Source organism: Glaciimonas sp. CA11.2, assembly GCF_034314045.1.
Lineage (GTDB): Bacteria > Pseudomonadota > Gammaproteobacteria > Burkholderiales > Burkholderiaceae_D > Glaciimonas.
Map to the genome: position 1 here is coordinate 1,441,783 of NZ_JAVIWL010000001.1, position 57,671 is coordinate 1,499,453.

Genomic DNA, 57,671 nt, shown 5'->3' on the forward strand with positions numbered 1-57,671 from the left:
CCAGTGTGACTTCCACCAGCGCCGTTAGTCCCGCACCCACCTTTTCCGGCGCAACGATTGCCACCTGGCGCACGATCACGCCCAGATCGGTCAAGCGCTTAACCCGACGCAAACAGGTTGGTGCAGATGCATGAATAGTTGCCGCCAACTGCTGGTTGGTTTGCGATGCATCCATTTGCAGCGCGTTCAAAATACGCCGATCAAGCCCATCTAAAATAATATCCATATGGAAATTCAAAATTAATCTGAAATATTTAACCAAAAATTAGTGATATTTGAATTTAAATATCACCAATTAATTACAGTGAAATAATACGTCATTTTTAACTGTATAAAGAACATTTATTTCATTCTCTTACGCCTAGAATAGAATTATTCATATTTATTCTGAGGTTGCCATGTGCGGTATCGTCGGCGCAGTTGCGCAAAACAATGTCATTCCAATCCTCATCGAAGGATTAAAACGCCTTGAGTACCGCGGCTATGACTCTTGCGGCGTCGCTGTACATCTGGATGGAAAGTTGCAACGATCGCGCAGCACATCGCGCGTTGCCGATCTGGAAAGCCAGATCGTCACATCAGGGCTAAACGGATTTACCGGCATCGCCCACACTCGTTGGGCCACCCACGGCGCACCCGCCACGCACAACGCCCATCCGCACTTTTCCCGCGACCGCATTGCGCTGGTACACAACGGCATTATCGAAAATCACGATGACCTCCGTGCCGAATTGCAAGCCGTCGGTTATGTGTTCGAAAGTCAGACCGATACCGAAGTCATCGCCCATCTGGTTGATCACATGTACACCGGCGACTTGTTCGACACCGTCCAGCAGGCCGTCAAGCGCCTCACTGGCGCTTATGCCATCGCAGTATTTAGCCTTAATGAGCCACATCGCGTGGTCGCTGCCCGCCAAGGTTCACCGCTGATTGTTGGTATCGGGAAAGGGCAAAATTTCGTCGCATCCGACGCAATGGCGATCGCTGGCACGACCGATCAGATTGTCTATCTGGAAGAAGGTGACGTTGTCGATTTGCAACTGCAAGGCGTCTGGATCGTCGATGCCAATGGAAAATCTGTCGAGCGCGAAGTCAAAACCGTCCATGCGTATAGCAGCGCGGTCGAATTGGGGCCGTATCAGCACTACATGCAAAAAGAAATCTTCGAGCAACCACGCGCTATTGCCGATACGCTCGAAGGCGTCATTAACATCATGCCGGAACTGTTCGGCGACAAAGCATTCAGCACTTTTCAAAAAATAGATTCAGTCCTTATACTGGCATGCGGCACCAGCTATTACGCTGGCCTGACCGCCAAATACTGGCTAGAATCAATCGCCAAAATTCCCACCAATGTCGAAATCGCCAGCGAGTATCGCTATCGTGACAGCGTGCCGAACCCAAACACACTGGTCGTCACCATCACCCAAAGCGGCGAAACTGCCGACACACTCGCCGCCGTGAAACATGCGCGTGCCCTAGGAATGCTGCACACGCTGACGATTTGTAACGCCGCCACCAGCGCCATGGTGCGCGAATGCGCGCTAGCCTACATCACCCGCGCAGGCGTCGAAGTCGGCGTAGCCTCAACCAAAGCCTTCACCACGCAACTGGTCGGCCTCTTCTTGCTGACCCTGGCATTAGCACAGTCAAAAAATCGCCTCAGCGACGAACAAGAGCAAGCGCACCTCAAAGCACTACGTCATCTGCCCGCTGCGCTCCAAAGCGTCCTAGCACTGGAACCGCACATCGTCGCCTGGGCCGAAGCCTTTGCACGTAAAGAAAACGCACTTTTCCTCGGGCGCGGCATTCACTATCCAATCGCCCTCGAAGGCGCATTAAAGCTCAAAGAAATCACCTACATCCACGCCGAAGCCTACGCCGCTGGCGAACTAAAACACGGCCCGCTCGCGCTAGTCACCGAAGAAATGCCCGTCGTCACCGTCGCCCCCAACGACGCCCTAATCGAAAAGCTCAAATCCAACATGCAAGAAGTCCGCGCTCGTGGCGGTCAGTTATACGTCTTCGCCGACGCCGACTCCCGTATCAATTCCAGCGAAGGCGTACACGTGATTCGACTGCCGGAAAACTATGGCGTTCTATCACCAATTCTGCACGTGGTGCCGTTACAGTTACTGGCGTATCACACCGCGCTGGCACGTGGGACGGATGTGGATAAGCCGAGAAATTTGGCTAAGTCGGTGACGGTTGAGTGAGTAGCGGTAAGCGCGTCATTTTAATGTGTGGACCACAAAAAAATTCACTTAATGATTGAGTAATGCCTCCCTAAGTTGGCAACCGCTATTGCATCATGTGACCAGTTTTTCGGCCATCCGAAACCGCTATGAAATCTTTACGAAAGCGGCTCACTAAGGTCACTTTCACCGTCGTGGAGCCGCTGGTGACTAGCACTAAATGTCGTCTGGTTTAAACAAGCCAAACAGCATGCGGCGCGCGACTAAGCCGCGAGGAGCAAGTTGTCCATAATTGCCGAACCCTCCTTAAACCAACTGCTGAACCACCTTCGGCGTGGCGACAACATCGCGTTGCCGGATCTTTTTATTAAAATCGTCAGCGAACATCCCCGATATTTAATGCATCCAATTTTCCAAAAACCTGATTCCCGTGTGCGTTAGCGCATACGCAACAACTCGGGGGCGCTACCTGTCACCGGCCTCACGTTGGTCACAAGCGATTATTGGATTGCAATGGCGACCGCTCCGCATACATTAAACCGTCATCGCTAACGGTTTACCCAAATCCAGCCCAAGCACTTCTGCAAACTTCGCCAACTGCGCGGCATCTTTGCCGGAAGGCAGCGCACGCAATGCAGCAAACGCAATCCATTTCGCATCGACTTCAAAAAAATCACGTAGGTTAGCGCGTGTATCGCTGCGTCCAAAGCCATCCGTTCCCAATGTAACGTAATCTGCCGGGACGTAGGCACGGATACTTTCGGGAATACTCCTCACGTAATCGCTGGCGGCAATAACAGGCCCCCTACTCGGGCTCAGTTGCTGCGTGACATACGCTTCGGTCGAAACGTAAGAAAGGCGTTGATTGCGTTCTGCTGCGATGCCGTCGCGTGCCAGCTCGGTGAAGCTGGTGACGCTCCAGACTTCCGCGATCACACCGAATTTTTCTTTAAGCAAAGCAGCAGCGCCAATTGCTTCTTTCAAGATCGGTCCGGCACCCAGCAAACGTACGTCAGGATTTTCCTGCGATTGTAGGCAATACATGCCGCGCTTGATACCCTCTTCAGCACCTTGCGGAAGGCTCGGCTGCGCTTCATTTTCGTTAGTCGCGGTGAGGTAGTAAAAAACATCCTCATTGTTGTCCAGCATACGGTGCATACCATCCTGCACGATCACTGCCAATTCATAGGCATACGCAGGATCGTAGGACACACAATTCGGCACCATTGCTGCCATCACATGACTGGAACCATCCTGATGCTGCAAGCCTTCGCCCGCCAGCGTGGTGCGCCCTGAGGTCGCGCCAATCAGAAAGCCGCGCGCACGTTGGTCGGCGGCGGCCCAGATCAAATCGCCGATGCGCTGGAAGCCAAACATCGAGTAGTAGATATAGAACGGCAACATCGGCAAACCATGTACCGAATAGCTGGTTGCAGCCGCCGTCCACGAAGAAATCGCCCCCGCTTCGGTAATGCCTTCTTCCAAAATCTGTCCGTCCTTGGCCTCGCGATAGGACAGAATTGAGCCAATGTCTTCTGGCTCATATAGTTGACCTTGTGCGGAATAAATCCCCACTTGCCGAAACAGGTTGGCCATGCCGAAAGTACGTGCCTCATCGGCCACAATCGGTACGATGTGTTTGCCTATTACAGCGTCCTTCAACAATCCCCCCATCATCCGCACCAGCGCCATGGTGGTCGACATCTCCCTGTTATCGGCTTCGAGCGCAAATTTAGCGTAGGCACTGATTTCCGGTACTGCCAATTTGGTTTGCACTTTATTTCTGCGTGGCATGAAACCACCCAGCGAAGCGCGTCGCTCCAACAAATGGCGCATTTCGGCACTGTTATCAGCGGGCTTATAAAACGCCAGCGCTTCGCAATCCGCATCCGAAATCGGTAAACGAAAGCGGTCACGGAACGCGATCAGATCGCTGGTATCGAGTTTTTTCTGTTGGTGCGTGGTCATCTTGCCCTGACCCGCTGCGCCCATACCAAAACCTTTTTTGGTTTGCGCCAAAATCACCGTAGGTTGACCACGATGATTGGCCGCTGCCTCATACGCCGCATGAATTTTTTTCATGTCGTGGCCGCCGCGTCGCAGACGATCGATCTCATCGTCGGTCAGCGTTGCACCAATCGCCTGCATCGCTGGATTCTGCCCGAAAAAATGGGCGCGATTAAATGCGCCATCATTGGCCGCAAATGTTTGCAACTGACCGTCTACTGTATCGTTTAACGCATTGACCAACTCGCCCGATTTGTCGCGTGCAAATAACAGGTCCCAGTCTGAACCCCACAATAATTTAATGACGTTCCAGCCAGCGCCGGTAAATAAGGTTTCCAGCTCGTCGACGATATGACCGTTGCCACGTACCGGACCGTCGAGCCGTTGCAAATTGCAGTTAACCACGAAGACGAGGTTATCCAGCGTCTCACGCGAAGCAAGGCTGAGCGCGGCCAGCGATTCCGGCTCATCCATCTCACCATCGCCAAATACGCCCCAGACCTTGCGGTCCTGCGGTTTCAGCAAACTGCGGTTCTCCATGTAGCGCATAAAGCGCGCATGATAAATCGCGCTGATCGGACCGAGTCCCATCGAGCCGGTCGGAAACTGCCAGAAATTTTCCATCAGCCACGGATGTGGATAGGACGACAATCCCTGCGTACCTTGTTTCTTGCCTTCAATTTCCTGCCGGTAGAACGATAATTCTTTCTCCGTCAGCGTGCCTTCAAGAAATGCACGCGCGTAAATACCGGGAGCAGAATGGGCCTGAAAGTACACCAGATCACCGCCGAAATCGTCAGTCCTGGCACGGAAAAAGTGGTTGAAGCCGACTTCGAACAGATCGGCTGCCGAGGCATAACTGGCGATATGTCCGCCCAGTTCGCCATACGCGCGGTTGGCGCGCACCACCATTGCCAATGCGTTCCAGCGGATCAGACTACCCAGATGTTGCTCCATGGCGAGCGCATCTGAACCGCCCGGAAAAGGAGGCTCGTCTTCAACGCGGATGGTGTTGGTATAAGGTGTATTGCGCGAGTCACGCCATTTGATGCCAGCCTTCTGCGCAGCTGCGCTCAGCCGCGACAGCAGATAACGCGCACGTTCCGGACCAGCGGCTTCGATCACGCCTTGGAATGCCTCCATCCATTCGCTGGTTTCTTGCACATCGCTATCGAACTGACCATTCAAATGGTTCGTGGATGACATTTCCATGACTTTCGTTCCTCGCTTGATACATAGAATGAATCGAAAACAAGATAAAGGAGGGATGGTAACGATTACATCCTCCTACACGTCCAACCTTCTCAAAAAGTTTAAATAATGACTCCAAGATCACCACTATCAAGGATTACCGAGCTAGTCCGACTGTTAACGCCCGCTATCATTGGATGTGGATTTTTCAAATGATGTCGTCGATTCTAATACCTATATTGTATTTGCATCAGAACCTGTCAGTTCACAAGCGTGTGCGACGCAAACATTGATTGATGTCTATTCACTTTTCATTTGATTACGATGACCTCAAACGCTCACAACGCCCATAAAAAAAGCTCGCCGAAGCGAGCTTTTTTTGACACTAGAGGCAGTTATTAGAACTGGTTCATCGTATTGTCTTTACCAGATGCTTTCAGCGCAGCGTCGCCACTGAAGTAATCTTTGTGATCATCGCCGAGGTCTGAACCGGCCATGTTTTGATGCTTAACACAAGCGATACCCTGACGGATTTCTTTGCGTTGAACGCCAGCAACATAACCCAACATACCTTGATCACCGAAGTAATCCTTTGCCAGGTTGTCAGTAGACAATGCAGCAGTATGATAAGTCGGCAGCGTGATCAGGTGATGGAAAATACCGGCTTCACGTGCTGAATCGGCTTGGAAAGTGCGGATTTTTTCGTCAGCAGCAATCGCCAACTCCGTTGCATCGTATTCAACACTCATCAAACCAGCGCGATCGTACGAAGAAACATCTTTGCCTTCACTTTTCATGATGTCAAAAATTTGCTGACGGAAGTTCAGTGTCCAGTTGAATGATGGGCTGTTGTTGTACACCAGCTTGGCATTTGGAATAACTTTACGAATCGCCTTAACCATACCGCCGATTTGTGCAATGTGTGGTTTTTCAGTTTCAATCCACAGTAAGTCAGCACCGTTTTGCAGGGATGTAATTGAGTCCAGAACACAACGCTCTTCACCAGTACCAGCGCGGAACTGGAACAGGTTACTAGGCAAACGCTTAGGGCGGACAAGTTTACCGTCGCGCTTGATGATGACGTCGCCGTTTTTCATCGCATCGGCCGACACTTCTTCAACGTCGAGGAAGGAGTTATATTGATCACCCAAATCGCCAGGCTCATTCGTTACTGCGATTTGCTTGGTCAGGCCAGCACCCAATGAGTCGGTACGCGCAACGATGACACCGTCGTCTACACCCAGTTCCAGAAACGCGTAGCGAACCGCGCGGATTTTGGCGAGGAAGTCTTCGTGAGGAACCGTTACTTTACCGTCTTGATGGCCGCACTGCTTTTCATCAGAAACCTGATTTTCGATCTGGATGCAGCATGCACCCGCTTCGATCATCTGCTTAGCCAACAGGTAGGTCGCTTCCGCATTACCGAAACCGGCATCAATATCAGCAATGATTGGTACTACGTGCGTGATGTGGTTATCAATTTTATCCTGAATCGCTTGCTTGGCAGCACCTTCAGCACCGTCTAATTGACGGAATAAACCACCCAACTCACGTGCATCAGCTTGACGCAAGAAAGTGTAAAGCTCTTTGATCAGCGCCGTTACAGCAGTCTTCTCGTGCATCGACTGGTCAGGCAATGGGCCGAACTCAGAACGCAATGCGGCAACCATCCAACCCGACAAATATAAATAGCGACGATCGGTGCTGTTGAAGTGTTTCTTGATAGAAATCATCTTCTGTTGACCGATAAAACCGTGCCAACAACCCAAAGACTGGGTGTACTTGGACGAGTCAGCATCGTAGTTGTTCATGTCATCGCGCATGATTTTCGCAGTGTAACGTGCGATATCCAGGCCCGTTTTAAATCTGTTCTGAATGCGCATACGTGCAGCGGACTCAGGATTAATCGCGTTCCATGCACTACCTTCTTTGTCCTTCAAACCGGTGATGGCTTTGATGTCTTCTTGATATTGTGACATGTGGATTCCTTAATAAAGTAAGTTTGAAAATAAGTAAGACTGAAAAACGAATCGGGTGCTGAGGCATCTCTTCACTCATGCCCGAACAACAGGGCGGTGAACTCAAAGCAAAACTGCATGGATCAATAATAGCCGGTTTTTCTCATATGAGCCATGTCTTATATAAGACATATGACTTAAATTAATCTCTTTATTTTCATATACTTACATACTATTTTTTGCTATGTGAAATGTATTTTCAAAAAAAATGTATAAATTCCCTCATTTTTTTCATGCCGTCATTTCACAGTGTGGAATCAACTTTCCGTATCGTGGAAAAACCACAGTTACAGTTCGCCTTAACCCGTTTAAGCGAGCGAATTGTTAAGCGATGACAGACAAAAATAATGTAAACGCCGAAATTTAGTCACCGCCGGAGAGGCAGTGCAGGCGTGTGTTGCGAAAGCGGCACATTCGCCCTTCCGCCTAATGACTTTTAACGGAAAAAGGGAAACTACTTTTTTACATGAGATGAAAAATACATGGATCGAGCGCCCGCCAAGCCCGGACGCTGACGCTGAAGGACGAACGTTGAAAACGTTAAACGCAAGCCAACATTATCGCAATTACCACATCAAATCGTCCGGGATCTGGAAGGCTGCATACGGATCGTCAGCGTCAATTTCAGTGCTAGTCTTGCTCACCCGCACGACGAGCGAGTCATCGCGCTCCGCGATCTTGTCGGCAATAATTCTAGGCACCAATTCAGGCACGCCACCCTGACAAATAATCACCAGACGCCCAGCCACTAAATGCGCTTGAACCGCGGCAGATACATATAGCCGTTCGATCTTCTTGTCATGCGTAAAATGATAGGCGATATCGCCAGCGCCCTTGCTCTGGCGATTCTGCTGCACCATTTGGGTAATTTGCGCCAGGATTGCCTTTTGGGTTGCGGCCGCGTCGCGCTGTGCATTGAGTTCGCGGGCGCGATCAGCATTCTTGCGTTGCGTGTCGAGTGCTGCCTGGCGCGACTCATCAACACTGGACGTACCTGCACGGCGCTCAGCCTTTTGCTGCTTACTCTTGTCCTGGTGCGCCACTTTGGCTTTGTTTTTGTCGACCAGGCCAGCTTTTAAAAATTGCTCTTGCAAAGAGGCCATATGAACTACTCCGTAAATAGGGTCTACCGGATCATGCAATGATGCCGATCAGTGGAAAGACGCTAGCATAGCAAAAATGTCGACCAAGCAGATCAGGGATCGTGACTGGCAAGCATTCAAACTCTGTCAGAGTACCGCTGTGGCAAGGGATTGTGCGGCTTGAATGTGGATTTTCTGTGCATCAAACCATGCCGATTCCACGCATCGCAAAGCTATAATATGAGTCAATACAAGTAAATGCTGTCGGCACGGACTGCGTCTGCCTCTGCGTCATCAAGGAATCCAAATGAAACTCGATCGTCATAGTAATGTAGCGATGTACGTGCAGATCGCCGATGCGCTGGCGCGCGACATCGCGCAGGGCATATACCCACCATCGGCGCGCCTACCTTCGGAAGCGGATCTGGTGGCCCAGTTCGCAGTCAGCCGCGTCACTGTTCGTCAGGCTATCGATCAGTTGGGCCGTCAGGGGCTTGTGACCCGCAAACAAGGCAAGGGGACGTTTGTGTCACGCCAGGTCATGCATCATGAGCTAGGTGATCTGGAAGGCTTCTATGATGTCTTGCTTAAACAAGGAGTCGTGCCACAAACGCAATTGCTGGAATTTGTACCGGTCCTCACGCCGCAAGAACTGGTGGCCACCTTCGACGAAACTGTCACGCAATTGCATTTTCTGAAACGCTTGTATCTGGTCGATAACAAACCCATCGCTATCGCCTATGGCTATCTGCGGTTGGACAACGCCAATGTCACTTGGGAAGAGGCGCAGCGCTATCCGATCTATGGTTTGCTCGACCACTTCACATCTGCCCAAATCGCCCGCGCCGACATACGCATTCGCTCAGAACAAGCCACACGCAAGGTCAGTCAAGAACTCGCCCTGCCGTCGCGGGCCTCCACACTGGTCATGCAGCGTACGTCCTTTTGCAATCTTGGTCGGGTCCGTGAGCACTCGACGTTCTACATTCGACCTGAGAACTATGAGTTCAAACTGAGTGTTTCAGGACCGTTGCCGATTAGCTCATCGCTTTTTAACGTCTTGTCCACGCCCGACCAGCACACTAGCGCCACGGTCTGATCCACACAGCTCAGTTGTTACTCGCGACCAATAAAACGTACCTTCTGTGGCGAACCGTCAGCAGCCAGGTGATCATCCGCTGACGCCGGGGCAATAACAGGGCCGCGCAACACACGCAAGGTTTTGGTTGCCGGATCAATTTCTACCAATGCACCATGGGGAATCAACGACGTCACGTCCTCATCGAACCCCGCCATCATTGAGATGCCGCCAAGCGCTGCACCTTGTACCAAAATCGGGTTGACGCTGTTGAACACAATGGCGAGTGGCACCATGTCACGCGACTGCATTTCATTCAACATCCACGCACTCGCCACGCCACCCTTAGCGGTATCAAGTACCAAAATTTTGCCAATATAGGATTGGCCGACAAGCTTGTGCGTTGGTCGGGAAAACACCCCGCGCAAGCGATTCAAATCGTAGCGTGCGGAGAATCCATCCTTCGCCACCAGTGCTTCAGCGGTCACTTTATTTCCCATCGCATAGCGCGCGGTCAAGACTAGTTCACTCATGATAACTCTCCCGTTACAGCAGCATTCACGCAGTCTTCCATCGATGCGAGCATCGGCACATAACCGTAACCGCCCAGTATATTAATCAACTTGGCGCTATTACTGGCGAGCCGTTTCCAGCCCTTGGCCTCTGCGATTTCACGTGCGTACGACTGATAAAAACACATGCCCGACATCACGGTTCCGCCTGCCGCCTCAATCCGGTCGGTGAAACCAAAACGATCCGCATCTGGCTTAACCTGCGGACTGGTAATCGCCAGCAGCGGTATCTTGAAGCGGCGACCTTCGCACAGTTCAGCCAGGGAACGCAGTTCGTACAAGCTCAGTTGCGGCGCGGAGAACACGACGACATCAATAGTCTTTTCCACAGCGTAGCTTTTCGTCAGCGCATCGATATCGCTTCGGGTAATACGATGATGCACTGGAAGCTTGTGGCCTCCAACATCTTCCAGTCGCGACGCTTCCGGCGTGATACCAACGATATGAAACAGCGCGATCGATCCGAAGCTCGCCATCGCTGCGCCAAAGTGTTTCAACTCATCCGAAGTCGGCGCAACGGTGAGGCCATCAATCACCGGCACTTCCCAATAGTTACCCGCCAATCGCCCGATTACGCCACCCAGTGCGCCCCACTCGTTGAGCGTTTTTGGCGTCAGGTTAACCTGAAAACGCAGCGTCGCCTGACGATGCGCATCAAGATGAAAGCCATAGCGCGGCGTCCGTCCGGTCAAACCTGCCGAAATAGCAGAAGGACCACCCTCGAAGTTCGAGCGCGCGCCGTTGATCGAGTTGGAATAGATCACGACACCGGTATCGCCGAACGCGACGTGTTCGCCACGTGTCGCTGCCTGCACCGTCTGATAGTTGATGCAAGTATCCGTCATGCTGACACCGAGCTTGATGAAGGCATCGATTGCGCGACGTTCCAGCTCTAACATCCAAGACTGCTGGCCCAGCTCATTCGCTTTGGAAAAATCGGTCCCGCGCGGATCGGTGATGGTCGGCACGCGGACGCGATGCAGGCCATCTTTGACGTCGCACAAGCGTTCCAGCCACATGACGCCAGCCTGACCAAGGCTTTCGGTATCGGCCATGACGTGCGCTTGCGTGACAGGAACAAAGTCGCGTGCCTCAAAAAAATCACCGACCATGATCTGATGTTGCATAGCGATCTGCACGACTTCACCCATCTCACCGGCCAGCATCGCCTTCTCTTCGTCATTGAGGTGCATGTTTTATCCTGTGTAAGTTGTTTTGTAAATTATTTTTAATCTGTTTTGTAACCTGATTTGTAATCTGCAACTCATGCTTTTGCACCCACAATACCCGCCGTGATCTCGGTGCCTGGCGCGGAATCGTCGTGATCGATAAACGGTTTGTCTGGTCTCATCCAGAATGCGGCCACCATACCGATCAACAGCAAGCCAATCGATAATACAAACGGCAAGTGCCAGTTCCCCGTCTCGTCGATGATGAAACCAAATAGTAATGGTGAAGTAATCCCTGCCACGCCGAAGCCGATATTCATAAAACCACTTGCCGTTCCTGCATAACGGGGGGTGATATCCATCGGCACTGCCCAGAGCGGAGCAATCACCAACTCCATCAAGAAGAACGCCATGCACAAGCAGATCGATACAACCTTAAGATCAGTGAGAAAGAGTACCGGCAGCAAAAAAATCAGTGCACCACCCATACCCAGAATGATGACGTTACGCCGTGCCATTTGTACGTTACCGGTCCGTTTGAATACATGATCGCTCAACACGCCGCCCACCATATCCCCGCCGATCCCCGCAATGAACACGCCAGAAGTGAACAACGCCGAATCACGCAGATTCAGGTGATAGTTGTGCATGAAGAAGGACGGCAGCCAGGTCAGAAAAACCCATAGCGTCCAGGCGTAGCAGAAGTCGACCAGCGTAACCGGCAGCATCCGCCGTAATAGACGCCTGACCGGCACTTTGACACTTTGTTTATGTACTGCAAGCTTAGGCAACCGCGCAAGCTCTTCAGGATTCATGCCCGGATGCGTTGCTGGGTCATCGCGGAAATACCAGTACCACGCCATGATCCACAGCACGCCGATAACACCTGCGATGATAAAGGTACCGCGCCAGTTCCAGAAGGTCATCAGCAACACCACGATTGGTGGCGTCAATGCACTCCCAAGACGCGCGCACGCATGGGTAATGCCTTGACCAAGTCCGCGCCGTTCCGCAGGCAACCAGCGAGCCATCGCACTGGTGGCGGTAGCAAGCGTCGGCGCTTCACCGATGCCCAGTAAAATCCGGCACATGACCAGTGACACAATGCCGCCAACAAATCCGGTCAGCAACGACGCACAAGCGACAATTAAACCAAAGGCTGTCAGTATCCGACGCGGCCCGAACTTATCACCTAGCCAGCCACCAAATAACTGCACGATGGCGTAAGGATAGGCAAAGGCGGAAAACGCAAACCCGAGTTGCGTATTCGACAGTTGCAAATCGCGGCGGATGGCATCTGCTGCAGTCGCAATATTGACGCGGTCTGAGTACTGAACAAGATAGAGCAGACAGATCAGAAGAAGTACGCAATCTGACACTTTCGGCTTCCAGCGAAGATTCTTCACTACCGTTCTACTGTCCACCGATCCCTCCTTTTTAGGCAAGCGAGGTGTTTGAATCTATCTCACCATCTCGCCAAGTCTACACTTCAATGTATTAATACGACTTAATACATCTTAGAATATAGACCGGCATAATGCCTGTCAACAGCTTTGCGATAGATTGCCATCGAGACATCTATTTGCCGCTCTCGATACAATCGTCTTTATTCAAGATATCAAGATATAAATGTTGCGAAGGAAGTCAGGTCAACCTGTTTGCCGCTTGTTCTACGTCGCTAATGCAGATTAGCGTTGGTGTTCATGCGAGCCTGGATTGAGGAAGCATTCCCATGTGATTGCAAGTCGCACCTCACGAACGGAGCAGCGAAATAGGCGTGTTAATCCTCATGCGAGCCGATTCACTCACCTCGACTAACATGAGCAGAACCTATCCTGGAGTGCAAAAGACAAACCGGCTACGCCAAGGATAATCGCATTGCAGGAAGGTTTAAACGCAACAATGCATAACCTGTTGTCGGGAGTTTCGTCTGTTATGACGGAATCCCGAGTATCAAGGTGTATTGCCCGATTTCTTATGCGGCCACGCTGCCATCGAGTGTCGGATAGTCAACATAGCCATGCGCATCACCGCCGTACATCGTCGATGGATCGGCTTCGCTGAGCGGTGCGGATAGTCGCATACGCTCGACCAGATCTGGATTGCTGATAAACGGTCGACCAAATGCGATCAAATCAGCCTGCCCCGCATCCAACCGATCATCTGCCAATGCGGCGTCGTATCCGTTATTTGCCATATACGCGCCGTTAAACAAAGAGCGTAATAGTTGCAGGTCGAAGCCGCCGGGTACCTCGCGCTCACCACCGGTATCGCCTTCAATGACGTGAAGATATGCAAGATTAAAAGCGTTCAATTTTTCAATCACGTGGGTGAAAAGAGCCTGTGGATTACTATCCCAGATATCACCGAATTTGCTGAGCGGTGAGATCCTTAAACCCACCCGATCGCCACCCCACACTGCGGTGACTGCCTCCGTGACTTCTGCCAAAAGGCGAACACGGTTTTCGATACTGCCGCCATATTCATCCGTGCGTTGATTGGTTTTGTCGCGAAGGAACTGATCAAGTAAATAACCATTCGCCGCATGAATTTCAACCCCATCAAAACCGGCAGCTAACGCGTACTTAGCCGCATCCTGATACTGGGTAACGATGCCCGCCATTTCGTCCAGCCGCAATGCCCGCGGCGTCACCAATGGCACGAAGCCATCGTTGGTATAGGCTTGTCCTTCTGGTTTAATCGCAGAGGGCGCAACCGGCAATTCACCATTCGGCTGAATGGAAGGATGCGAAATCCGGCCAACATGCCACAACTGCAAAAAGATATGGCCGCTTTTAGCATGGACCGCGTCGGTAATTTTCTTCCAGGCCCCAACTTGCGTCTCGTTATAAATGCCTGGTGTAAAAACATACCCTTTACCTTGGGGCGAAATTTGAGTGGCTTCGGCAATAATCAGCCCCGCACTCGCGCGTTGCGCATAGTACAAAATCGCCATTTCACTCGGCACATCACCATCAGTCGCCCGACTGCGTGTCAACGGCGCCATCACGATACGATTAGGGAGTAGATAAGGACCGAGTTGAACACTTTCGAATAAACGGTCGTTACTAGGGTTGGCTGTCTTGCTTGAACCTGTTTGCATAGTGATCCTGATTAAAAAGAATGGGATTGAAGGTGAGCGAGCGAGGAAGATATTTATTTACCTAACGCTGGTGAGAAAAAACCCGTTATTTAAATACCTCACCATCCGAAGAATGGCAATTTTGCAAGGCTATTGTCGACATCAAACAAAATGTCGCATTTATTTGCCGGGTCATCGAGATTTTCAGGTGATGCGATGATAATCGCATCACCTTGGACAAATGATGATTTTGCCAACAAAGGCGACAATCAGACATCTTGAACACGCTACGTCTTCGACGATCTGTCATAAAACTTTAACTTTGCACAAAGCAGCTTTGCGCACGCCATAGCCATGTAAACCTACTTTAACTGCTTTTTCAGTTCTTCACCGGCGTGCTCAATTGATGACCGCACGGCTGGTACCTCGCTGATAGCATTGAGCAGACCGAAGTCATGAATCATGCCGTTAAAACGTACGCTGGTGACCGGTACGCCAGCAGCATCAAGCTTGCGGCCATAGGCCTCGCCTTCATCACGCAGTACATCATTTTCGGCAGTGTGAATCAGTGTTGGCGGCAATCCTTTAAATTGTGCAGTGCTGCCTTGCAAAGGCGAGGCCGTAATTTCGCTCCGCTTGGCAAGGTCGGTCGTATAATTATCCCAGAACCACATCATCATATTCCGCGTTAAGAAATGACCTTCCGCAAATTGTTTATAGGATGCCGTCTCGAAATTGGCGTCAGTTACTGGCCAAAACAATATCTGCGCCCGAAGTGGCGGCCCGCCCCGATCTTTCGCCATCAACGCGACCACCGTTGCCATGTTGCCGCCCACGCTATTTCCCGCCACCGCTAGCCTGGCACCATCAACCTTCATTTCGTTACCATGCTCTGAAACCCACTTTGTTGCTGCGTAAGCTTGCTTAATTGCAATACCATACTGTGCTTCAGGTGAAGGCGTGTAGTTAACGAAGACAGCCACTGCACCCGACTGAACCACCAGGTCTCGCACCATCCGCTCATGAGTGGGAAAATCTCCCAAGACCCAGCCACCGCCGTGGAAAAACATGAAAGCAGGCAATGCCTCGGAAACATCGACCGGGCGAACGATCGTCAGCTTGATATCGCCGCCATCGACGTTGATCATCTTTTCCATCACTTCGGCTGCTGGTAGCGTTAAATTAACGCCAGATTGCGCGTTAGCCAGGACCTTTCGTGCCTCCTCAGGTGATAATTTCTCCATCGGCTCACCGCCCGCGGCCGCCAGCTTTTCCAGGAATGCCTGCACTTGATGGTCAACTGACGGGTTTCCTGCCGCAACGTTCTTCATAGGTTTATCTTTATCCGTTTCCATAGAGCTTCCTTTCTAATTGAATGGGATGAAAACTGCGCTAGTGATTGAGATCGTTTGCTATGTTTTTAGCATAGTGCGCTATAAACTTTAGTCAATTAAGGGCGTCATCGATACGCCATTATTTTGCCGTTATTTCGCTATTACCAGCGCATTAATGATCGCGGTGATTAACAAAATACAATCACAATTGTGTTTATGTCTTGTCCGGCAAAAAAGATACTGTTGAATCATTGCTTACTGATAACCTGCTGATAACATACCGACATGAGGAAGACGATTCGCGGCATCACCACAGCGAATATTCTTTCTGACTAAAAGGGACTGAATAGAATGCATTTTATTTTTTCGACCTGTCGACAAGGATTGCTAGTGATTTTACTAAGCCTTGTTCCTGCTATCGGCGTCTTCGCTGCGGGTACGCCCATCGCTATCCTGGATTTTGAGCTCAATGACCTGACACTCAATTTGACCGCTAATCCGGTCAATCCTGAAGAGGTAGTGCGTACATCGACGCTTCAATCACTATTAAAAAATGCGTTGATAGCGAAGGGCGGCTACACGATATGCGCTATCGATTCGCCCACTCAGGAAAAAGCAAATGCAGGGTTAGGGTATCTTTATGGTCATCCCGACGTTGCTGCAGAACTTGGGCAAAGCGTGGGCGCAGACTGGATCGTGGTTGGGCGCTTGCACAAAGCGAGTTTCTTGTTTGTCTATTTGAAAGCCCAACTGATTAATACAAAAACCAAACAAGTGGTCGAACAATACTCGGTCGAAATCAAGGGTCAGCAAAACAAGATTACGCCAAAAGGCGTGGACCGTCTGGCACAACAGATAAACGATACGATACGCTCCGAAGCCAGCCAGCCGCACCTCTAATGCGGCATCATGCCGAGACGGCACGCGAATTTTTGTATGTAAATTTTGATTAATTCGGCGCCATATTTCCACCCCAACAGGTTGATAAACGTAACAGCTCCGCAAAGATTGGCAGAGCATGACCCTCAACGGTCATGCTCTATGCCAATTTGCTACTCTTCCACTAATCCATCGCAATTGCCCTGGCAATCACCATCCGCTGAATATCACTCGTACCTTCATAAATCTGCGTCACACGCACGTCGCGATAAATCCGTTCGACCGGAAAGTCACGGGTATAACCATAGCCGCCCAAGGTTTGCAGCGCCGCGCTACACACTTTCTCCGCGCCTTCAGACGCGAACAGTTTAGCCATCGATGCTTCTTTGAGGCACGGCAATCCGGCATCCTTCAGTGCGGCGGCATGCAGCGTCAATTGCCGCGATGCTTCAATGGTCATCGCCATATCTGCAAGCCGGAAAGCGACCGCCTGATGTGATAGTAAAGGCACACCGAACGATTCACGTTCCTTCGCATAAGTCAGCGCTGCTTCATACGCGGCACGCGCCATGCCGATTGATTGGGCTGCAATACCAATACGTCCCGCTTCCAGATTCGACAGTGCAATTTTGTAACCCTGTCCTTCCTCACCAACCAACGCATCAAGTGGTACGCGACAATTCTCAAAGCTAATTTGCGCGGTGTCCGATGCGTGCTGTCCGAGTTTTTTCTCAATACCGGCAACCCGATAACCGGGCGTATTGGTCGGTATCAAAAAGCACGACATTCCCTTTTTACCTTTAGCGGGATCGGTGAGCGCGAGTACGATAGCGACATCGGCCTCACGTCCGGTGGTGATAAATTGCTTGACGCCATTGAGTACCCATTCGTCGCCATCACGCCGTGCGCTGGTCTTCAATGCCGACGCATCGGAACCCGCTTGCGGTTCTGTCAGACAAAAACATCCCAATAAGCGACCGCTGGCGAAGCCTTCCAGATAGCGCGATTTTTGCGCTTCCGAGGCGAATTTTTCAGTGATCCCGCAGATGAGCGAATTCTGAACTGACACGATGGTGGATGTCGCGCCGTGGCCTGCTGCGATTTCCTCCAGTACCACGGCTAGTGTGACGTAATCCATGCCCGCGCCACCGTACTGTTCACTCACTGTCACGCCCATCGCGCCTAAGCCGCCTAGCGCTTTCAATGCTTCCCGCGGGAATAGGGATTCCGCTTCCCATTTTTCGGCAAACGGAGCCAATTGTTCTTGAGCGAAGCTGCGTATCGCTGCGCGGATCATTTGCTGTTCTTCGGTCAAAATCATGTTATCTCCGATTGTATTTATTAATGCATTGCCTTAACGTTAGAACATTAAACGCCAAGCACCACATCTTCTAGTTTGATCTTTTCTATCAAGGCTTACGCGGCCTTAAAAGATAGCGTCTTGTAGCCGGATAAATCGACTGGTTTGTCGAATATTTCCAACAGTACAACTTTATCTTCGACATACTTCACGATTGCCGCGTGTTTGACTGGTCCGTATCCACGAATTTCACCCGGTAAGTGGGCCAAGGCGACCGCCGCTGTTAGATTCATCTTGCTGATTTTACTGCAGAGTTTTTCGATCATCGAGAAGTAGTCGACAATCAAACGACGTTCACTGGCACGCTCCTCGGTATAACCGAAAGGATCGAAACGCGTAGCGCGCAACCCGCGACACTTTGCCAACACCGCAAACGCAGAAAATATCCACGGGCCAAAGCGACGTTTCTTAGGTCGTCCCGTAGCCGGATCAATACCTGAAATCAACGGCGGCGATAGCCATACCGAGAGTTTGTCCGTAGTCGAAAATTGCTTTGCCAGCGACGCCCTGAAATCTGGTGCGGCATAAAGACGCGCTACTTCGTACTCATCTTTATACGCCATCAAACGGAATGCCTGCTCGGCGACTGCCGTGGCAAATGCTTCCGAATCGTTACCCAGACGCTGTTCCGCCTGACGCGCTTGCATGACCAGATTGCGATACCGTCGCGCATAATCACCGCCTTGATAGGCAATAAGTTCATTTGCAAAAAAATCGACCGTTCCTTCAAAGTCTTTCGGGCGAATAGCAGCGGTATTGAGGTCAGCCTCTGGCGCATCGATTTTATCCAGCGTTTCTGGACTAGCCGCAGCAATGCGCCCCCAAGCCAACGCGCTTTTGTTCATTCCCACCGCCGCACCGTTGAGTTCAATCGCCCGTGTCAACGCTTCCAGCGACAAAGGGACCAGACCAGACTGCCACGCATAACCCAGCATCAGCGTATGGGCGGCGACGGTATCACCAAATAAAGTTTGTGCCAAAGTACTGGCATTGAATGTATAAAAGCGATCCGTAACGGTACGGTTACGCACGCGTTCGAGCATCTCGTCCACCGGCAAACTGGCATCGCGTTGAGACACGACATCGGCCGTCTGTGCCTGCCCCAGGTTGACGATTGCAGCCGTGCGATGGGCAGCAAAACGCGCCAGGTTATCGGCCGCAGCGGCCACTACTAAATCGGTCCCGATAAGCAGATCGACTGCGCCCACACCAATCCGCACTGCGCTGATCTCTTCGGCCATTGTCGCAATCCGTATCTGGCTGACTACCGCGCCGTTCTTTTGTGCCAGACCGGTAAAGTCGAGCACGCTCGCGCCTTTACCTTCAATATGCGCAGCCGCGCCCAACAACGCGCCCAACGTTAGTACGCCAGTACCGCCGATACCGGTCACATACACGTTATAAGGACCGTCGAGTAACGGTACGTTGACTGCTGGCAATGAGAGAATTGTCTGTGCTTCCAGTTCTTGCAAACGTTTAGGGTCGGGCTTGCGCAATTGCACACCGTCAATTTCGACAAAGCTTGGGCAAAAACCTTTGACGCAGGAGAAGTCTTTGTTGCAGGCGCTCTGATTGATTTCGCGCTTGCGGCCGAAATCAGTTTCCAGCGGTTGCACCGCGATGCAGTTCGATTGCACCGAGCAATCGCCACACCCTTCGCACACGCGAGGATTGATGAATAAACGCTTGTCCGGATCAGGAAAAGCACCGCGTTTACGACGCCGGCGCTTTTCCGACGCACAGGTTTGCTCATACACAATGGCACTGACACCCGCAACTTCGCGCAATTTGCGCTGTACTTCATCCAACGCATCACGATGATAAATGTCCACGCCTTTTGCCAGTTCGGGATTACCTTCCCATCGTTCTGGATCGTCCGAGACAAATGCAATCGTCTCCACGCCTTCAGCCTGCAACTGACGCGTAATACGCAGCGGGTCCATCGACCCTTCCGCAGTTTGCCCGCCGGTCATCGCCACCGCGTCGTTGTACAGAATTTTGTAGGTAATATTGGTTTTTGCCGCCAGCGCAGCGCGAATAGCGAGCAAGCCAGAATGTTGATATGTACCATCGCCCAGATTCTGAAACACATGTGATGTCGCCGAGAACGGCGCCGCACCAACCCATTGCGCACCCTCGCCGCCCATCTGGCTGAAGGTAGTGGTTTTTAATTTTGGATCAGATAATGCCATCACATGGCAACCGATACCACCACCAGAAATTGAACCATCAGGCGTTTTGGTCGAAGTATTGTGCGGACAACCCGAGCAAAAATACGGGCGACGAATCGGAATCACTGTGCGTTGTGGCGGCAACAAACGGGCTTCCAGTGCGGCTAGCCGGGTGTGAAGTATCGGTGCTTTGTCGCCGATGCGCGCCACCAGCGCACGCGCCAGCATCAATGGCGTAAATTCAGAGATTTCCGGCAACAACGGTTTGCCGACCTGATCGGTCTTACCGACGACACAAGGACGCTTTCCACTGGTTTCATGAAATAGCGCTTCCTTAATCTGGGCCTCGACGATGGCGCGCTTTTCTTCGACAACGAAGATTTCTTCGCGCCCGTCAACAAACGCTTTCATGCCGACCGTTTCCAGCGGCCAACTCATCGCCACCTTATAAATCGCAATGCCGAGCGCCGTTAAATCCGCGGCTTTTAGGCCTAAATCTTCCACCGCCTGCATCACATCCTGATGCGCCTTGCCGACCGTCACAATACCTAACCAGCCGCCTTGCGTCGTCACAATAGTGCGGTCGAGTTTGTTAGCGCGGGCCCACGCCAACGCGGCAGGCAGTCTTTCATTGATCAGTCGCCGCTCAAGCTCAGCTCGCTCACCCGGCCACGCAATGCTTGGATCCCAGTTCAAACCGTGCGCTGGCACAATGAAGTCCTCCGGCGTCACGTAATGTGGCAATGGCGGCAATTTAAGTGATCCAGCGGTTTCGACCACTTCAGCGATCGTCTTCAGGCACACCCACAAACCCGAAAAGCGCGACAACGCAATGCCCGCCAGACCGAATTCAAGAATTTCAGCCAGGTTAGATGGTTGTAAAACGGGAATCGACGCCGCAGAAAATATGCCGTCAGTCTGATGCGGATACATCGATGATTGCGCCGAATGATCGTCACCCGATACCGCCAGCACGCCACCCAGAGCCGAAGTCCCCAGCATATTGGCGGAGCGAAACACGTCGCCGGTACGGTCAACCCCCGGTCCTTTGCCGTACCAAATACCGAAAACGCCATCGACTTTGGTCTCGCCATACGCTTTATGCATTTGCGCGCCCCACAAAGCGGTCGCGGCTAAATCTTCATTAAGCCCAGGCTGGAACACAATATCGTGCGCCGCAAGCGCCTTGGAGGCTTTCCATAGTTGCAGATCGTAAGTGCCAAGTGGAGAACCGCGATAACCCGACACCAGACCGGCGGTATTCAAACCCCGCGCACGATCCAGCATTCTCTGCATCATCGGCAAGCGCACCAGCGCCTGTGTTCCGGTGAGATAAATACGGCCATCCGTGCGCGTATAAACATCTTCAGCAGAATACGTCAGATCAACTTGTGTCATACAATCTCCACACTTTTTATAGTCAGAAAAGTATAGGTCTCAACTGCTAGCAATTGGGACCAAAAAGGACTACGTTAACTGTAGTTATTAAAGTGTTTCGACTAACAAAGTGACATTTAATAGTTCAATAAAAATGAAAATAGACAAATTCGACGTCAAAATACTCAATATTCTGGCAAATGATGGGCGAATTAGCTGGCGCGAGTTGGCCGATGCAATTGGTTTGTCTCTAACACCGACTTTACGCCGCGTGCGTTTGCTGGAAGAAAGAGGCTATATTCAGGGCTATATAGCCCGATTGGATGAGACAAGACTAGGCGGGGGATTGGTGGTATTTGTGTCAGTCGCTATGGACAAACAGGCGCTTGAAGCGCTGAACCATTTTGAAGAGAGAATTGCGCTGGTGCCGGAAGTAATGAGTTGCTTCCTGATGACGGGCGATGCAGATTATCTGTTACGCGTGGTGGTCAAGGATTTGCACAATTACCAAGCATTCTTGACCAACACCCTTACCCGTATTCCGGGCGTGGCGCATATCAAATCGAGCTTTGCACTGAAAACCGTTTTGATGAGAAATGCACCGCCGCTTTAATGAACGCCTGAACGCAATGCGGTATTGATGATAGTGCCGCCTTGCTGATAGTGAAGTTGGGATTGCACTATTTTGATGCCGTGAACAGCGTCAACAAACCGCCCAAAAACAAGCATCCGGCAAGCATATAAACGCCGCTGTCGAGCGTACCGGTAATCCCTTTGACCCAACCTATCAGCGCCGGCCCGACAAAGCCAGACAGATTACCGAATGAGTTGATCAACGCAATCCCGGCCGCCGCACCCGCGCCGCCAAGATAGGCAGTCGGCAGACTCCAGAAAATCGGCAGCACGCTTAAGATCCCCATTGTTGCAATCGACATGCCCATTAAAGCGATCGGTACGTTGGCGCTAAACTTCACGCTGATGATAAATCCGATGGTTCCGATGACGGCCGGGACGAAGATGTGCCAGCGCCGCTCACCACGGCGATCCGCGCTGCGGGCGATCAATAACATAGGTATTACACCAGCCGCCCATGGCAATGCGCTGAGCAGGCCAATGTCGAGCGCGTCTTTTACGCCAGCGGCCTTGATGATGGTTGGCAACCAGAAGCTAATACCGTACAGAGAGAACACGAACAGAAAATAAATCAGGCTTAGCAACCAGGTACGGGCACTCCCAAAAGCCTTGCCTGTGCCCGAATGGGTCTTAGTCGCTTCTTCTTTTTGCATGAGGGCGATGATTTCGCGTTTTTCTAATTCGGTAAGCCACTTGGCATCTGCAACGTTGTCATCCAGATAGCGAAACAGAAAAAATCCCGCAATCACGGTAGGAAGGCCTTCGATCAAAAACATCCATTGCCATCCTGAAAGTCCCCCGATACCGTGGGTATCGCGCAAAATCCAACCAGACAGCGGACCACCGATCAGACCGGATAAAGGAAGTGCCAACAGGAATAACGATGTAGCACGTCCGCGTCGGTCAGCTGGATACCAGCGGGTGAGGTAATAAATGATGCCCGGGAAAAAGCCCGCTTCGGCCACGCCCAGCAAAAAGCGCAAAACATAAAATGACGTCGCACCCTGAACGAACATCATCGCCGCCGACAGAAGGCCCCAAGTCACTAAAATACGCGCCAGCCAACGTCGTGGGCCGACTTTATGCATGATGATATTGCTGGGTACTTCAAAGAAAAAATAGCCGATGAAGAATACACCGGCACCAAGTCCATACACAGCATCGGTAAAATGCAGCTCGCCGAGCATCTGCAGTTTGGCGAAACCGATGTTGACGCGATCCAGATACGACAGGATGTAGCAGAATAAAAGAAACGGGATCAGGCGCAAGCTAATTTTTTTGTATATTTGGTCGATGCCAGTCGACGCGTTAAATCGCACGCCCTCGGCAGTGGTGTCATTCATTTTTTGTCTCCGACTTGTTTATCCGGTTTGAACCGGTTTTAATAGTGTGTTATTTAAAGCTGCGAAATTAACGTTAAAAAGCTGCCGTGAACTACCTTCCAAAAAATCTATTCTTATTCTGCTAACGCAGTTTTCCGTTGAAATCGGCATTGACCAAAGAGGAATGAATCCTCGTTCGCCCCTTGGCAATCGCTGATCTTTGCCGCCTGAACATTACTTCAGTTCAAATATTTTGCCGGGATTCATCAAATTCAGTGGGTCCAGCGCGCGCTTGATCGCACGCATCACATCTAACGCATCGTCACCGTGCTCGGTTTTTAGAAAATCCATTTTGTGCATGCCGATTCCGTGTTCGCCAGTACAAGTGCCACCCACGGCAAGAGCGCGCTCAACGATATTGGCGTTGATGCGCTCTGCTTCTATCCGCTCTTCCGGCTTATTCGGATCAATCAGGATAATGACGTGGAAGTTGCCGTCACCCACATGGCCCACGATCGGGCAAGAGAGCGATGAGGCCTGCAAATCCACATCCGTCGCCATCACACATTCAGCCAGACGCGAAATCGGTACGCAAACGTCAGTGACCACAGCCTGACAACCAGGCTTGAGTTGTAACGCAGCAAAGTAGGCGTTATGCCGTGCGTTCCATAGCTTCTTGCGATCTTCAGGTTGCGTTGCCCATTCGAACTGATGGCCGCCGTGTTCTGCAGCAATCTGCTGAACAGTCTCGGCCTGTTCCTTGACGCCATTTTCGCTACCGTGGAATTCGAAAAAAAGTGTCGGCATTTCTGCCAATTCGAGTTTGTCGTGCCGGTTAATCGCCTTAATCGACAACGCATCGACGAACTCGACCCGCGCAATCGGCACGCCCATCTGGATCGTTTCGATCACCGTCTGCACCGCATCCGCAATCGTAAGAAAAGCGCATACCGCGGCCGAAATCGCTTCCGGCTGCGGATAAACGCGCAGCGTGATCTCGGTGATGATGCCCAGCGTGCCTTCACTGCCGATATACACACGGGTCAGATCGTAACCAGCCGAGGATTTTTTGGCCCTTGTTCCGGTATGGATAATCTTACCCTCGGGCGTCACCACGGTCAGGGCCAGCACATTCTCCCGCATGGTCTGGTATCGCACCGCATTGGTACCCGACGCGCGCGTGGCGCACATACCGCCAATGGAGGCATCAGCGCCCGGATCAATCGGGAAGAACAGGCCGGTATGTTTGATTTCTTCGTTCAATTGCTTCCGCAAAACACCCGCCTGCACGGTCACCGTCAAATCATCGGCATGCACTGCAACCACGGCGTTCATACCGCTAAGGTCAAGACTGAGACCGCCGTGCGGTGCCAGAACATGTCCTTCAATCGACGTTCCTGCGCCAAATGGAATCAGCGGAACACGGTGTTCGTGGCACAACCGCATAACGGCCGCCGCCTCTTCCGTGGTCTTGACAAAGGCTACGGCGTCCGGAGCGATGATCCCGAACGGCGATTCGTCCTTGCCGTGGTGTTCGCGCACGGGCAGCGAGAGTGTAAATCGCGCGCCAAGCAAGACGGTCATCGCTTCGCAAAATGGCACGGGAAGAATTCGAGCGCTCAAAGGCGCAATTTTTGGCATGGCTGTCATGGTGCATCTCCGTTATGTTGCAGAGCCGAACTCTGGCGGTTCTAAGGCTAGGCTTCTGGTAAGTATGAATTGGAAATCAGGTTACTGTGGAAACAAGCGCCAGTGGTAATATCGATTGCATATCCTGCGTTCTCGTTTACAGATGGCTGCGAACTGAATGCCATTAAGGCATGGCATAAGCAGGATGGCATTAGAGTGACATGAGAGCGACACAAGAGTGACATAAGCGACACAGAGCGTTAGCAATGTAACAAATAATTAGCCATCAACATTATGTCGGTGTCGGCAGCGGAGACAACTTAGTTGGAAATCAGGCAAATCAAATATTTCCTCGCCGTGGTCGACAGTGGCAGCGTCTCGCGTGCAGCCCGACGCTTGTTCGTGGCGCAATCCGCCCTTAGCAAACAAATCTCGGATCTGGAAATCGACCTCGACGTCAAATTGTTGCATCGCAGTCGCAGTGGCGTGTTTCCGACCGAAAGCGGCAAGGTGTTCTACGAATACGGACAAGCTATTCTGAAACAGATAGGAGATGCCCGTGAAGCTGTCCATTTTTCGAGCGAAGCAATCGTCGGTAATGTCGTCATGGGTGTACCGCAAAGTGTCTCGGCAGCGCTAGCGTTACCGCTGATTAACGCGGTGCAGGCGCATTTACCCAACGTGTCCCTGCATATCAATGAGGAACTAACCGGCAATCTGCTGGAACAACTGTGGCAAGGGCGCGTTGATCTGTCTGTCTTTACGTCTAACATCCAGTTGCAGGGCTTTTCTTTCTCACCGATCGCGCAAGAGGATTTTTATCTGGTCAAGCCCGCCAAAGGCCCGAAGTCCACAACATGCGAAGAAGGTGACGTGTCACTGCAAGAAGCGCTTTCCGGGCAATTGATGCTGTCGGGCTTGCAACACAGCCACTGTATCCGCAGCATCATCGAAGAAACGGCGGTCAGACTAGACATGCAAATGCCGTCCTTGTTTGCCGAAATCAACTCGGTGCACATTCTGAAAATCGCAGTTGAAGCCGGTCAGGGCAATACCATCATGCCGCTGGCACTAGTGCAGCAAGAAGTAACGCAGGGAAGACTGAAAGCCAAACGTATCGATCCGACCCAAATCTCGCGCACCTTGGGAATTTGTACCTCGAACAACATTCCTGCGACTAATGCGAAACGGGCAGTCGCGCAATTAATTGCACGCCTGGTGGGGGAGCTGAGCGCGAGTGGGAAGTGGCCATCGCTGCGGATGAGCAATCTGAAGGATGGCGCACTTTAGTATCTATCCCGCACGAAGTCGTTCAGCACTGAAGTCGAGCGCGTTGCCAATATACTGGCAGTCACAGTCCCTGCATTGTCAAATATATACTGAAGATCCTATCTTCTACTTCATAAGTCGTTTTACGCGTTATTGATGAACGTTCTCGATGCACTTCAGTGAGAAGCCAATCCCCTCAAAAATTGAGAAGAGATAGCCGATGGCGGCGTGGCTGAGATTTGGCAAGGAATGGAATAGGAATGCCAAAACAGTAACGGCCTTTTGCTTACCGTTCCAATTACTTAAATCGCTCGAGTTATTGGTCTTTCTTGAAGAATTTTCGCTGTATTCTCACCAACCCCAAAAAGTGTAACGCCCAAATTGTATCAGGCGTTTTTATCAACATTTTTTGCAACCATTCGAGAAGTTTAAGTGAACAAAATTAATATCAAATTACTCCTATTTTCAGTCGCGCTATTGATGGGCACAACTGCCTATTCCATGACTAAAGCCCCTGAAATTCAAGCACCCAGAAGTGAAAAACAACTGCCAGTTAAGTGGAAGACCAAAACAATTTCCAATCTTTCTGATCATATTTCTGAGTTAAAGACGTCAGACAAAAAACTATCACTGGAAAATATTACCTACGTTTCTGAAGGTAAGTCACTCACCGTCACCGATACGCTAACTGATACAGCGACACTTGGTTTGCTCGTGCTCAAGCAAGATCAGGTATTGCATGAGGAGTATTTCGGAAATAGCACCCAGAAAACGCTCTTCCCATCCTACTCGATCAATAAATCGATCACGTCTGCGATGGTTGGTATTGCCTTGCATGATGGCACTATTCGATCGATTGACGATAGCGTGGCACAATACGCGCCCGTATTAGCCTCTTCGAGTTACAAAGACGTCTCGTTGCGCCATTTGCTACAAATGTCGAGCGGGATAAAATTTAACGAAGGCTATGGCTTTGACGCAGACTATAAATGGATGATCACTTATCTTGGATGGCCTCCTAATACGCTGGATGGCTACATCGCAGGACGTGGACATATTGAAAATTTTGTGCCTGGCACATACTGGCATTACATCGGTATGGATCCTGCGGCATTGGCAACCGTGCTACGCGGTGCGACGGGTATGTCGATGAGTGACTACATGCAAGAAAAATTGTGGACACCAGCGGGCATGGAAAGTATCGCCACATTAGAAACTGACCGTCATGGTCTTGAGATGGGTTTTTGCTGTACCAACATGACGCTACGCGACTTCGCCCGCTTCGGAAAAATTTACGCAAATCAAGGAAAAATTGGCGGTGTACAAATTGTGCCTGCGGCTTGGGTGAAAGAATCAACAACCCCTACTGACTATCGCTGCGGAAAATATGAGGATAAGGCGATCACTCCTGACGAGCCATGCTTAACCGCCGAAGGCGGTCGTGCCAACCCCGCGCAGGACAAAAGTGCCGATTCACCTAATACCATCATCGGTTACGGCTATATGTGGTGGGTGCCAAAAGATGGGAAAGAGGACTTTATAGCGGTCGGATTAAAGGGCCAATTTATCTATGTCGACCCAAAGAAAAATCTGGTGATCGCCAAAGTTAGTAATGATCTGAACCTCGATAAAAAAGGATACACAGATCAGATGCTGGCGATGTTTCGCGCCATTGGCGAAAAGGTTGAATAATATTTTCCAGACGTAGAATGCCAAATCCGCTGGATTGCTGCAGCTTTGGTTTATAAGGCTGCAGCAGATTTGGTCCCGCCTCTCTTCACTCTGCACTCTCAACTAGCGCAAAAAATCAGAAATAGTGGAAAGTGCAAATTCTGCGACCTGCCTGACGCGGCCTGTTTTATCTTTCTTTCCGTTGTATCTGCAATCGGATTCAGTTCTGTTGCCGCTGGCGTCAACTACAGTGCTTTAGACGTCGATTGATTCACAATTGGCAGCGCCCGCAGACGCTTTTCCATCGCATTAACATTACATTGACGGCCTCTGATACTAACTTCTTTATACGCGGTTGACCGATACCAGCCGTTTTCTGGCTAATGCCACAATGCACACATCTGCATAGAAATCTCGATGGCGTGGGCACTTATCTTAGATCGCTGTCAGCTGAACCATTACCTATAAATAAAATAAATAAACGCCTGATTTCGGCGTTGACAAACACAACTTTGATTCCTAAAATTTAATAGTACTGCGCCAGTTGGGCGTAGTTTACCCACACCAACTCTGCACTTGCGCGGCGACCAAATTATATTTTGACTGATAATGAGGAGGCGCATCATGGCAGTCGATCAAGAACGACTTCAGACTTTTATGGGGCGCATGGTGGGCGAGTTCGGCGCCGTCGCATCAGCGGCGCTGATATTGCTCGGTGACAAACTTGGTTTGTACCAGGCAATGGCAGGGCGCGGTCCCATGACTTCCTCCGAGCTTGCCACGCGCACCGGCATGACCGAGCGCTATCTGCGCGAATGGTTATCAGCACAGGCCGCAGCCGGGTTCGTTGAGTACCAATCATCTAGCCAAACGTATGAACTACCCGCTGAACAGGCACTCTGTTTCGCTGACGAGACCAGCCCTGTCTTCATTCCTGGGTTCTTTCAGGTTTGCGAATCCATGTTTAATGATTTACCGTTAATCGAAGAAGCCTTTCGGACAGGTAAAGGCGTAGGCTGGCATCAGCATAGTCATGCACTTTTCCACGGAACCGAACGTTTTTTCCGTCCCGGTTATGCAGCCAATCTGATCAGTACATGGATACCGGCGCTGGACGGCGTGGATGCAAAACTAAAAGCCGGTGCATCAGTTGCAGATGTCGGTTGTGGGCATGGCTCCTCAACGATATTGATGGCGCAAGCTTATCCCCAATCCACCTTTGTCGGCTTTGATTACCATGAGCCATCAATTCAGTATGCCCGTCGCGCTGCAGAAAAAGCCGAGGTTACCGATAGAGTCAGATTTGAAGTAGCTGCCGCAAAAGATTTTCCTGGGCGCGACTACGAACTGGTGACTTTTTTCGATTGTTTGCACGACATGGGAGATCCAATCGGTGCCGCCGAGCACGTCCGTCAATCACTCAAACCGGATGGCACATGGATGATTGTGGAACCGTTTGCGAATGATAGAACAGAAGATAATTTTAATCCGGTCGGGCGCATTTTCTACGCTGCATCGACTTTGATTTGCACGCCCGCATCGCTATCGCAGGACGGTCAAATGGGTCTCGGTGCGCAAGCCGGAGAAAAGCGCTTAAAAGACGTTGTCGTCAAAGGTGGATTCCGTCATTTCCGTCGTGCCACCGAGACGCCGTTCAACTTAATATTGGAAGCGAGGCCCTGAGAAGCTATCCGTGATCTAAAACCTCATCCAACTAAGCATCACGCACATTGTCAGCAGATAGTTCAGTGTTAAATCGTGACCACTCGGACCGTTTTGCACTCGGATTCTGGCAGGCAATTGCGGTGGGGCCGTAAGTGCTGTAGTCGAGCGCGATGCGGCTATTTGACCCTCGTTAAAGGAGTTCACCATGACACGTAAATACATCGATTGCCGCGAATATCCAAGCGACTCAAACTGCTCGGTAGCGATTTCGGCGGACAATGATAAAGAACTGTTAGAAGCAGCGGTCCAGCATGCCGTCAGCGTGCATGGTCATGAGGATTCGCCTGAGTTACGGGGCCAGATTAGCCAGTTATTTAAGGAGGGCACGCCTCCGTTAGAAATTCGAAAAGATGCAGTGGCCGGTTAAAGGGTGCTGATTCAAGGATTCAATATAAACTAGCGGCGACTAGCGGCGACTAGCGGCGACTAGCGGGTTGCGCGGTTGTTTTACAACACTGGACTATCAGGGTGTTTATTAAAGATTGTAAATGAGGTAAATGCAAACCAAATCACATTCACCATCAAGGTTAGTGCTGGTGCGGTTGTCTTTGAATTTGACTTACCCCGACATTGGCGCTGACAATGTCGGGGTAAGTCAAAAACAAATTCAAATATAACCGCAACCGCCTTTAAAGTTTATGTAATTCAGTTTGTATGAACGTCATCAAAAAAACTTATATGCAAACAGGCACGAAAGACTGGTAATGCATGAATCGGCAGCATCGCCACCGACTCAATCTTCCTTATTACCTGACAATCACATTCCCAGATAATTCTACTTTTGCACATCAGCCGTCAAGATAAATCATTACCTCAAGATGATCAAGCCTTTGTCAATTGATCCGCGATTGGTAACGTCCGCAGACGTTTTCCCATGGCATTGAAGATTGCATTGACGACCGCTGGCGCTACCGGCGGCACACCCGGTTCACCGACACCGCTTGGCTTTTCAGTTGAACCCACAATAAACACCTCAATTTTAGGCATCTCATTGATGCGTAAAACCTGATAGTTGTGGAAATTGGATTGCTCAACCACCCCGTCCTTGAGTGTGATCGCGCCATGCAAGGCAGCGGCCAGACCAAAGCCGATACCACCTTCTATCTGCGCCTTGATGACGTCGGGATTCACTGCAACACCGCAATCGACCGCGCAAATAATACGATCAACCTTGAAAGTTCCATCTGCCTTAACGGTGATTTCGGCGACTTGAGCGACGAATGTATTGAAGGATTCGTGCACCGCCAATCCACGACCGCGACGCTCACCTTTTGCGCCCGGAGCTAATGGTTTTGACCATCCGGCCTGACGCGCCGCCAATTGCAACACGCCGCTGTGACGCGGGTGTTTGGCTAACATCGCCAGTCGAAACGCCAGTGGATCTTTACCGGCAGCAACGGCTGCTTCATCCATCAGGCCTTCTGATGAAAAAGCACTGTGCGTGTGACCGACTGAACGGAACCATTGTATCGGAACGCCAACATCCGTCGGCGTATATAGCTCAACCTGAAGATTCGGCACATCATAAGGCAGATCCGCTTGCCCTTCGACTGAGGTCGGATCAATACCGTCTTTGATCACACCCGCAAACGCAGAACCTTCCATGATTGATTGACCGGCCATTCTTACATGCCATGCCGACAAGCGCCCTTGCGCGTCCAGCGCCAGCCGTGCACGGTGCACATTGATCGGTCGGTAATAACCACCACGCGTATCGTCTTCTCGCATCCAGACCATTTTGACCGGTCCTTTGACGCCTTGCGCGCGTGCCGACTTGGCGATGGAGACTGCTTCCACTACATAGTCGCTATGCGGATTGGCGCGTCGACCAAAACTGCCGCCTGCATATAGCTGATTGATCTTGATCTTGTCGGCTGGCATGTTCAAAAACTTGGCAACTGAACCCTGATCGATGGTCTGAAATTGTTCGCCGTTCCATATCTCGCAAGTGCTTTCACCAAGCTGTACCAGACAGTTCAGCGGTTCCATGGCGGCATGCGCAAGAAACGGCACTGCGTAGTCCGCTTCGATCAGGGTCGCTGGCTTGACCAATGCGGCGTCAACGTCGCCAACTTTGCGCGCAACGAGACCCGGTTTTTCCAATGCAGCACGATACTGCGTCAGAATTTCGGGCGAACCTTTTTTATAAGCGTGAGTTTCATCCCACTCTACTTCGAGCGCATCGCGTCCCTGGCGGGCGGCCCAGGTATTGGTTGCCAGCACTGCGACACCGGCAAAGCTGCGCGCCGTGCCTGCAAACTGGACCACCTCGACCACACCGGGAATGGCCTTGGCCTTGGTTGCATTGACGCTTTTAACCGTCGCTCCAAAGCGGACCGGATGCAATGGTACCGCCACCAACATGCCGGGCAACTTGATATCCTGCGTAAACATTGCGGTGCCATTGGTCTTGGCAAAGCTATCAAGGCGCGGCAATTTGGCGTTGCCGACTAACTTGAACTCCTTCGGCGCTTTCAATTTGACGTCGGTTGGGACCGGCTGTGTCGCCGCCGCTGCCGCTAATTCTCCAAAACCGGCTTTGCGACCAGATGCGGCATGATGCACCACGCTCTTGCTGACGGTAATACTGGCTGGCGCGACTTTCCATTTGGCCGCCGCTGCTGACACCAGCATTGCACGCGCTGTCGCGCCGGCCTTACGCATTTGCTCGTAGGAGTTGGCGATCGAACTACTGCCGCCAGTACCCTGAATACCCCATCCCAGATTCTGATAAAGCTTGACGTCAGCTGGTGCGCCTTCGACGTGGACTTTGCTCCAGTCTGCGTCCAGTTCTTCCGCAATCAGACTTGCCAAACCGGTATAAATACCTTGTCCCATTTCCAGATGTTTAGCCAGAATGGTGATGCTGCCATCGTTGCCGATCTGCACAAAGGCATTCGGTTCGAACGCAGCGGTGGTTCCCTGTGTGCCGGTGGCAGCCATCAAAGAACCTAAATGCAAGCCCAATACCAGGCCGCCGGAGGCTTGCATGAAGCGTCGACGGCTGACACCGCGACTAAGACCTCGACTAACATTAGTGATGGCAAAATCATCGTTACTCTGGGCGTCGGGCGATGCCAGTTGGAGGGAAGCTGACTGAAAAGCGCGATCAATAGATTTCATCCTGGTCTCCTGTTATGCCAGCGTTTTAGCGGCTTCGTGGATGGCGGCGCGAATGCGGACGTAGGTAGCGCAACGACAAATATTGCCGCTCATGGCCTGATCAATATCCGTATCCGTTGGTTGTTTGTTCTTACTCAGCAATGAAACCGCAGACATGATCTGACCGGACTGACAGTAACCACATTGCACCACGTCAAGCTTGCGCCACGCTGCTTGTACCGCCTGACCGACGTGACCGATGTCAACGCCTTCGATGGTGGTGATTTTTTTTCCTGCTACCGCAGAGATCGGGGTCACGCAAGAACGGATCGCTGCGCCGTCAAGATGAACAGTGCAAGCGCCGCACAATGACATCCCGCAACCGAATTTGGTACCAGTGAGGTTGACAACATCGCGCAACGCCCATAGCAAGGGCATGTCGGCAGGCGCGTCGATTTGCGTATCCTTGCCGTTAATATTTATGCTGATCATGACTCTTTTTTCCTTGAAAAATAAGGACTTATGAAAAATCGCCCTAGCGGCGTTGCGCTTTCCTAGCGGTACTCGGTGCCGTCTTCGATCGGCACGCCTTGCCGGGATGGTTTTCCATAAGTCCTTGAATTAAATATATTTAATTGAATATAGTTAGTGGCGGCGAAGCTCCTATTTTGCCATTACGTAACGTGTTAATACACCCAACCCCAACGCGCTTGAGCGTCGACGACGATTACGGTTTACCATTTTTAAAAACTCAAAGCAGCGCTATATTCAGTGAGACATAAAGCTTTTATCCACGCAGAATCCCGGGCGCAATCCCGAGATTTCTTTAGAACTTGGTTTGTTGATTAAGCGAATGCCGTTATCAATCTGCGGACAAAGGCATTCTCAGGCCATCATTTGCCTGAATTCCAGACTGATAGCCATTCTTAAGAGGTATTAAAGGGATCGGCTCCAGATTCGGTTTGCCGATAAATTTGATGGAGTGATAAAGTTTCTTTTCATCAATAAGATGAGATTACTATAAATTCACGAACTTGATTTAAATCTGCCAATTGTATGATTTGTTGCCATCAAAATTGGATCAGTAAATCTGGCCTTTTCGATTTACCCGAAAATAAATCCGAATTTGAAAATCCGAGACTTTCACGAAACAGCAATAAGTCTGACTAACTGAATAACGCAACACCAATACTGTTGCAGTATTCGGATGATTCAGCGCAGGGAAATCGACCATCAAACAGATATTGCCGCTTAAATCAACTACTGATACCCACTTACAGAGGCTTTCCCAGTGCTGCCCGCAAATCGAAATTGGTAGATTGTTCCGGTTGTACGCGCTCTTCGCAACTATGCAAATGGTGGGCCATTTGCGCTTGTGCCAGTGCTGCATCGCCATTCTCCAACGCAACCAGTACGCTTTCGTGTTCGTCAAAAGAACAGGCATTTTGCCCCGGCGCTTCGACCTTAGCGATTAGCAATGTCGTGCGCGAGACCAGTTTACGCAGCACCTCTACCAGCATAGCGTTATCGGTGATCTCGGCCAATTCCAGATGAAATTGCGCCGACAGCCGAATCCAGCGCGGGCGATCACCGCTCAGATAGGCGCCCCGCTCATCGTCAACGCACTTTCGCAGCGCCGCCAATTGCTTCGGGGTCGCGCTCCGGGCGACCTTTTCCAGTGTTGCGTGTTCAATGATATTGCGTAACTCAAACATGTCTTTTGCTTCTGCGCTGGTGGGACTGGCGATGAAGGCTCCACGATTAGCCTCCAATTCGACGAGTCCTTCAGTCTCCAGACGGATCAGTACTTTGCGCACAGTATGACGCGCCGTATCGTAAATCTGGCACAAGACCTGCTCGGTCAGTTTGGTGCGAGGCGGCAACCGATGTTCCATGATGGCGTCATACACATCGTGGTAAATACGCTCTTCGGCATTGGCCTGCGGTTTAGCGGCGGCGGCACTTGCCAGGCGCAAGGGTTTGACTGGTTTATTCATATTTATCGCGTTGGAAACAGCCATATCGAAAGCGTTTGTCGATGACAACCATTTAAAAATTCAATAATCCTGTGTTTGACCGTGATCGAATTAATTTGTTTTGATTAAAAAATGAAAAATGTGTGATTGAACTCCATCGACTCTATGTCTAATCGCAATGACACAAAGAAGTGTTTATGTTCATTCTTAATAATATATTTTGATTCAATCGCCTTAAATTGGCGACAACAATGTTCTTATTTCCCTTAAAAAAGTTAAATACAGGAAATAAATAAGTGACGATATTACCCTACATTTTGGAGAGGCATCGGCACACTAGTAATGCGGAAAAATAAGTGCTTAACATGATCAAAAAATCAGCATGCTCTTAGCCCATTAAGATGCCAAGAGCATACAATTGAGCAATGCCAATATTTACTTAGGTAAAGAACCTTCTACACCGTCAACCAGCCAGTTGATACTCATCAACTCACCCATCGGCAATACAGCGCCAGCGGCTACTTTTACAGCACCGGTATTATCTTTAAGCGGTCCCGCAAAAGGTACCAATTTTCCATCCACGATATCTTTTTTCTTGTCGTTGAATAGTTTCGATACATCCGCAGGAACAGACGCATTCAATGGCGACAAAACGACCAGATTTTCTTTAATTCCCCACAACGTTTGCTCTGGTTTCCAAGTTCCGGCCAGCTCGCGCTTGACTTCCTGAATGTAATACACGCCCCAGTTTTCGGTATTGGCGGTCAGGTGGGCTTTCGGGCCGTATTTAGCCATATCAGTATCCCAACCAAATGCATGCACACCCTTCTCTTCGGCAACCTGCACAACAGCTGGCGAGTCGGTATTTTGTGCCAGCATGTCCGCACCTTGGGCTACCAATGTTTCTGCAGCTTGACGCTCTTTGCCCGGGTCATACCAGGTATTTACCCAGACAACCTTGGTCTTGATCTTAGGATTGACGCTCTTTGCACCCAATGTATAAGCGTTGATATTGCGCACTACTTCCGGGACCGGGAACGAACCAACGAAACCCAATGTATTGGTCTTCGTCATTTTTCCGGCGATCATGCCTAACAGATAAGCGCCTTCATAGAAACGAGTCTGATACGTGCCGACATTGGCTGCCGTTTTGTAACCGGTCGCATGCATGAAATGGACCTTCGGGAAGGATTTTGCTACCTTCATCGTTGGGTCCATGTAGCCAAAAGAGGTCGTAAAGATCATCTGATTACCGTCAACCGCCAATTGGCGAATCACGCGCTCAGCATCTGCCGTTTCTGGCACGTTTTCGACGAAAGTCGTCTTGATCTTATTACCGAATTCTTTTTCTAAAGCGCGACGCCCCTGATCGTGCTGGAATGTCCAGCCACCATCACCGACTGGGCCAAGATACACAAAAGCCACTTTCAGCGGCTCAGCAGCGTGCGCAACCGGAAGCACACCTAAAACCAAACCGGTAGCTGCCGCAATGGCCGCTAATGTAGAGCGTAATCGAAACATCTTGAACTCCTTTACGTGGATGCAATTTTCCGCAATGTAACTTGCAGAAAATCGAAAAAAAATTGCACAGGCAGACTTAAAAATCTATTGCAGGACCAATTCTCAGGATCGCAGAAACGTATTTATAGAATACGTTTCTGCACTTATTTAGAAATGGTATTCGACACGCACCATCGGTGTTTTTGCTAAAGAGCCGCGTACGTTGGCTGGGTTGCCAAATTTATTGCGCCAGTATTGATATTCCAAACCCGCGCGTAATGTGTTTTTACCCATTCCCAAAGGTGTGCCGAGGTCATACATGACTTGGGCGTCGATGTTTAATTCTGGCGCCGTGCCGCCACCAAATTCATTGGTACCCTTGGCCGCGATGTAGTTCATATAACCTTCAAATGCAAATCCAGTTGAAGCAATAGGAATTCCCCATGCTGCGCTCAACATGGGATGCAAATCGTAGGTATAACGGCTGGTGATGCCAACTGGTTGATTACTTTCCTGAATCAACAGCAAACTGATGCTCAGAAAACCCGGTACGTCCATCATCAGCGTAGGTCCCAAGACCAACATACGTTTTTTGGAAGCATAGCCAGGATCATTTTTGGTATTCCAGTCAAAACCGGCAGTCACGCCAAGACCACGAACCGGACCGAAGGACAGGTTTTTGTTAAAGACTTTGCCCATATCAAGCGTGTTGCGATAGACGATATAGGCTTCTTGTGCGTTGGCATCCTTGCTATTGGATTGCAGCAAATCGACGTTGAAATAGTTGGTGCCGTATTTATAACCGCTTGCGTGGGTCAGATTGATGATGTTCTTCGAAATGCCATTGCCGACGTATGGCTCAGCAAATTGCGTACCGTAACGATACCCAATTGACGTATCGCTCCACTCCGCTGCATTGACTTGCTGAACACTTGCCAGCGCCGCTGCGACCGTTAATGCATTGACCGCCAACTTGCCCATTTTCATTGCTGCTTGCTTTGCCATTTTTTTTCCAAGATTATTAATAATACAAAAAAGGAATTAAGGAGCCCCGTTTCTCCCTATTACGATGATTATGTAAAATTTGCTGTAAATAAATAATAACTATGCATAAATTCGTTTGATTTATTCACAGCAATTCTCATGCCAATTGTTGACAATTACTAGTCACTGGTGAAAATAATTAATATTCTTATTTATGTAAAAACTTATGACGACTATCGGTGCAGCGCATCAATAATTTGCATTAAATTGGCGCTCTTAGAATCATAAATGCACTGTTGCGGTGCAGAAAGGGGGAATAAAAAATTTGTTTTAGCTGAAATATTTACGCAAAATTTAAAATTATTGCATCCAATCAATGATGTTTTTTGTCGACAAAATATTTTTAAAGATGCCAGATCGATCGCATCGTGCTCTAGGAAAGCACATAATCCGTTACCAATTATTGCCAGAAATGGTTTGTGTCCGATGGTTGCGCCCCAACCAGTCGCATCGTGCATTCTCAGCAGAACTGGCACAACAATTGCATTTCCTTCTTATTACGAATCGCTATTTAATTTTCGCTTTTAAATGTAAAACGTTTGAAATTTAGATTTTTTTATCTACCGTTTTCGATCTATCATTTTCAATTTAATTGTTTTTAATTTATCTTTTTTTAATCTATCGCTTTTCAATCTATATTACGGACGCTTCCATGGACCTCCTGCCGATTTATTCTGATCTGCCGCCGCGCCTTGTCTTAAACGGCATTACCAAGCGATATCCGACGGTGGTCGCCAACGACGACATCAGCCTGAGCGTCAGACCTGGCGAGATTCACGCCTTGCTTGGCGAGAATGGCGCAGGAAAAAGCACGCTCATGAAAATCGTCTACGGCGTCACCAAGCCGGACGCGGGCAGTATTCTGTGGGAAGGTCGCTATCTGGACATCGCCAGTCCTTCTCAGGCGCGACGTCTGGGCATCGGCATGGTATTCCAGCATTTTTCATTGTTCGAAACCCTGACCGTCGCTGAAAATATTGCGCTGGCACTGGATGCGCAAATGCCGCCAGCAAAATTAGCTGCGCGGATTACCGAAGTCTCGGAAAAGTACGGCCTGCCCATCGATCCACATCGACTGGTACACAGCATGTCGGTGGGAGAGCGCCAGCGCGTAGAAATCGTGCGCTGCCTTTTGCAAGAGCCGAAGCTTCTGATCATGGACGAACCAACCTCGGTACTGACACCGCAAGCGGTAGTCGTCTTATTTGCCACCCTGCGACAATTGGCAGCGGAAGGCTGTAGCATTCTATACATCAGCCATAAACTCGACGAGATTCGCGCCTTGTGTGACACCGCCACCGTCCTGCGCGGTGGACGCGTCAGCGGCACCGCCATCCCCAAGAACGAAACCAACGATAGTTTGGCGCGCATGATGATTGGCGGCGAACTGGCTGAGTGTCACCTGACACCGCAAGCCACCGGCGAAGTCCGGCTCGCGCTGGATAAGCTATCGCTTACCACCATCGATCCGTTTGGCACCACGCTGAAAAATATCAGTCTGGCGGTCAAAAGCGGTGAAATCCTCGGCATTGCGGGCGTATCGGGCAACGGTCAAAAAGAATTACTAGCTGCCCTCTCTGGCGAAAACCTGAGCCCGCACGGTCCGATGATCACACTGATGGGTGAACAGGTCGGCCAACTTAACCCGGCCCAGCGGCGTCGACTCGGTCTGACATTTGTACCGGAAGAACGACTCGGACGTGGTGCAGTCCCGGCCATGAGTCTGGCAGAAAACGCGCTGCTGACCGGCGCTCGCCATGGCATGGTAAGCAAAGGTCTAATGCGACATACGGCAATCCGGCAGTTTGCCAAAGACGTGATTACCCGCTTCGGCGTCAAATGCGGCGGTGAACAATCGGCAGCATCAAGCCTCTCCGGTGGTAATCTGCAAAAGTTCATCGTCGGACGTGAAACCATGCTAAACCCCAAAATGATGATCGTCGCGCAACCGACATGGGGCGTCGATGTCGGCGCCGCGCAGTTGATTCGGCAAGCCCTGATCTATCTGCGCCTGCAAGGCGTGGCGTTGCTCGTCATCTCAGAAGAATTGGAAGAACTATTTACCATCAGCGACCGTATTTGCGTACTGGCCGCAGGTCGGTTGTCGCCAGCGGTACGACTGGCTGACACCAACATCGAACAAATCGGCAACTGGATGAGCGGCCAATTTGACGAAATGCCGTCCCACTCTGCTGATGCGAACACGTCTTCACCCTTACCGAACAAACAGGAGAGCCATCTTGCTCAAACTTGAACGCCGTACGGCCCCGTCGCCGATCATGCGAGTCGCCTCACCTCTGATAGCGGCGGTGGCGATGCTCTTGACCGGTATCGTCATCTTCACGATACTTGGCAAAGACCCGCAACAAGCGTTTTACGTCTTTTTCATTAAACCGTTGGCCACCCTATATGGCGTCGGTGAGTTACTGCTCAAAGCCACACCTTTATTATTGTGTGCTCTTGGTCTCGCTTTAGGTTTCCGTGCCAATGTCTGGAACATCGGTGCCGAAGGTCAACTGACGATGGGCGCGATAGCCGGTGGTGGCGTTGCACTGTGGCTGGGCGACAGCACCTCCATGTGGGGATTGCCGCTGATGTTTGTGGCTGGCGCACTTGGCGGTATGGCATGGGCCGCGATCCCGGCGTTCCTGCGCAATCGGTTTAATACCAGTGAAATTCTGGTCACACTGATGTTGGTCTATATTGCGCAATTGCTGTTGTCGTATCTGGTGCACGGTCCATGGCGCGACCCTCAAGGTTTTAATTTTCCGCAATCCAAATCATTTAGCGACGCCCATCTGGTTCCGCTGCTGATCGAAGGTGCGCGTACCAATTGGGGTTTTATCCTTGGACTAGTGCTAGCCCTCGCATCGTGGTTATTTTCCAGTAAAACCTTTGCCGGATTTCGCATGCAAGTGGCTGGTCTGGCCCCCGCAGCGGCTGCTTATGCCGGATTTTCGAATAAGCGTAACGTCTGGACCGCGCTACTCATCAGCGGCGCTACCGCGGGACTCGCCGGATTATGCGAAGTGGCTGGACCAATCGGTCAGTTACAGGCGCAAATCTCACCGGGCTACGGCTTTGCAGCCATCATCGTCGCATGGATTGGGCGTCTGCATCCGGTCGGTATCGTGCTGGGCGCGCTGCTGATGTCGCTGTTATATCTTGGCGGCGAATCGGCACAAATGCAAATGGCGTTGCCATCAGCGATCACCGGCCTGTTTCAGGGTCTGCTGTTGTTTTACTTGCTGGCTGCCGACCTGTTCATTACTTTCAGATTGATCAATATCAAGGTTGCTCGCAAACAAGCCCCGCTCGTCGTCACCAAGGAAGCCGCATGAATCCCGCCAGCCCCATCCTTCCTATCATTACCAGTACCGTGATTGCCGCCACGCCGTTGATTTATGCCGCAATCGGCGAAACCGTCGTCGAAAAAGCAGGCGTTCTTAATCTCGGTATCGAAGGCATGATGCTGGTCGGCGCCGTCGCTGGCTTCGCCGCGGCATTGACGACAGGCAGCGCAACCGCTGGCTTCATCGCCGCCGCCGCAGCGGGCGTCCTACTGTCGCTGATCTTTGCTTTTTTGACGCTGAGTATGCAAGCCAATCAAGTGGCGACCGGACTCGCCTTGACACTATTCGGCATCGGCTTATCGGCTTTCGTCGGTCACGATCTGGCTGGAACCCCGATTCAAGGCCTGAAAGGCATTACTATTCCGTTGCTGTCAGACTTGCCCGTCATCGGTCAGCTCTTGTTCCATTACGACATCATGGTCTACTTGTCGCTGGTACTGTGTGGCGCGGTGTATTGGTTTCTCACCAAAAGTCACGCCGGATTAAAAATGCGCGCCGTCGGTGAATCGCCAGAAGTCGCACACGCCATCGGTCACCCAGTGATCCTGATCCGCTATCTTGCCGTCATGTTCGGTGGTGCAACAGCCGGAATCGCAGGCGCGTATTTATCGATTGTGCAGACCCCGATGTGGGTAGAAGGAATGACCGCAGGCAAAGGCTGGATCGCGTTGGCACTCGTCGTATTCGGCACATGGAAACCTCTCCGCGTCGTGTTCGGAGCCTATCTGTTCGGTGGCGTCACCGTATTACAACTCTACGCACAAGGTTTCGGTTTGGGCGTACCGTCACAAATATTATCGATGCTGCCTTACGTAGCAACAATCGTCGTACTGGTCATCATCTGCCGCGATCCCAAAACTATTTTGTTGAATCAACCGGTGTCGCTTGGACGTAGTTTTCATCCTGATGCTTGAGTGTGGTGATTGAATGTGATGAATCGGTAAAGAGTACAAGATCAATAATGCGATGAGCCAGAAATCGCTTCTTGCACTCGCCGCATTGCAGATCATACAAATGCTGGACCAAAACAGCCGCTGTTTTGGTCCTACCATTACAGGCCAATAATCTGATGCGCAATACGACTGAGTGCATCGTATTCATGTGCGGTCTGGCGAACGTGGCCCGCACTGCCCCGAATATCTTCCCCCACGCGATTACCAAGATTATCCAAAGCGTAATTGACGTTGTTGCCGCGACTGTCGGTAGCGCCGATCATCCGATGGGCATCGTCGTATGCGTAAGTAATGGCGTCGCCGCCGGACAGGTTGGCCTTCAGCAATTGTCCCGCGCCGTCGTAATGGTAGTTGATGGATTCCTGAACCCCATCTGTCGTCACGATGCGAGCGCTCAACCAGCCACGCGATGTATAAGATAAGCGCATCGTGCGACCAAGTGATGTCTCTATTTTTCCGATCCGACCATTGGCGTCATAGTGCGACAGCTTTGTTACACGACCATCGGGATCAGTCACAGTAACCAGATTGCCCGCATCGTCGTAACTGTGCCGTGTGACATCACTGATGCGAGTACGCGGACCGGTGGCCGTTAACATTTGGCCGAGCATATTGTAAGTGTAGCGCCACGTAGATTCCTTGCCGATTGACGCGTTAGAGGTCTGCTCGCCAGTGCCAGCGGTCGTAAGTTGTAGCGTTTTTGTCAGGACGTTGCCGACGCTATCGTAGGCAACGGTCGTCGTCCGGTCAGGCTCAACGATACGCGTTGGCAGTCTAAAGATCGGATGCCATTCAGTGGTTGTGGTGCGGGCCAGCGCTGAGCCGGTAGACTCAACTTTGCTCAACTCCAGATTCCGAGTCATATCATAGGTATAGGTTGTTTTGTGGCCGTTTAAATCGGTTTCGCTTGCCAGATTGCCGTTGACGTCGTACTTATAAGCAGTTTCACCCGCTGCGCTACCTGCACCACTCGGCTGTCCAACCCGCCACAGTTTCACGACATTCGCCGCCTTCTGATAATAATAATTGCGTACCGTGCCCACCGGATCGGCAACGATGCCGTGCACTCCCACACCGGGATAGGAAACCTTATACTGATCCACGCCACCGGCAAGCTCGGTACCGATAGCCAGCTCATTGGCCGCGTAATGCATCGTCGCATATCGGACACCGTTCTCGTCGGTAATGCCGGTCAAAGCGAAAGGCAGATCTGCACCGGTCGTTTTATCCTGCTCGTTGTACCAATAGATTCGCTTCTTGCCGTCTGGGTAAGTCACTGAGGTAAGATTGTTGGTCGCTTGCCCGTTGACAACAACGGCGCTTTCTTCGTCGTATCCATAGACATATTTTTCACCAGCGGGATCGACCATGGCCACCATCCGCGACAAATGGTCATACATAAAATCAAGATGACGATTAAATGCATCCGTCACGCGTATCAGAAGTCCAGGCTTGGACGCGATATCAATCGGGGTATTTGCATCCGAATAAGTCAGTGTTTGTACTTTCCCGTTGCGGGCCGTGATGGTTTGCAAACGACCGGTCATATCGTAAAGCTCAGTCGTATCGTTTCCAGAGTTATGGACACTATATCCAACGACAGCACCCTCTGCGTTGAGGACCTTGGTCAAAGTATCGTTGATACCTGCCGGTGGACTCAGGTCAGTTTCGGTCCCAAATGCAATTTCTCTGTCATTCCCGCGACGCACTGAAAAATCATTAGCTTTTGTGGATTTAGCATAAGGCAAGCATTGCAGATGGCCGGTGGTTTGACCGATACCAGAAAAACAGGTTGAATCCGGCAAATCGGTTTCAGCGGAAATTGCAGTGTAATCAATACCGGTAAATTGATAGTTATGCGCCCACTTATGCGTATCGCTGCGATAGACTCTTGTCAGGTGCAATTCATTCGTACCGTCTCCCTGATAATCTATCTCAGTCGCTTGCTCCACACCCGATGCGGGGAAAATCGGCTTCCCAACTGCGATCACGGGGCTTTTGGCGTTGCACAGGTTAGCATCTGCAATCACGGTTTCCGTTCTAGAAGAACAGCCGATACGCGTGCTATTTGGTGTGCTCCACCTATATGTAGGTTGAACGCACTCTGTCGTCATTTGATACCCAGATGTCCAACTGACTGAGCCATCATCATAAATCAGGTCGATACGGTATAAATCTTTAATGCCATTTATGGTCCTTCCACCATCAGAAACTTGAAAGCCAGTTATGGAAGTGTCAGTTGGAATTGACGGCCATACCTTCCTGATTGCTGCCTGAATTTCTGCTTCACTTTCATAATACTGTTTGTCACTGTGCATCAGCCATGCCGAACTATACAGATATTTAGGCGCAATATCGCGGGCTTGGGCTCTATGGTAAACAAGCATTGAAGCAATGAACAGGATGATGATCTGCCAAAGTGGTATTTTTTTAATCAAACGCATATTGTATAAAGCTCGCTGGTAAGTTCCCCGTTTTAGGGGGCTGTGGCGGTATAGAGTAGGGCGCTTTTAAACGTGCCTGAAGAAGTTGGAAAGGTCATGATCGTTCTGCAATTTTTGAGAAGAAGTGCTTATCCATATTTACCAAAAATAAGATGGAACGCTGACCTTTTTGCCAAGATCTTTTACTTTCCCATCGCTTCCATTGCTCCCGCCGTGACTCGAAGTATCTTGCTCCCAAACAGAATTATCGCTTGGGCAAAGCCTTCCTGACGATCGTGGAATTCGATCAAATTTTTCGGGTGCGGCGGTCGGATTCTCTGGATAGACGATGGGATCGTCAGGGCCATTTTGATTAAACATCGACCCAAGCACCAACACCCGCCCCAACGACACCACCAACCACCGTACCCACCGGTCCAAACGCAGAGCCAACTCCCGCACCGCCGACTGCAGAAAGTCAAGCAGTTTTAATCTGATTCCGTTATGGTACGGGTACTCCCATATACGTCCATTTCCAAGTCGATTTGGAGACCTCCAAGTTTATTTAGTAAGGCATAACTGAACACATCAGCCGTATTCCCGATGGAATACCAACCAATAAAAAATGCGGCCCTACCGCCAGTCAATCTGATTTCACTAAACAAATCTTTAGACGGAATAAGACTGTCAACAATTCGATCTAAGAATTCGTGCAATCCTTCATCACTTCGATGCAGCAAAGGAAATGAGCAATAACATTCATCGTAAACTCCACCGAGAGTAACGCCAGCGGGAGTTGTTCTCGGGGCACCAATTTTCTTAGCCACTTTGGCCGTCTATTAAGTTGCTCAGCGATATAGAACGGATTCAGAATTTTGGAATGAATACGTAAAGAGACTGAAAAATTAAAAGGATGCATACGCTCACCTACGGTAAATAAATATGAGAGGGACCATTATTCACCAAATATTTCTATTTTTTATTGACAATAAAATACTCATTAATGAGCTGAATGTCTTCCGCCATATATCCGAGGTCGGGCATATGTAGGGCGTTATTTAGCCGCCTTTCAAATTTCATACAAATGGTTTCGCAACGTAGGTCCGACATCCTTATTTTGGTCGTGTATATCGCAACTCCATGGATAACTTCATAGAGGGCATCATGCAAATTATTGAGTAAAATTTCCTCGGCACTTATAGTACAAGAAGTGATAATTTTTTCAGACAGCGGAAATAAGCCCGCAACTGAATACAATTCAGATTTATTATCGCCTCTGACAATTTCACTTAAATCGACCATTTCAGGCCAAAGTGATAGAGCGTTAATAAGCAAGTTATTAAATTTAAGTTCCATAGCCATACCTTATTTACGAATACGTCCGTCAGGCCAAACACTTATGGGACGCTGACCTTTTTGCCAAGATCTCTTACTTTCCCATCGCTTCCATTGCTCCCCGCCGTGACTCGAAGTATCTTGCTCCCAAACAGAATTATCGCTTGGGCAAAGCCTTCCTGACGATCGTGGAATTCGATCAAATTTTTCAGGTGCGGCGGTCGGATTCTCTGGATAGACGATGGGATCGTCAGGGCCATTTTGATTAAACATCGGCCCAACCACATTCCAGCCAACCCAAGCACCGACACCCGCCCCAACGACACCACCAACCACCGTACCAACCGGTCCAAACGCAGAGCCAATTCCCGCACCGCCAATAGCGCCAGCAACGGGATTTAACCCAAACGGATCACTATACGAAACCGGATTCCCACCCACATACCCATACGTATTAATCCCACCCGCCAACCCAATCGGGTCGCTCTGCAAATACCGCCCCAACTGCGGATCATAATCCCGGTAGTAATTATAAAAGTGATCCGTCTCCCGATCATACAACTAGCCGGGGAAGCGTGGGTTGTAGGTGAAGTTGCCGATTCCGCGTGGATTCTCGCTTGGTGGCAAGATGCCGAACGGATCACCCTGATCCCAGCGCCAGACCATCTGGTTATTGCTGGCGTCGGTGATGACGCGGGGTGTATTGCTATGATCGGCGCAGATAGAAAAGAGTTCAGTGACGGCGGATTGCGTTCCTCGAACGGATTTTTTCCGGAAAAACGATAAGCATTATTCTGTATCCAATCGTTTCCCATGTAGCAAAATCCGTTCAACTTCCCACTTATCGCCTGACCGCGTCATTAAGACTTTGACGTCAACTGTTTTTGTTGATCCTACGATACGTGCAGTAAAACCTGCTACTCCGACGTGTCCTTTATCCTTTTCAAAAAAAGATTCAAACGGAAGCAATTCTACTTTTTGAAAATTTCCGGCAATGGCAACTACTCTTTGAGAACTCATGCACCATTCCTGAAATGCATTGAACGCGGCTCCTGTAGACATCGCGTAGAAAACATACCCATAAAGTAATGTAGAGGAAAATATAATGGCGATTGATAGTTTTACGAATCGCGATGTATTTATCTTAATTGCCATAAGTTACCTCGTACCAGAGTAGATGGTGCACTGTGCACCTATCGAACCACCAACTTTGATGCCTCTCAGAGAGTTACTAAGGCTCCCTCCTAAACCTTTGTATTTTGACGATTCTTGATTAGAGTAATTCCTAGCGACACCTCCCTCCAGGCTTCCAGAGATAGGGCCAGCGCTAAAACCGGCTTGGATAGAATCACTTAATACAATCCCACCACTTACCGGATCTCGAACAGCAGGGCCAGGGATGCCTCCGTTAGGATCGTAAGAAATCCCTCCGCCTAGTCCAAAACCCACACGACCGGTCAAAAAGCCGTTGCCATTATCATTACCAAAGGTGACCTCTCCTCCGACACCATAATAGCCACCGAATGTTGTGGACCAGAGCCCAAACGGATCGCTATACGAAACCGGATTCCCACCCACATACCCATACGTATTAATCCCACCCGCCAACCCAATCGGGTCACTCTGCAAATACCGTCCCAACTGCGGATCATAATCCCGATAGTAATTATAAAAGTGGTCCGTCTCCCGATCATACAACTGGCCGGGGAAGCGCGGGTTGTAGGTGAAATTGCCGAGTCCGCTTGGGTTTTCATGCGGTGGCAAGATGCCGAATGGGTCGGCGTGATCCCAGCGCCAGACGATCTGGTTGTCGCGTGCATCGGTGATGACCCGGGGCGTGTTGGCGTGATCGGCGTAGATATAAAAGAGTTCGGTGACGGTGGATTTGCCGTCTTTGCCACTGCGTTGGCGCATGACGGCTACCGGGATATCGCCCAGAAAGACGGTCTCTTGGATGACTTGATGGTGTGCATCGTATTCACCGATCAGATGACCGGCTTTGTCATAGATGTAGCTGTTGAGGCCGGTGGCAACGACCGTCTCCGGGCCTTGTTTGATGGTGCGCTGGCCTTTGCCGTTGTAGGTGTAGGTGACCGTGTTGCCCGCGTTGGTGGCGCTGATCATGCGACCGGTGTTGTTGTAGAGGTAACTGCGCGTGCCGTCGCTGAGTACGTGCCCTGCGGCGTCGTAGATATTGACACGCGCTGGTGCAGGACCGGTGGTGGCGGTTAAGCGGTTGCTGTTGGCGGCAATCGTATTGGCGTAATCATGGTTATCAAAAACGGTCTGGGTGCGGTTGCCGCTCTGATCGTAGTGATAGTGCTGGACGTGATCTCCATCGGCGGTGCTGGCGGTGACGCTGATGACGCGACCCAGATTGTCGTAACTGAAGCGTTGATCCAGACTATTTGGGGTAATTTTGTTGGTGGCATTGCTGGTGGCATTACCGGTATGCGTCATGCCGATAATCCGGCTGGCAGCATCGTAGGCCAGTTGCCGTTGCGTGCCGTTCTGAGCAATATTGCCGAGCGGGTAACTGGTGATCCGGCCAGCCGTGTCGAAGGTGCGCATGGCGATGTTGGGTGCGGCGGCGGTACTGTTGCCCCACGTCCAGCCGTTGACGGGGCCAAACGGTTGATAGTCAATATGCGTCAAGAGGGGAATGCCGGAACCGGGGGCATTGACCGGCAGCAAAGTAAGGCCAATGAGCCATGTGGTGGCATCGTACTCGTAGCGGATTCGGTTGCCGCTTGGATAGGTGAGAATACGGGTCAGGCCGCGTTCATTGCCACCGACCGCGTAGGTGTAGGCGAGCGAAAACTGCTGTGCATCGGAACCGCTACCGATCGTCTGTTCACGTTGTCGCAATTGCCCAAAACCATCATGATGATAAGTGGTGAAACCGGACGGGTCGCGCATGCGGGTTAAGGAACCGATGTCGGACCGGATGTTGCCAGTACTGACGCCGTCATAGTCGAACTGCGCTACGGTGCCCGAGGCGTCGGCAAGGTGGCTGATCCGATTGAGGACGTCATACGTATAGGTCGTGGTTTTACCGCGGGCATCGGTGGAGGTTTCCATGTTACCGGCTTCGTCATAAGTCTTGAGGGTCGTGCCGGTATCGGGGCTGGTGATGGCGGTCTGGTTGCCAAAACCATCGACGTCATAGGTGGTGACCAGACTGCGCGGATCGGTCACGGACCGAGGTTGATCCTGCCCGTCATACCGCACGTTGATGGTGGGGCCGACGCCACCCGCCATCGGTGCGGGAAGACGTTGCTGAATCGGTCGGTTGAGGCTGTCGTATTGGTAGGTGGTGACGTTGCCTAGCGGATCGGTGATCGTCGTCACGTTGCCCATTTTGTCGTAGGCGTAACTGGTGGTGCTGGGTGTTGCCTGTGCGCTGATGGCTGTGCCGCCGAGACCGGCAAGAGTTATCAATACGGCGCCGGTTAAAAACTTCTGACCGCGATATCGGCTGGGTGTCAGTACTTTAAAAATTCGTGATAATAACGACCTAAATAACACCGCAAACTGCCGCCCTACTTGCTTCCGTAAATGATCCTCATCCAACTGAACAGATTGCCCCATAGATTGCATCTCCCTAATTTTTTATTTGGAATTTCGTGCCAAATAATAGACTCGGATTTGAATATTCAGGACAGCAGATTTGGCGATCTAGGGGTATTACTTAATTACCAAACGACAAAAATATAATACGATTATCGCGCACGACTGATACGTTTTTGTGGAGACTATTTACCTCCCTCAAAAAGATAAGATTTCGATGAACTTTATGTTCGCTTAAGTCTCTATTCGTGAGGCTAAAGTGATGACTGAATTAGTTTTCAATCGCGCCAATTTTTCGCTTTTTTAAAATTTTTAAAGGAATACAATCATGAAAAAAACACTCAAACAAATCTCCAAAGACACCCGCAAAAAAAATCAAAACGCCTACTGGTAAATCAAAAATAAATAAGAATAAAGAGCTTGCGGGCTCTTTATTTTTTGGGGAGAACAGAATGCATTTTATCGACTATTTCAAAGCGTTGAAGGATAGGGAGTTGACCTGCCTCTACGACAGCATGCCGGTATACGAATCGCTAAGACGTCAGGGGTTTAGAAATTTGGTGGCGTTTGATCGATTTGATTTCAGCATTGAGAAACCATGCTTTGCAATCATCTCGTTGTATGAAACCCACGATAAATTAAAAGTGTTATGGGATACTTCCCGCGCCTACGTATCACATATTGCGGTGGCGAAATTTGACAATTCGATAGCAAGTATTGATTACGCGTTGGAACGGATGCTGGCTGTCGATGCCGCAAAGGCTATTCACTATCGTAATCAAGTCTACGAGGCATTCTCTGTTAGCGACATTGTTCACATACAGCGCGGCGCGACGGACGTGCGTTGCACGCTCGGTGATGAATTGGAAATCGCGAATTGTGATCTCGAATTATCCGGGGGTTGGTTTTACTCGATTGCAGAATGGTTTGAAGCGTCGGTAGTGAATATGGAATCGGAGCGATCAAGTTTTTCTCTCGCTGGCACCCTGGAATTCGATGGATTAATTTATCTCGCCAACAATCCCGAATTGAAGAAAAAATGTCACAAGGATGCTGATCGATTACTGCAACTGGTTAGCCAGGGGAAAAACCTCGTCACATTTGAAAATAATAAACTGGTGTCATTGATCGCGGGGGGACAAGACGAGACAGCGTGTTTACAAAGAATGTTTGAACGGGACAGAAGGGAAATGTCTGCCACCGAATTCGCCTTTGGATGCGTGGAACATGATGCGATTCAGTGGAATATTAATTCGTTGTTAAACGAAAGCACTTACGGAATGCATATTGGAATTGGTATGGGACAGCAAGCACCACACATCGATTTCATTGCGAAGGGATTATCCTTTGATAATTGTACGCAGGCGTCGTAACAATCATCGACAGGTTGCCCGGCTTGATTTTTATCAATAAGTAAATATAGAGAAATGATTCAAAGTACGGATACAGAATCGGGAAAATCCACAGCCCGATTCCATCGATACGTTGACCTGCGATCAGGCCACATTCACCCGCCTATCAATACAACAAAAAATGTGGATTAATTACACCGATGATAAATTTTTTGCACAAAGTTTCACGAAAAAATTATTTATCGCTAACAGGCGCGCAGCTGGTGAGCAAGTCTTCAGCATGTCCAGGGTAACGGCTAGGATTAGTTTTTCGATACTCGCTACGTAATACGACCGCACGTTCTCCAAGGCTTCCATAATGCATGCTGGTCGCAAAAAAACTCTGCCTATCCGGGTGATGCGCTGCGCTAGGATAAGATTTTAAAAAATCTTGCATGAGATTATTGGGAATATCTGCGCCTGGCATGCGTTTGGCATAATAATTTTGCTGACTATTAATCTTGATTTTGATCCATTTTTTTTCATTTATTTTCCATTTTATATTTTCCAATTCCTGGGTGACAGATGGCTTGATGCAATTCATGTGGACATGTAACTGATTTTGACTACGATTGCAGGCAGAGTTAATCGCAATGCCGATCTGTTTTGGTTTGTTGCCAAACTGCGCCGCTGCAATATAACGCTGCCGCCACGCTTCTGAAAAATACGCTGGGTAACCAGGGCGCCACATTTCAGGTGATTCAATACCTGTAACGGTTAACGTCGGAATCAAAAGATAATGCGGTGGAATCTGATTCGATTTAAATACTACGAAATTCTTGTTTTCTGTTAAGCATTGCACGTGATCAGGCGTCTTTGTTTGGACACAATATTTTTTAACGACTTCCCATAGTTTGTTGCTATTAGCGCCTTCTGCCACGCAGAAATTTGCGGCTGAAGCTGCGGTATAAAATATGCTGAATGCACTCAAAACAATGATCTGATTTAACTTTTTTACTCTTCTTCCGGTCATTTTTATTCGATATGAAATGTCTATTTATGCAAACAATAGGCTTGTAGAGTGCCCATCTGCATGCGTGCTAATCCCTTAGCTTACCGCCAGCTATTAAGGTTAGGTCGGTTTGCCACACACCATTTTTTCAATAACCGGGTCTATGCGAACACCGCACCTTAATGGCATATATGCCGACTTCGCGCAACATCTATCAAAACAGAGAAAATGTGAAAACCTCATTTTTTCTCTTTGATAACCGTTCACATTTTCCTGACTTCAGATAAAAAATGGGACGAAGCCGGTCACCAAGTTTTGGTTTAAAACACAGATTTCAACTGTTCGTAAATCACGTTGAATTTTTTTCTGCGGGTTGCAAAACGGTTATGACGATCAAGATTCGGTGTATGAATGGCGATCTCTTTAGGGACTGTGCAGATTTCGCTCAGCGTAGCGGTGTCACCGCTGATCTGCGCGACACCAATCCGTGCCAATCGTGCGGCACCTAAGGCTGGCCCGACATCACCACCCTGACGCCGGGTGAGCGGCTTGTTGCTGATATCAGACAGCATCTGCACCCAAAATGCGCTACGCGAACCACCGCCAATAAGTGTGATATCGGTCGATACCAACCCTGTCGACTCCAGCGCATCAATACCATCAGCGAGGCCGAAACCGACGCCTTCCAAAGTTGAATAGGCCAAATCGGCAGGCTTGGTGCTAGCATTGAGTCCAAAAAAAACGCCTTGTGCAGCGGGATTGTTATGCGGTGTACGCTCGCCGTTCAGATAGGGCAGAAATAATGGCGTGCCGCTATTGCCAGTGCCATCACCGGTATTGTCTTCGCCACGTGCTTCAGCGGCCGCGAGTAGCGCTGGCACATCGGCGTAACCTGTCAGTTGTGCCGTGAAGTCGAGGCATGATGCCGCGGATAACATGACCGACATCAAGTGCCAGGTATTGGGTAGCGCGTGACAAAAGCTGTGGACTGCCCGCTCAGGATTGGCATGAAAACCGTCGCTCGCGGCAAAGTAGACGCCCGAAGTACCAAGAGAAAACATGGCCTGACCCGGCTTGATCACGCCAACACCAATTGCGCCGGCCGCGTTATCACCCGCACCGGCCACGATCGGCACTTGCTTCAAGCCCCAACGTTGCGCCAACTCTGGCTGCAACGTTCCGGTGATATCGGTTCCCTCATGGAGTTGGGGCATGTGCTTGCGGGTGAGTCCGGTCGCGACCAGCAATTCATCACTCCAGTCGCGCTGCCCGACATCAAGCCACATTGTACCGGCGGCATCCGACATATCGCTGGCGAAATCACCGGTAAGCTGGTAGCGAAGCCAGTCTTTGGGCAGTAATACCATTTCAATCTGGTCAAATAGTTCAGGCTCGTATTTTGCCAGCCACAACAATTTTGGCGCGGTAAAGCCGGGCATCATCAAATTGCCAGTGAGTGTGCGCGAGGTGGGAACGCGTCGTTCCAGTTCAGCGCATTCTTCAAAGGAGCGCCCGTCATTCCACAGAATTGCCGGACGCAACACGTCGCCTTTGGCATCGAGCACAGTCGCACCATGCATTTGACCGGTCAGACCAATCGCTTCAATAGAAGCGGGGCAAATACCTTCTTTGGCCGCCGCGACCAGCAATGCATCCACCGCTTGCTGGCAAGCATGCCACCAATCTGCTGGATTTTGTTCACGCCACAATGGTTGCGGTTGGGTAACCGTTAGCGGTATGGTGATGCTGCCGCGCAGATTATCCTGGCGATCAAGAAGAATCGCCTTTACGCCGGATGTACCTAGATCGATACCTATAAACATATGGTCACTTGTGGTTATTTGTTTTTACGGAGACTGACGGCAGATGCCCCAGCGGCGCTATACCGCTTAACATACCATTCGCCATGGTTTTGTCGACAGATATTACTGGGATACTGAAGGACCCACGCTGCGACAGTCGGCATTATTTAGGCTTGCTTAAGTCCGTTGCGGGGACGTTTTTGCGTCAATCCAAGAGGGTGTGGTCGAATATTAACAATGGCACGCCCATATAAAAAATTATTAAAATGAGCACATAATTATTGATCTTTTTTTTTGTACTCGCGCTTAAATATATTTAATCGGACGCGTTACACCATGCTGCGTACAATTTGAGTCTCGATCTGGATGAATGAAGGGGCTTAAAAGATAACACTTGACGGTTCCACTCGTTATTTTTGCGTTGACCGTGAGGAACTTGCCAGATGAATGACTGCAACTAATGACTATAACAATGCTCCCTTTTCCCATCACCAGCACCGAGACCGACAGCGGTGAAACGCTCTACACGCTTCAAAATTCCCGCGATATGCGCGTGGTCATCAGCAATCGCGGTGCAACAATGATCTCGTGGCACGCTCCTGACCGCTACGATCGTATCGCCGATGTCTTGCTCGGGTATCCAGATAGCCAAGGTTATCTTAATAACCCCACCTATTTTGGCGGCCTGATCGGGCGTTGGGCCAATCGTATTGCGGATGGCCACTTCACGCTTGACGGGGCGGATTTTCTGGTCGATCAGAATAACGGCACCAATCATCTGCATGGCGGCGATGCCGGTTTTCATCTGGCTATGTGGCAAGCTCATCCGGCAGAGGACGGCTTGCGATTCACGCTTACGTCGGCCGAAGGCGAAGCCGGTTTCCCCGGCAATCTTCAAGTGGAGGTGCGCTATCAGCTTGATGACAATGGCTGCCTGACCATTGATTATCAAGCGATCACGGACGCACCGACGCCGGTCAATCTGACTTCGCACGCCTACTTCAATCTGAATGGCGGTTGCAGCGGTATCGGCGATCACTTACTCGCAATTGATGCTGATCATTTTCTAAAAGTCGATGCAAAATTGATCCCCACAGAACGTGCCGAGGTCGCGAGCAGTGCATTCGACTTTCGGCAACCAGCGCCGATTGGTCCCCGTTTAACCTGGCCGGATGCCCAGCTCGGATTGGCGGGTGGATTCGATCATTGCTATTGTTTGCATTGGAACGCAGGCGTTGAACCTGGCACTTTACGTGACGTAGCGAATGTTTATGATCCCGGTTCCGGACGCGAATTAACCGTCGCGACGACCGAAACGGGGCTCCAGTTTTATAGCGGAAATTATCTCGCTGGTGTCAAAGGTCGTGGCGCGCTACCGTATGCGACGCATGACGGATTCTGCCTTGAGGCGCAAGCTTTCCCCAACCAAATAAATGGCCCTGACGCCGAGGCGGTGATATTGCGCCCTGGCCGCACTTATCGGCAAACTACTGTGTATCGTTTGAGCGTACGCGCATGAATGCGGCATTCGGTACGCTTATTGTTAAGCTAAATGGGCTCGTGGGGCTATTTAAAAGCCCTCAGTCGCTGCTAAGTCTCTGTGTTTATCCTCAGAGGCACATAACAAACAAAGTCCAAAAGGAGATCGATCCTTGCATTTAGGATCAATCTTCTGACTTTGCCCTTAATGTGCTATTTTTTGAGGTTCCATGGAAGAATTGAATCAAAGCTTGTTTCTGCTCATTAATGCGCCTGCACATCCCACTCCCGCGTTGCTCATATTTGCCAAAGTGTGTGCTGAACAACTGATTTGGCTGATCCCGATTGCGGTATTGGTGGGCTGGTTGTCAGGTGCAGAGAAAACGCGAAAAATCATGCTGCAAGCGACTGTATCGGGCATCATCGGCATGTTGCTCAGCCAATTAATTGGTTTAGTCTGGCAGCATCCAAGACCGTTTATGATCGGATTGGGCCATAACTTTGTCCCGCACGCCGCCGACTCATCTTTTCCAAGCGACCATTTGACCTTGTTATGGACGGTGGCATTCAGCTTTATTTGCCATCGTCGTGTCCGAGTGATTGGTCTGATGTTTGCTTTGATGGGGTTGCCAGTGGCATGGGCGCGAATTTATGTCGGCGTTCATTTTCCATTAGACATGCTAGGCGCAGCAGTGGTCGCGGTGGTGAGTGCCGGAATCGGATTATGGACGGCAAAATGGTATGTTGCGCAGACATTCCGTTATGCCACAGCAATACATCGCTGGCTCTTCGGGCCGCTCATTCGGCGTGGATGGTTGATAAAATAACCAAAGCAGAATAGTTATTATCGGACATAAAGCGTTGGTTTTTCGTTATATTAATGATGGGACTTTGGGCAAAACCGTCCCTGCAACGGACTTACCATCTCTGCGGACCACAACCGTATGCAAGCTAGAAAAGCACAACGCAGTAGGCGCGATTTGGCATAAGTCCTGACAATAAGGAATCATCATGCGAGTATTGCTGGTTGAAGACGACCGAATGATCGGTGAAGCTGTTCAAGTGGCTTTACGCGACGCCAGCTACGCCGTGGACTGGGCGCATGACGGCTCAGCCGCGCTGATCGCCACGCAAACGGCGTCCTACGACCTGATGTTGCTCGACCTGGGATTGCCGCGTGTGGATGGCCTGGAAGTGTTGCGCCAATTGCGCCAACAAGGCAATTTGTTGCCAGTGCTGATTGTCACCGCACGCGACGCGGTGGATGATCGGATACGCGGGCTTGATCTGGGTGCCGACGATTATGTCGTCAAGCCTTTTGAAATGGGTGAGCTTCTGGCGCGGATGCGCGCATTGATACGTCGGCAGGCGGGTAACGCCACCCCGACCATGACCAATGGCACACTGAGCCTGGACCCAAGTACGCGAGAGGTTACAGTTGAAGGCATCGTCACTCGCCTGTCGGCGCGAGAATTTTCGCTGATGCATGCATTGTTGCTGCGACCGGGCGCGATTTTATCGCGGCAAGAGCTGGAGAACCGGCTCTATGGATGGAATGAAGAAGTGGAAAGCAACGCCGTCGAATTTCTGATTCATTCGATTCGCAAAAAGTTGGGTGCCACATCGATCAAGAATGTCAGGGGGTTGGGATGGATGGTGTCAAAGCAAAACTGAACCGCTCGCTGCAATTTCGTCTGTCGCTATGGTTATCACTGACGATTTTAGTGATGGCCATACTGGCCGGCGTGTTTTCATTTATTTCAGCTTTTCGCGAAGCCAATGATTTGCAGGACGATCAATTGCGGCAAGTCGCTGCGTTAGTCGATAGTCGTGGTCTTCCCCTTGCGACACCAACGCCCGCTAGCGTCGGCCAAATGAAAGATGACGAATCACAGGTCATCGTACAAACCTTAGGTGATGCAAACTCGCATTATCCACTGGCATCAGGACATCTGGCGTTGCCGGACAATCTGGCAGATGGGCTACAAACGGCAACAGTTAATCGTGTGCCATGGCGCTTATTCGTGCGTAGCATAAACACGGGACAACGATTGGTGGTTGGTCAGCAAACCGCAGTGCGTGATGAAATTGCGCGCGATGGCGGCCTGAGAACGGTGATGCCACTGATAGTGCTCATTCCCTTGTTGATCGGTTTGATCAGTCTGATGATACGCGGCATGTTGCGACCAATCACCCGACTTTCCCACGAAGTTGACCAGCGTGACGATCAGGACATCCGCCCACTTGACGACCAGCACGTGCCGGATGAAATACGACCATTGATAGGGTCAATCAACCGCCTGCTGCGGCGCGTTGCAGAGGCGATGGACGCACAGCGTCGTTTTATCGCCGATGCCGCACATGAGTTGCGCTCACCGTTAACCGCATTATCGCTGCAAGCCGAAAATCTGGCTGCAACTAATCTCTCCCCGAAATCCCAGGAACGACTGATTCCGTTAAGGCAGGGATTACAACGTGCCAAGAACTTGCTAGAGCAATTGCTGACACTTGCGCGCTCACAAAATACGCGAGGTGCACAGGCCACGCAACTTTCGGTTACGGCCGTGCTCCGACACGTCATGGAAGAGTTACTGCCAATGGCAGAAGCGAAAAGAATCGACATCGGCGTGGCTACCCACACTGACCGTGACTCCGACCTTACCTTGGTTGCATCAGAAGTAGAGTTCGTTGCGCTACTCCGCAATTTGCTAGAAAACGCGATTCGCTATACTCCAATTGACGGGACCATAGATGTACGCGTACGCACTGCGGATGGCGCACTATGGATTGAAGTCGAAGATACCGGTCCGGGCATTGCTGAGCTGGAACGAGAGCGCGTTTTTGACCCGTTTTACCGCATTCTCGGTAATGACAGCGAAGGCTCTGGACTCGGACTCTCCATCGTCAAATCGATCGTCCTGCGCTTGCAGGGCACAGTCACATTGCAGAACGCACATCTAATCGCACCGTTTGGACTAAAAGTCACCATTCGACTACCAGTCTGAATCTGCTGCATTGCTCTTAACT

General features: G+C 50.5%; 44 protein-coding genes (1 of these 44 running past the window's edge). 17 read left to right on the forward strand and 27 right to left on the reverse strand.

Annotation, left to right across the window (positions count from 1 at the left end; translation table 11 throughout):
- A protein-coding gene (locus tag RGU75_RS06215) for an Lrp/AsnC family transcriptional regulator (protein WP_322233982.1) crosses the window boundary here: on the reverse strand, positions 1–226 show its 5' portion. The gene continues 239 nt to the left of window position 1, outside the view; only the first 226 of its 465 coding nucleotides appear in the window; it begins with the start codon at positions 224–226; its stop codon lies off the left edge, out of view.
- A gap of 172 nt (positions 227–398) precedes the next feature.
- Between RGU75_RS06215 and glmS the strand changes: the two genes are divergently transcribed.
- Positions 399–2,216, forward strand: a complete 1,818-nt coding sequence (glmS, locus tag RGU75_RS06220; protein WP_322233984.1) for a glutamine--fructose-6-phosphate transaminase (isomerizing) — start codon at positions 399–401, stop codon at positions 2,214–2,216.
- Between the two features lie 513 nt (positions 2,217–2,729).
- Here the strand turns inward: glmS and mdeB are convergent.
- From mdeB to RGU75_RS06235, 3 genes are all read right to left on the reverse strand, one after another.
- Entirely contained in the window at positions 2,730–5,414 is a 2,685-nt protein-coding gene (gene mdeB / locus RGU75_RS06225; protein ID WP_322233987.1) for an alpha-ketoglutarate dehydrogenase, read from the reverse strand.
- A gap of 377 nt (positions 5,415–5,791) precedes the next feature.
- Positions 5,792–7,372 (reverse strand): isocitrate lyase, encoded by a 1,581-nt coding sequence (locus RGU75_RS06230; RefSeq protein WP_322233990.1) that lies wholly within the window; start codon positions 7,370–7,372, stop codon positions 5,792–5,794.
- Positions 7,373–7,977: 605 nt separating this feature from the next.
- The gene (locus RGU75_RS06235; protein WP_322233992.1) at positions 7,978–8,514 is read right to left on the reverse strand and encodes a DUF2058 domain-containing protein; all 537 of its coding nucleotides are present in this window, start codon (positions 8,512–8,514) and stop codon (positions 7,978–7,980) included.
- Positions 8,515–8,800: 286 nt separating this feature from the next.
- Between RGU75_RS06235 and RGU75_RS06240 the strand changes: the two genes are divergently transcribed.
- Positions 8,801–9,592 (forward strand): GntR family transcriptional regulator, encoded by a 792-nt coding sequence (locus RGU75_RS06240; protein WP_322233993.1) that lies wholly within the window; start codon positions 8,801–8,803, stop codon positions 9,590–9,592.
- A gap of 17 nt (positions 9,593–9,609) precedes the next feature.
- On the opposite strand, the gene RGU75_RS06245 is transcribed toward RGU75_RS06240, so the two are convergent.
- The 5 genes from RGU75_RS06245 to RGU75_RS06265 all read right to left on the reverse strand — a co-directional run bounded on the left by RGU75_RS06245 (position 9,610) and on the right by RGU75_RS06265 (position 15,749).
- Entirely contained in the window at positions 9,610–10,104 is a 495-nt protein-coding gene (locus tag RGU75_RS06245; protein WP_322233995.1) for an aconitase X swivel domain-containing protein, read from the reverse strand.
- Positions 10,101–11,336: an aconitase X catalytic domain-containing protein gene (locus RGU75_RS06250; RefSeq protein ID WP_322233997.1), complete on the reverse strand. Its 1,236-nt coding sequence runs from the start codon at positions 11,334–11,336 to the stop codon at positions 10,101–10,103. Before RGU75_RS06250 ends, RGU75_RS06245 begins: the two co-directional genes overlap by 4 nt.
- A 71-nt stretch (positions 11,337–11,407) precedes the next feature.
- Positions 11,408–12,718 (reverse strand): MFS transporter, encoded by a 1,311-nt coding sequence (locus tag RGU75_RS06255; RefSeq protein WP_322233999.1) that lies wholly within the window; start codon positions 12,716–12,718, stop codon positions 11,408–11,410.
- A gap of 569 nt (positions 12,719–13,287) precedes the next feature.
- Positions 13,288–14,415, reverse strand: a complete 1,128-nt coding sequence (locus tag RGU75_RS06260) for an alkene reductase (RefSeq protein ID WP_322234001.1) — start codon at positions 14,413–14,415, stop codon at positions 13,288–13,290.
- A 341-nt stretch (positions 14,416–14,756) separates the two neighbouring features.
- A complete protein-coding gene (locus RGU75_RS06265; RefSeq protein WP_322234004.1) occupies positions 14,757–15,749 on the reverse strand; it encodes an alpha/beta hydrolase in 993 nt (330 codons plus the stop codon).
- A gap of 330 nt (positions 15,750–16,079) precedes the next feature.
- Here RGU75_RS06265 and RGU75_RS06270 point away from each other — a divergent pair, with 330 nt between their 5' ends.
- Complete coding sequence (locus tag RGU75_RS06270) at positions 16,080–16,628, forward strand: DUF2380 domain-containing protein (protein WP_322234007.1); 549 nt, start codon at positions 16,080–16,082, stop codon at positions 16,626–16,628.
- 163 nt (positions 16,629–16,791) lie between these two features.
- Here the strand turns inward: RGU75_RS06270 and RGU75_RS06275 are convergent, their stop codons facing one another.
- Both RGU75_RS06275 and RGU75_RS06280 read right to left on the reverse strand, forming a co-directional pair.
- Positions 16,792–17,928 (reverse strand): acyl-CoA dehydrogenase family protein, encoded by a 1,137-nt coding sequence (locus RGU75_RS06275; protein WP_322234008.1) that lies wholly within the window; start codon positions 17,926–17,928, stop codon positions 16,792–16,794.
- A gap of 95 nt (positions 17,929–18,023) precedes the next feature.
- The gene (locus tag RGU75_RS06280) at positions 18,024–21,536 is read right to left on the reverse strand and encodes an indolepyruvate ferredoxin oxidoreductase family protein (RefSeq protein WP_322234010.1); all 3,513 of its coding nucleotides are present in this window, start codon (positions 21,534–21,536) and stop codon (positions 18,024–18,026) included.
- Positions 21,537–21,669: 133 nt separating this feature from the next.
- Here RGU75_RS06280 and RGU75_RS06285 point away from each other — a divergent pair, with 133 nt between their 5' ends.
- Positions 21,670–22,128: an Lrp/AsnC family transcriptional regulator gene (locus RGU75_RS06285; protein ID WP_322234012.1), complete on the forward strand. Its 459-nt coding sequence runs from the start codon at positions 21,670–21,672 to the stop codon at positions 22,126–22,128.
- 67 nt (positions 22,129–22,195) lie between these two features.
- Here the strand turns inward: RGU75_RS06285 and RGU75_RS06290 are convergent, their stop codons facing one another.
- Positions 22,196–23,491, reverse strand: coding sequence for an MFS transporter (locus RGU75_RS06290; protein ID WP_322234014.1), 1,296 nt, complete (start codon positions 23,489–23,491; stop codon positions 22,196–22,198).
- Positions 23,492–23,704: 213 nt separating this feature from the next.
- On the reverse strand, positions 23,705–25,120 hold the full coding sequence (locus RGU75_RS06295; RefSeq protein WP_322234017.1) for an FAD-linked oxidase C-terminal domain-containing protein: 1,416 nt from the start codon (positions 25,118–25,120) through the stop codon (positions 23,705–23,707).
- A gap of 303 nt (positions 25,121–25,423) precedes the next feature.
- Here RGU75_RS06295 and RGU75_RS06300 point away from each other — a divergent pair, with 303 nt between their 5' ends.
- From RGU75_RS06300 to RGU75_RS06315, 4 genes are all read left to right on the forward strand, one after another.
- Positions 25,424–26,389, forward strand: a complete 966-nt coding sequence (locus tag RGU75_RS06300; RefSeq protein ID WP_322234018.1) for a LysR family transcriptional regulator — start codon at positions 25,424–25,426, stop codon at positions 26,387–26,389.
- Positions 26,390–26,800: 411 nt separating this feature from the next.
- Positions 26,801–28,060, forward strand: coding sequence for a serine hydrolase (locus RGU75_RS06305; protein WP_322234020.1), 1,260 nt, complete (start codon positions 26,801–26,803; stop codon positions 28,058–28,060).
- A 603-nt stretch (positions 28,061–28,663) separates the two neighbouring features.
- Complete coding sequence (locus RGU75_RS06310; RefSeq protein WP_322234023.1) at positions 28,664–29,722, forward strand: class I SAM-dependent methyltransferase; 1,059 nt, start codon at positions 28,664–28,666, stop codon at positions 29,720–29,722.
- Between the two features lie 187 nt (positions 29,723–29,909).
- Positions 29,910–30,131 (forward strand): DUF1059 domain-containing protein, encoded by a 222-nt coding sequence (locus RGU75_RS06315; protein WP_322234026.1) that lies wholly within the window; start codon positions 29,910–29,912, stop codon positions 30,129–30,131.
- A gap of 455 nt (positions 30,132–30,586) precedes the next feature.
- Here RGU75_RS06315 and RGU75_RS06320 read toward each other — a convergent pair whose 3' ends face one another.
- The 6 genes from RGU75_RS06320 to RGU75_RS06345 form a co-directional block, all read right to left on the reverse strand.
- The gene (locus RGU75_RS06320) at positions 30,587–32,755 is read right to left on the reverse strand and encodes a xanthine dehydrogenase family protein molybdopterin-binding subunit (RefSeq protein ID WP_322240295.1); all 2,169 of its coding nucleotides are present in this window, start codon (positions 32,753–32,755) and stop codon (positions 30,587–30,589) included.
- 144 nt (positions 32,756–32,899) lie between these two features.
- Positions 32,900–33,358 carry a (2Fe-2S)-binding protein gene (locus tag RGU75_RS06325; RefSeq protein ID WP_322234028.1) on the reverse strand — a complete coding sequence of 153 codons (459 nt, stop codon included), beginning with the start codon at positions 33,356–33,358 and terminating at the stop codon, positions 32,900–32,902.
- Positions 33,359–34,140: 782 nt separating this feature from the next.
- Positions 34,141–34,863 carry a GntR family transcriptional regulator gene (locus RGU75_RS06330; protein ID WP_322234030.1) on the reverse strand — a complete coding sequence of 241 codons (723 nt, stop codon included), beginning with the start codon at positions 34,861–34,863 and terminating at the stop codon, positions 34,141–34,143.
- Positions 34,864–35,277: 414 nt separating this feature from the next.
- On the reverse strand, positions 35,278–36,363 hold the full coding sequence (locus tag RGU75_RS06335; RefSeq protein ID WP_322234033.1) for a BMP family ABC transporter substrate-binding protein: 1,086 nt from the start codon (positions 36,361–36,363) through the stop codon (positions 35,278–35,280).
- A gap of 147 nt (positions 36,364–36,510) precedes the next feature.
- Positions 36,511–37,347: an outer envelope protein gene (locus tag RGU75_RS06340; RefSeq protein WP_322234036.1), complete on the reverse strand. Its 837-nt coding sequence runs from the start codon at positions 37,345–37,347 to the stop codon at positions 36,511–36,513.
- Positions 37,348–37,559: 212 nt separating this feature from the next.
- A complete protein-coding gene (locus tag RGU75_RS06345) occupies positions 37,560–37,862 on the reverse strand; it encodes a hypothetical protein (protein WP_322234039.1) in 303 nt (100 codons plus the stop codon).
- 176 nt (positions 37,863–38,038) lie between these two features.
- Here RGU75_RS06345 and RGU75_RS06350 point away from each other — a divergent pair, with 176 nt between their 5' ends.
- Genes RGU75_RS06350 through RGU75_RS06360 form a run of 3 tightly spaced genes read left to right on the forward strand, consistent with a single transcriptional unit; the run spans position 38,039 to position 41,653 of the window.
- Positions 38,039–39,640, forward strand: a complete 1,602-nt coding sequence (locus RGU75_RS06350; RefSeq protein ID WP_322234043.1) for an ABC transporter ATP-binding protein — start codon at positions 38,039–38,041, stop codon at positions 39,638–39,640.
- A 25-nt stretch (positions 39,641–39,665) separates the two neighbouring features.
- The gene (locus RGU75_RS06355; protein WP_322240297.1) at positions 39,666–40,727 is read left to right on the forward strand and encodes an ABC transporter permease; all 1,062 of its coding nucleotides are present in this window, start codon (positions 39,666–39,668) and stop codon (positions 40,725–40,727) included.
- Entirely contained in the window at positions 40,724–41,653 is a 930-nt protein-coding gene (locus RGU75_RS06360) for an ABC transporter permease (protein ID WP_322234046.1), read from the forward strand. Before RGU75_RS06355 ends, RGU75_RS06360 begins: the two co-directional genes overlap by 4 nt.
- 137 nt (positions 41,654–41,790) lie before the next feature.
- Here RGU75_RS06360 and RGU75_RS06365 read toward each other — a convergent pair whose 3' ends face one another.
- The 4 genes from RGU75_RS06365 to RGU75_RS06380 all read right to left on the reverse strand — a co-directional run bounded on the left by RGU75_RS06365 (position 41,791) and on the right by RGU75_RS06380 (position 46,011).
- Positions 41,791–43,722, reverse strand: a complete 1,932-nt coding sequence (locus tag RGU75_RS06365) for a hypothetical protein (protein ID WP_322234049.1) — start codon at positions 43,720–43,722, stop codon at positions 41,791–41,793.
- 552 nt (positions 43,723–44,274) lie between these two features.
- The gene (locus RGU75_RS06370) at positions 44,275–44,568 is read right to left on the reverse strand and encodes a hypothetical protein (protein ID WP_322234052.1); all 294 of its coding nucleotides are present in this window, start codon (positions 44,566–44,568) and stop codon (positions 44,275–44,277) included.
- 519 nt (positions 44,569–45,087) lie between these two features.
- Positions 45,088–45,471, reverse strand: coding sequence for a hypothetical protein (locus RGU75_RS06375; RefSeq protein ID WP_322234055.1), 384 nt, complete (start codon positions 45,469–45,471; stop codon positions 45,088–45,090).
- Between the two features lie 9 nt (positions 45,472–45,480).
- Complete coding sequence (locus RGU75_RS06380) at positions 45,481–46,011, reverse strand: RHS repeat-associated core domain-containing protein (RefSeq protein ID WP_322234058.1); 531 nt, start codon at positions 46,009–46,011, stop codon at positions 45,481–45,483.
- On the opposite strand from RGU75_RS06380, the gene RGU75_RS06385 reads away from it, so the two are divergent.
- Positions 45,988–46,236: a hypothetical protein gene (locus RGU75_RS06385; RefSeq protein ID WP_322234060.1), complete on the forward strand. Its 249-nt coding sequence runs from the start codon at positions 45,988–45,990 to the stop codon at positions 46,234–46,236. The two genes, RGU75_RS06380 and RGU75_RS06385, sit on opposite strands and share 24 nt — an antisense overlap.
- Positions 46,237–46,239: 3 nt before the next feature.
- Here the strand turns inward: RGU75_RS06385 and RGU75_RS06390 are convergent, their stop codons facing one another.
- Together RGU75_RS06390 and RGU75_RS06395 are read right to left on the reverse strand one after the other, a co-directional pair.
- Positions 46,240–46,470: a hypothetical protein gene (locus RGU75_RS06390; protein WP_322234062.1), complete on the reverse strand. Its 231-nt coding sequence runs from the start codon at positions 46,468–46,470 to the stop codon at positions 46,240–46,242.
- 138 nt (positions 46,471–46,608) lie between these two features.
- A complete protein-coding gene (locus tag RGU75_RS06395; protein ID WP_322234065.1) occupies positions 46,609–49,041 on the reverse strand; it encodes an RHS repeat-associated core domain-containing protein in 2,433 nt (810 codons plus the stop codon).
- 431 nt (positions 49,042–49,472) lie between these two features.
- On the opposite strand from RGU75_RS06395, the gene RGU75_RS06400 reads away from it, so the two are divergent.
- The gene (locus tag RGU75_RS06400) at positions 49,473–50,393 is read left to right on the forward strand and encodes a hypothetical protein (RefSeq protein ID WP_322234068.1); all 921 of its coding nucleotides are present in this window, start codon (positions 49,473–49,475) and stop codon (positions 50,391–50,393) included.
- Positions 50,394–50,607: 214 nt separating this feature from the next.
- Here RGU75_RS06400 and RGU75_RS06405 read toward each other — a convergent pair whose 3' ends face one another.
- Complete coding sequence (locus tag RGU75_RS06405; RefSeq protein WP_322234070.1) at positions 50,608–51,384, reverse strand: CDP-diacylglycerol diphosphatase; 777 nt, start codon at positions 51,382–51,384, stop codon at positions 50,608–50,610.
- Between the two features lie 299 nt (positions 51,385–51,683).
- Positions 51,684–53,186: a xylulokinase gene (gene xylB, locus RGU75_RS06410; RefSeq protein WP_322234072.1), complete on the reverse strand. Its 1,503-nt coding sequence runs from the start codon at positions 53,184–53,186 to the stop codon at positions 51,684–51,686.
- A 439-nt stretch (positions 53,187–53,625) separates the two neighbouring features.
- Here xylB and RGU75_RS06415 point away from each other — a divergent pair, with 439 nt between their 5' ends.
- The 4 genes from RGU75_RS06415 (at position 53,626) to RGU75_RS06430 (ending at position 57,649) form a co-directional block, all read left to right on the forward strand.
- Entirely contained in the window at positions 53,626–54,684 is a 1,059-nt protein-coding gene (locus RGU75_RS06415; protein ID WP_322234075.1) for an aldose epimerase family protein, read from the forward strand.
- Between the two features lie 190 nt (positions 54,685–54,874).
- Positions 54,875–55,471, forward strand: coding sequence for an undecaprenyl-diphosphatase (locus RGU75_RS06420; protein ID WP_322234077.1), 597 nt, complete (start codon positions 54,875–54,877; stop codon positions 55,469–55,471).
- Positions 55,472–55,655: 184 nt separating this feature from the next.
- Complete coding sequence (locus tag RGU75_RS06425) at positions 55,656–56,318, forward strand: response regulator transcription factor (RefSeq protein WP_322234079.1); 663 nt, start codon at positions 55,656–55,658, stop codon at positions 56,316–56,318.
- Positions 56,294–57,649 (forward strand): ATP-binding protein, encoded by a 1,356-nt coding sequence (locus RGU75_RS06430; protein WP_322234082.1) that lies wholly within the window; start codon positions 56,294–56,296, stop codon positions 57,647–57,649. Before RGU75_RS06425 ends, RGU75_RS06430 begins: the two co-directional genes overlap by 25 nt.
- Positions 57,650–57,671: the final 22 nt, after the last annotated feature.

Excerpts from the sequence above, each read along its gene's own strand:
- RGU75_RS06265 (WP_322234004.1), bottom strand. The coding sequence starts at position 15,749 with ATGGAAACGGATAAAGATAAACCTATGAAGAACGTTGCGGCAGGAAAC.
- mdeB (WP_322233987.1), bottom strand. The coding sequence starts at position 5,414 with ATGGAAATGTCATCCACGAACCATTTGAATGGTCAGTTCGATAGCGAT.
- RGU75_RS06315 (WP_322234026.1), top strand. The coding sequence starts at position 29,910 with ATGACACGTAAATACATCGATTGCCGCGAATATCCAAGCGACTCAAAC.
- RGU75_RS06340 (WP_322234036.1), bottom strand. The coding sequence starts at position 37,347 with ATGGCAAAGCAAGCAGCAATGAAAATGGGCAAGTTGGCGGTCAATGCA.
- RGU75_RS06250 (WP_322233997.1), bottom strand. The coding sequence starts at position 11,336 with ATGCACCTCAATGACGAAGAGAAGGCGATGCTGGCCGGTGAGATGGGT.
- RGU75_RS06285 (WP_322234012.1), top strand. The coding sequence starts at position 21,670 with ATGAAAATAGACAAATTCGACGTCAAAATACTCAATATTCTGGCAAAT.
- RGU75_RS06375 (WP_322234055.1), bottom strand. The coding sequence starts at position 45,471 with ATGGAACTTAAATTTAATAACTTGCTTATTAACGCTCTATCACTTTGG.
- RGU75_RS06295 (WP_322234017.1), bottom strand. The coding sequence starts at position 25,120 with ATGACAGCCATGCCAAAAATTGCGCCTTTGAGCGCTCGAATTCTTCCC.
- RGU75_RS06405 (WP_322234070.1), bottom strand. The coding sequence starts at position 51,384 with ATGACCGGAAGAAGAGTAAAAAAGTTAAATCAGATCATTGTTTTGAGT.
- RGU75_RS06335 (WP_322234033.1), bottom strand. The coding sequence starts at position 36,363 with ATGTTTCGATTACGCTCTACATTAGCGGCCATTGCGGCAGCTACCGGT.
- RGU75_RS06325 (WP_322234028.1), bottom strand. The coding sequence starts at position 33,358 with ATGATCAGCATAAATATTAACGGCAAGGATACGCAAATCGACGCGCCT.
- RGU75_RS06240 (WP_322233993.1), top strand. The coding sequence starts at position 8,801 with ATGAAACTCGATCGTCATAGTAATGTAGCGATGTACGTGCAGATCGCC.
- RGU75_RS06415 (WP_322234075.1), top strand. The coding sequence starts at position 53,626 with ATGACTATAACAATGCTCCCTTTTCCCATCACCAGCACCGAGACCGAC.
- RGU75_RS06355 (WP_322240297.1), top strand. The coding sequence starts at position 39,666 with ATGCGAGTCGCCTCACCTCTGATAGCGGCGGTGGCGATGCTCTTGACC.
- RGU75_RS06390 (WP_322234062.1), bottom strand. The coding sequence starts at position 46,470 with ATGAGTTCTCAAAGAGTAGTTGCCATTGCCGGAAATTTTCAAAAAGTA.
- RGU75_RS06360 (WP_322234046.1), top strand. The coding sequence starts at position 40,724 with ATGAATCCCGCCAGCCCCATCCTTCCTATCATTACCAGTACCGTGATT.
- RGU75_RS06395 (WP_322234065.1), bottom strand. The coding sequence starts at position 49,041 with ATGGGGCAATCTGTTCAGTTGGATGAGGATCATTTACGGAAGCAAGTA.
- RGU75_RS06280 (WP_322234010.1), bottom strand. The coding sequence starts at position 21,536 with ATGACACAAGTTGATCTGACGTATTCTGCTGAAGATGTTTATACGCGC.
- RGU75_RS06290 (WP_322234014.1), bottom strand. The coding sequence starts at position 23,491 with ATGAATGACACCACTGCCGAGGGCGTGCGATTTAACGCGTCGACTGGC.
- RGU75_RS06425 (WP_322234079.1), top strand. The coding sequence starts at position 55,656 with ATGCGAGTATTGCTGGTTGAAGACGACCGAATGATCGGTGAAGCTGTT.
- RGU75_RS06400 (WP_322234068.1), top strand. The coding sequence starts at position 49,473 with ATGCATTTTATCGACTATTTCAAAGCGTTGAAGGATAGGGAGTTGACC.
- RGU75_RS06320 (WP_322240295.1), bottom strand. The coding sequence starts at position 32,755 with ATGCAAGCCTCCGGCGGCCTGGTATTGGGCTTGCATTTAGGTTCTTTG.
- RGU75_RS06230 (WP_322233990.1), bottom strand. The coding sequence starts at position 7,372 with ATGTCACAATATCAAGAAGACATCAAAGCCATCACCGGTTTGAAGGAC.
- glmS (WP_322233984.1), top strand. The coding sequence starts at position 399 with ATGTGCGGTATCGTCGGCGCAGTTGCGCAAAACAATGTCATTCCAATC.
- RGU75_RS06270 (WP_322234007.1), top strand. The coding sequence starts at position 16,080 with ATGCATTTTATTTTTTCGACCTGTCGACAAGGATTGCTAGTGATTTTA.
- RGU75_RS06420 (WP_322234077.1), top strand. The coding sequence starts at position 54,875 with ATGGAAGAATTGAATCAAAGCTTGTTTCTGCTCATTAATGCGCCTGCA.
- RGU75_RS06235 (WP_322233992.1), bottom strand. The coding sequence starts at position 8,514 with ATGGCCTCTTTGCAAGAGCAATTTTTAAAAGCTGGCCTGGTCGACAAA.
- RGU75_RS06350 (WP_322234043.1), top strand. The coding sequence starts at position 38,039 with ATGGACCTCCTGCCGATTTATTCTGATCTGCCGCCGCGCCTTGTCTTA.
- RGU75_RS06330 (WP_322234030.1), bottom strand. The coding sequence starts at position 34,863 with ATGAATAAACCAGTCAAACCCTTGCGCCTGGCAAGTGCCGCCGCCGCT.
- RGU75_RS06310 (WP_322234023.1), top strand. The coding sequence starts at position 28,664 with ATGGCAGTCGATCAAGAACGACTTCAGACTTTTATGGGGCGCATGGTG.
- RGU75_RS06275 (WP_322234008.1), bottom strand. The coding sequence starts at position 17,928 with ATGATTTTGACCGAAGAACAGCAAATGATCCGCGCAGCGATACGCAGC.
- xylB (WP_322234072.1), bottom strand. The coding sequence starts at position 53,186 with ATGTTTATAGGTATCGATCTAGGTACATCCGGCGTAAAGGCGATTCTT.
- RGU75_RS06430 (WP_322234082.1), top strand. The coding sequence starts at position 56,294 with ATGGATGGTGTCAAAGCAAAACTGAACCGCTCGCTGCAATTTCGTCTG.
- RGU75_RS06260 (WP_322234001.1), bottom strand. The coding sequence starts at position 14,415 with ATGCAAACAGGTTCAAGCAAGACAGCCAACCCTAGTAACGACCGTTTA.
- RGU75_RS06245 (WP_322233995.1), bottom strand. The coding sequence starts at position 10,104 with ATGAGTGAACTAGTCTTGACCGCGCGCTATGCGATGGGAAATAAAGTG.